Source organism: Streptomyces sp. NPDC005962, from assembly GCF_040629205.1.
In the GTDB taxonomy this organism is placed as follows: domain Bacteria; phylum Actinomycetota; class Actinomycetes; order Streptomycetales; family Streptomycetaceae; genus Streptomyces.
The window spans coordinates 113,956-169,172 of the sequence record NZ_JBEXVE010000018.1 but is presented as its reverse complement, the minus strand read 5'-3'; the positions used below and the strand labels follow the sequence as shown (position 1 = coordinate 169,172).

General features: G+C 71.9%; 56 protein-coding genes (2 of these 56 only partly in view). 31 read left to right on the top strand and 25 right to left on the bottom strand.

Features of this window, described 5'->3' with window-relative positions:
- Together ABZ370_RS27495 and ABZ370_RS27490 are read right to left on the bottom strand one after the other, a co-directional pair.
- Window positions 1-141, bottom strand: partial view of a cytochrome P450 gene (locus ABZ370_RS27495; protein WP_358625832.1) — the beginning only. The gene continues 1,068 nt to the left of window position 1, outside the view; the window shows 141 of its 1,209 coding nt (coding positions 1-141); its start codon is at window positions 139-141; its stop codon lies off the left edge, out of view.
- A 105-nt stretch (window positions 142-246) separates the two neighbouring features.
- Window positions 247-711 carry a hypothetical protein gene (locus ABZ370_RS27490; protein ID WP_358625830.1) on the bottom strand — a complete coding sequence of 155 codons (465 nt, stop codon included), beginning with the start codon at window positions 709-711 and terminating at the stop codon, window positions 247-249.
- A 120-nt stretch (window positions 712-831) separates the two neighbouring features.
- Between ABZ370_RS27490 and ABZ370_RS27485 the strand changes: the two genes are divergently transcribed.
- The 5 genes from ABZ370_RS27485 to ABZ370_RS27465 all read left to right on the top strand — a co-directional run bounded on the left by ABZ370_RS27485 (window position 832) and on the right by ABZ370_RS27465 (window position 4,348).
- Window positions 832-1,176 (top strand): PadR family transcriptional regulator, encoded by a 345-nt coding sequence (locus ABZ370_RS27485; protein WP_358625828.1) that lies wholly within the window; start codon window positions 832-834, stop codon window positions 1,174-1,176.
- Window positions 1,176-2,168 carry a hypothetical protein gene (locus ABZ370_RS27480; RefSeq protein ID WP_358625826.1) on the top strand — a complete coding sequence of 331 codons (993 nt, stop codon included), beginning with the start codon at window positions 1,176-1,178 and terminating at the stop codon, window positions 2,166-2,168. The genes ABZ370_RS27485 and ABZ370_RS27480 overlap by 1 nt, the downstream gene beginning before the upstream one ends.
- Before the next feature lie 120 nt (window positions 2,169-2,288).
- On the top strand, window positions 2,289-2,972 hold the full coding sequence (locus ABZ370_RS27475; RefSeq protein ID WP_358625825.1) for a cinnamyl alcohol dehydrogenase: 684 nt from the start codon (window positions 2,289-2,291) through the stop codon (window positions 2,970-2,972).
- Between the two features lie 12 nt (window positions 2,973-2,984).
- On the top strand, window positions 2,985-3,608 hold the full coding sequence (locus tag ABZ370_RS27470) for a hypothetical protein (RefSeq protein WP_358625823.1): 624 nt from the start codon (window positions 2,985-2,987) through the stop codon (window positions 3,606-3,608).
- An 11-nt stretch (window positions 3,609-3,619) separates the two neighbouring features.
- Window positions 3,620-4,348, top strand: coding sequence for a fibronectin type III domain-containing protein (locus ABZ370_RS27465; RefSeq protein WP_358625821.1), 729 nt, complete (start codon window positions 3,620-3,622; stop codon window positions 4,346-4,348).
- Between the two features lie 14 nt (window positions 4,349-4,362).
- Here ABZ370_RS27465 and ABZ370_RS27460 read toward each other — a convergent pair whose 3' ends face one another.
- From ABZ370_RS27460 to ABZ370_RS27450, 3 genes are all read right to left on the bottom strand, one after another.
- Entirely contained in the window at window positions 4,363-5,169 is an 807-nt protein-coding gene (locus ABZ370_RS27460) for a nucleotidyltransferase (RefSeq protein ID WP_358625819.1), read from the bottom strand.
- A 142-nt stretch (window positions 5,170-5,311) separates the two neighbouring features.
- Window positions 5,312-6,043: an NAD(P)H-binding protein gene (locus ABZ370_RS27455; protein WP_358625817.1), complete on the bottom strand. Its 732-nt coding sequence runs from the start codon at window positions 6,041-6,043 to the stop codon at window positions 5,312-5,314.
- A gap of 8 nt (window positions 6,044-6,051) precedes the next feature.
- Window positions 6,052-6,474, bottom strand: a complete 423-nt coding sequence (locus ABZ370_RS27450) for a cupin domain-containing protein (protein WP_358625815.1) — start codon at window positions 6,472-6,474, stop codon at window positions 6,052-6,054.
- A 77-nt stretch (window positions 6,475-6,551) separates the two neighbouring features.
- On the opposite strand from ABZ370_RS27450, the gene ABZ370_RS27445 reads away from it, so the two are divergent.
- The 3 genes from ABZ370_RS27445 (at window position 6,552) to ABZ370_RS27435 (ending at window position 8,488) form a co-directional block, all read left to right on the top strand.
- Window positions 6,552-7,031 (top strand): GNAT family N-acetyltransferase, encoded by a 480-nt coding sequence (locus ABZ370_RS27445; RefSeq protein WP_358625813.1) that lies wholly within the window; start codon window positions 6,552-6,554, stop codon window positions 7,029-7,031.
- A gap of 72 nt (window positions 7,032-7,103) precedes the next feature.
- Window positions 7,104-7,886: an MBL fold metallo-hydrolase gene (locus tag ABZ370_RS27440; RefSeq protein ID WP_358625811.1), complete on the top strand. Its 783-nt coding sequence runs from the start codon at window positions 7,104-7,106 to the stop codon at window positions 7,884-7,886.
- Complete coding sequence (locus tag ABZ370_RS27435; protein WP_358625809.1) at window positions 7,883-8,488, top strand: VTT domain-containing protein; 606 nt, start codon at window positions 7,883-7,885, stop codon at window positions 8,486-8,488. The genes ABZ370_RS27440 and ABZ370_RS27435 overlap by 4 nt, the downstream gene beginning before the upstream one ends.
- A gap of 128 nt (window positions 8,489-8,616) precedes the next feature.
- Here ABZ370_RS27435 and ABZ370_RS27430 read toward each other — a convergent pair whose 3' ends face one another.
- Entirely contained in the window at window positions 8,617-10,254 is a 1,638-nt protein-coding gene (locus ABZ370_RS27430; protein WP_358625808.1) for an FAD-dependent monooxygenase, read from the bottom strand.
- Between the two features lie 204 nt (window positions 10,255-10,458).
- On the opposite strand from ABZ370_RS27430, the gene ABZ370_RS27425 reads away from it, so the two are divergent.
- The 9 genes from ABZ370_RS27425 (at window position 10,459) to ABZ370_RS27385 (ending at window position 17,428) form a co-directional block, all read left to right on the top strand.
- A complete protein-coding gene (locus ABZ370_RS27425) occupies window positions 10,459-11,580 on the top strand; it encodes a SchA/CurD-like domain-containing protein (protein WP_358625885.1) in 1,122 nt (373 codons plus the stop codon).
- A 76-nt stretch (window positions 11,581-11,656) separates the two neighbouring features.
- Complete coding sequence (locus ABZ370_RS27420; protein WP_358625807.1) at window positions 11,657-12,064, top strand: cupin domain-containing protein; 408 nt, start codon at window positions 11,657-11,659, stop codon at window positions 12,062-12,064.
- The gene (locus tag ABZ370_RS27415) at window positions 12,061-13,323 is read left to right on the top strand and encodes a beta-ketoacyl-[acyl-carrier-protein] synthase family protein (RefSeq protein ID WP_358625806.1); all 1,263 of its coding nucleotides are present in this window, start codon (window positions 12,061-12,063) and stop codon (window positions 13,321-13,323) included. Before ABZ370_RS27420 ends, ABZ370_RS27415 begins: the two co-directional genes overlap by 4 nt.
- Window positions 13,320-14,594 (top strand): beta-ketoacyl synthase N-terminal-like domain-containing protein, encoded by a 1,275-nt coding sequence (locus ABZ370_RS27410; RefSeq protein ID WP_358625805.1) that lies wholly within the window; start codon window positions 13,320-13,322, stop codon window positions 14,592-14,594. Before ABZ370_RS27415 ends, ABZ370_RS27410 begins: the two co-directional genes overlap by 4 nt.
- Window positions 14,594-14,851 (top strand): acyl carrier protein, encoded by a 258-nt coding sequence (locus tag ABZ370_RS27405; protein ID WP_358625803.1) that lies wholly within the window; start codon window positions 14,594-14,596, stop codon window positions 14,849-14,851. The genes ABZ370_RS27410 and ABZ370_RS27405 overlap by 1 nt, the downstream gene beginning before the upstream one ends.
- A gap of 1 nt (window position 14,852) precedes the next feature.
- Window positions 14,853-15,317 carry an SRPBCC family protein gene (locus tag ABZ370_RS27400; RefSeq protein ID WP_358625801.1) on the top strand — a complete coding sequence of 155 codons (465 nt, stop codon included), beginning with the start codon at window positions 14,853-14,855 and terminating at the stop codon, window positions 15,315-15,317.
- Window positions 15,318-15,321: 4 nt separating this feature from the next.
- Entirely contained in the window at window positions 15,322-15,645 is a 324-nt protein-coding gene (locus ABZ370_RS27395) for a TcmI family type II polyketide cyclase (protein WP_358625799.1), read from the top strand.
- Between the two features lie 358 nt (window positions 15,646-16,003).
- Window positions 16,004-16,591, top strand: a complete 588-nt coding sequence (locus ABZ370_RS27390; protein ID WP_358625797.1) for a hypothetical protein — start codon at window positions 16,004-16,006, stop codon at window positions 16,589-16,591.
- Window positions 16,592-16,699: 108 nt separating this feature from the next.
- Window positions 16,700-17,428 (top strand): class F sortase, encoded by a 729-nt coding sequence (locus ABZ370_RS27385; protein WP_358625796.1) that lies wholly within the window; start codon window positions 16,700-16,702, stop codon window positions 17,426-17,428.
- Window positions 17,429-17,523: 95 nt separating this feature from the next.
- Here the strand turns inward: ABZ370_RS27385 and ABZ370_RS27380 are convergent, their stop codons facing one another.
- The 5 genes from ABZ370_RS27380 to ABZ370_RS27360 all read right to left on the bottom strand — a co-directional run bounded on the left by ABZ370_RS27380 (window position 17,524) and on the right by ABZ370_RS27360 (window position 22,971).
- Window positions 17,524-18,516 (bottom strand): methyltransferase, encoded by a 993-nt coding sequence (locus ABZ370_RS27380; RefSeq protein ID WP_358625883.1) that lies wholly within the window; start codon window positions 18,514-18,516, stop codon window positions 17,524-17,526.
- A gap of 101 nt (window positions 18,517-18,617) precedes the next feature.
- Window positions 18,618-19,682 (bottom strand): right-handed parallel beta-helix repeat-containing protein, encoded by a 1,065-nt coding sequence (locus tag ABZ370_RS27375; protein ID WP_358625794.1) that lies wholly within the window; start codon window positions 19,680-19,682, stop codon window positions 18,618-18,620.
- 84 nt (window positions 19,683-19,766) lie between these two features.
- A complete protein-coding gene (locus ABZ370_RS27370; RefSeq protein WP_358625792.1) occupies window positions 19,767-20,858 on the bottom strand; it encodes an MBL fold metallo-hydrolase in 1,092 nt (363 codons plus the stop codon).
- A gap of 27 nt (window positions 20,859-20,885) precedes the next feature.
- A complete protein-coding gene (locus ABZ370_RS27365; RefSeq protein WP_358625790.1) occupies window positions 20,886-22,106 on the bottom strand; it encodes an aminotransferase class I/II-fold pyridoxal phosphate-dependent enzyme in 1,221 nt (406 codons plus the stop codon).
- Window positions 22,107-22,227: 121 nt separating this feature from the next.
- Window positions 22,228-22,971 carry a GAF and ANTAR domain-containing protein gene (locus tag ABZ370_RS27360; protein WP_358625788.1) on the bottom strand — a complete coding sequence of 248 codons (744 nt, stop codon included), beginning with the start codon at window positions 22,969-22,971 and terminating at the stop codon, window positions 22,228-22,230.
- 259 nt (window positions 22,972-23,230) lie between these two features.
- On the opposite strand from ABZ370_RS27360, the gene ABZ370_RS27355 reads away from it, so the two are divergent.
- Window positions 23,231-24,322, top strand: a complete 1,092-nt coding sequence (locus tag ABZ370_RS27355; RefSeq protein ID WP_358625786.1) for a PAS domain-containing protein — start codon at window positions 23,231-23,233, stop codon at window positions 24,320-24,322.
- A 13-nt stretch (window positions 24,323-24,335) separates the two neighbouring features.
- On the opposite strand, the gene ABZ370_RS27350 is transcribed toward ABZ370_RS27355, so the two are convergent.
- Window positions 24,336-25,265, bottom strand: a complete 930-nt coding sequence (locus ABZ370_RS27350) for a SigB/SigF/SigG family RNA polymerase sigma factor (RefSeq protein WP_358625784.1) — start codon at window positions 25,263-25,265, stop codon at window positions 24,336-24,338.
- 244 nt (window positions 25,266-25,509) lie between these two features.
- On the opposite strand from ABZ370_RS27350, the gene ABZ370_RS27345 reads away from it, so the two are divergent.
- The 5 genes from ABZ370_RS27345 (at window position 25,510) to ABZ370_RS27325 (ending at window position 31,758) form a co-directional block, all read left to right on the top strand.
- Complete coding sequence (locus ABZ370_RS27345) at window positions 25,510-26,475, top strand: TIGR03557 family F420-dependent LLM class oxidoreductase (protein ID WP_358625782.1); 966 nt, start codon at window positions 25,510-25,512, stop codon at window positions 26,473-26,475.
- 85 nt (window positions 26,476-26,560) lie between these two features.
- Window positions 26,561-28,372, top strand: a complete 1,812-nt coding sequence (locus ABZ370_RS27340; protein ID WP_358625780.1) for a thiamine pyrophosphate-requiring protein — start codon at window positions 26,561-26,563, stop codon at window positions 28,370-28,372.
- A gap of 30 nt (window positions 28,373-28,402) precedes the next feature.
- Window positions 28,403-29,494, top strand: coding sequence for an enolase C-terminal domain-like protein (locus ABZ370_RS27335; RefSeq protein ID WP_358625778.1), 1,092 nt, complete (start codon window positions 28,403-28,405; stop codon window positions 29,492-29,494).
- A 9-nt stretch (window positions 29,495-29,503) separates the two neighbouring features.
- Window positions 29,504-29,653: a hypothetical protein gene (locus tag ABZ370_RS27330; RefSeq protein WP_358625776.1), complete on the top strand. Its 150-nt coding sequence runs from the start codon at window positions 29,504-29,506 to the stop codon at window positions 29,651-29,653.
- Window positions 29,653-31,758: a catalase gene (locus tag ABZ370_RS27325; protein ID WP_358625774.1), complete on the top strand. Its 2,106-nt coding sequence runs from the start codon at window positions 29,653-29,655 to the stop codon at window positions 31,756-31,758. Before ABZ370_RS27330 ends, ABZ370_RS27325 begins: the two co-directional genes overlap by 1 nt.
- A 96-nt stretch (window positions 31,759-31,854) precedes the next feature.
- Here ABZ370_RS27325 and ABZ370_RS27320 read toward each other — a convergent pair whose 3' ends face one another.
- The 3 genes from ABZ370_RS27320 to ABZ370_RS27310 are packed head-to-tail and all read right to left on the bottom strand — an operon-like array spanning window position 31,855 to window position 34,640.
- Window positions 31,855-32,712 carry an arylamine N-acetyltransferase gene (locus ABZ370_RS27320; RefSeq protein WP_358625772.1) on the bottom strand — a complete coding sequence of 286 codons (858 nt, stop codon included), beginning with the start codon at window positions 32,710-32,712 and terminating at the stop codon, window positions 31,855-31,857.
- 31 nt (window positions 32,713-32,743) lie between these two features.
- A complete protein-coding gene (locus ABZ370_RS27315) occupies window positions 32,744-34,006 on the bottom strand; it encodes an MFS transporter (protein WP_358625770.1) in 1,263 nt (420 codons plus the stop codon).
- Window positions 34,007-34,061: 55 nt separating this feature from the next.
- Window positions 34,062-34,640, bottom strand: coding sequence for an NAD(P)H-dependent oxidoreductase (locus ABZ370_RS27310; protein ID WP_358625768.1), 579 nt, complete (start codon window positions 34,638-34,640; stop codon window positions 34,062-34,064).
- Between the two features lie 408 nt (window positions 34,641-35,048).
- On the opposite strand from ABZ370_RS27310, the gene ABZ370_RS27305 reads away from it, so the two are divergent.
- The gene (locus ABZ370_RS27305; RefSeq protein ID WP_358625766.1) at window positions 35,049-35,699 is read left to right on the top strand and encodes a MarR family transcriptional regulator; all 651 of its coding nucleotides are present in this window, start codon (window positions 35,049-35,051) and stop codon (window positions 35,697-35,699) included.
- 49 nt (window positions 35,700-35,748) lie between these two features.
- Here the strand turns inward: ABZ370_RS27305 and ABZ370_RS27300 are convergent, their stop codons facing one another.
- Window positions 35,749-36,348, bottom strand: coding sequence for a TIGR03086 family metal-binding protein (locus ABZ370_RS27300; protein ID WP_358625764.1), 600 nt, complete (start codon window positions 36,346-36,348; stop codon window positions 35,749-35,751).
- A 252-nt stretch (window positions 36,349-36,600) separates the two neighbouring features.
- Here ABZ370_RS27300 and ABZ370_RS27295 point away from each other — a divergent pair, with 252 nt between their 5' ends.
- From ABZ370_RS27295 to ABZ370_RS27275, 5 genes are all read left to right on the top strand, one after another.
- Complete coding sequence (locus ABZ370_RS27295; RefSeq protein ID WP_358625762.1) at window positions 36,601-37,752, top strand: hypothetical protein; 1,152 nt, start codon at window positions 36,601-36,603, stop codon at window positions 37,750-37,752.
- A 58-nt stretch (window positions 37,753-37,810) separates the two neighbouring features.
- A complete protein-coding gene (locus ABZ370_RS27290; protein ID WP_358625760.1) occupies window positions 37,811-38,194 on the top strand; it encodes a DUF2795 domain-containing protein in 384 nt (127 codons plus the stop codon).
- 42 nt (window positions 38,195-38,236) lie between these two features.
- Entirely contained in the window at window positions 38,237-38,617 is a 381-nt protein-coding gene (locus tag ABZ370_RS27285; protein ID WP_358625758.1) for a CBS domain-containing protein, read from the top strand.
- Between the two features lie 134 nt (window positions 38,618-38,751).
- Entirely contained in the window at window positions 38,752-39,564 is an 813-nt protein-coding gene (locus ABZ370_RS27280) for a class I SAM-dependent methyltransferase (RefSeq protein ID WP_358625756.1), read from the top strand.
- A gap of 26 nt (window positions 39,565-39,590) precedes the next feature.
- Complete coding sequence (locus ABZ370_RS27275) at window positions 39,591-39,944, top strand: VOC family protein (RefSeq protein WP_358625754.1); 354 nt, start codon at window positions 39,591-39,593, stop codon at window positions 39,942-39,944.
- A gap of 80 nt (window positions 39,945-40,024) precedes the next feature.
- Here ABZ370_RS27275 and ABZ370_RS27270 read toward each other — a convergent pair whose 3' ends face one another.
- Entirely contained in the window at window positions 40,025-40,567 is a 543-nt protein-coding gene (locus ABZ370_RS27270; protein ID WP_358625752.1) for a GNAT family protein, read from the bottom strand.
- 252 nt (window positions 40,568-40,819) lie between these two features.
- On the opposite strand from ABZ370_RS27270, the gene ABZ370_RS27265 reads away from it, so the two are divergent.
- Window positions 40,820-42,184: an MFS transporter gene (locus ABZ370_RS27265; RefSeq protein ID WP_358625750.1), complete on the top strand. Its 1,365-nt coding sequence runs from the start codon at window positions 40,820-40,822 to the stop codon at window positions 42,182-42,184.
- Window positions 42,185-42,209: 25 nt separating this feature from the next.
- Here the strand turns inward: ABZ370_RS27265 and ABZ370_RS27260 are convergent, their stop codons facing one another.
- The 8 genes from ABZ370_RS27260 to ABZ370_RS27225 form a co-directional block, all read right to left on the bottom strand.
- On the bottom strand, window positions 42,210-42,935 hold the full coding sequence (locus ABZ370_RS27260) for a 4'-phosphopantetheinyl transferase superfamily protein (RefSeq protein WP_358625748.1): 726 nt from the start codon (window positions 42,933-42,935) through the stop codon (window positions 42,210-42,212).
- Window positions 42,936-43,052: 117 nt separating this feature from the next.
- Window positions 43,053-45,383: a prolyl oligopeptidase family serine peptidase gene (locus ABZ370_RS27255; protein ID WP_358625881.1), complete on the bottom strand. Its 2,331-nt coding sequence runs from the start codon at window positions 45,381-45,383 to the stop codon at window positions 43,053-43,055.
- Between the two features lie 7 nt (window positions 45,384-45,390).
- On the bottom strand, window positions 45,391-46,746 hold the full coding sequence (locus tag ABZ370_RS27250; RefSeq protein WP_358625746.1) for a M20/M25/M40 family metallo-hydrolase: 1,356 nt from the start codon (window positions 46,744-46,746) through the stop codon (window positions 45,391-45,393).
- Window positions 46,739-47,572: a M55 family metallopeptidase gene (locus tag ABZ370_RS27245; RefSeq protein WP_358625744.1), complete on the bottom strand. Its 834-nt coding sequence runs from the start codon at window positions 47,570-47,572 to the stop codon at window positions 46,739-46,741. Before ABZ370_RS27245 ends, ABZ370_RS27250 begins: the two co-directional genes overlap by 8 nt.
- Before the next feature lie 11 nt (window positions 47,573-47,583).
- A complete protein-coding gene (locus tag ABZ370_RS27240; RefSeq protein WP_358625742.1) occupies window positions 47,584-48,363 on the bottom strand; it encodes a class I SAM-dependent methyltransferase in 780 nt (259 codons plus the stop codon).
- On the bottom strand, window positions 48,360-50,921 hold the full coding sequence (locus tag ABZ370_RS27235; protein ID WP_358625740.1) for a SpoIIE family protein phosphatase: 2,562 nt from the start codon (window positions 50,919-50,921) through the stop codon (window positions 48,360-48,362). Before ABZ370_RS27235 ends, ABZ370_RS27240 begins: the two co-directional genes overlap by 4 nt.
- Window positions 50,922-51,116: 195 nt before the next feature.
- Window positions 51,117-53,675, bottom strand: coding sequence for an MFS transporter (locus tag ABZ370_RS27230; RefSeq protein WP_358625738.1), 2,559 nt, complete (start codon window positions 53,673-53,675; stop codon window positions 51,117-51,119).
- 193 nt (window positions 53,676-53,868) lie between these two features.
- Entirely contained in the window at window positions 53,869-54,324 is a 456-nt protein-coding gene (locus ABZ370_RS27225; protein ID WP_358625737.1) for an SRPBCC family protein, read from the bottom strand.
- Window positions 54,325-54,481: 157 nt separating this feature from the next.
- Here ABZ370_RS27225 and ABZ370_RS27220 point away from each other — a divergent pair, with 157 nt between their 5' ends.
- Window positions 54,482-55,217: the 5' portion of an Rv2578c family radical SAM protein gene (locus ABZ370_RS27220; protein WP_358625735.1), read on the top strand. The gene runs 305 nt beyond the window's last position; 736 of the gene's 1,041 nt are visible here — the first part of the coding sequence; it begins with the start codon at window positions 54,482-54,484; the stop codon falls past the right edge of the window.

Genomic DNA, 55,217 nt, shown 5'->3' with positions numbered 1-55,217 from the left:
CAGCCACCCGGGTTCGCCGTACGGGAGTTGGACGCGCGCGAGCGGCTCCTCGTGACGCAACTGGGCGTACATCGGGGCCAGGTTCAGCTTCTCGGCCGCGAACGGGTAGGTCAGGGGCTCGGCGGGCTGGGCGGACGTCATACATCCTCCTTGGCGGTCCGTGTGGGGGGGGTGAGTGGGGCCACCACGGACCGCATTGTCCACGCCGGACATCAAGGAGATCATTAGAGATTCCGCGGAGGGGTCTCACCGTCTGAGGCGGGCGCGGCCGCTCTCCAGCTCCTCGCGGGCCACCTCCATGAACACCTCGCGCCGTTCGCGCTTGACCGGCGACCGCCCCCGGTCGTCGGGGGTGCGCATCAACGTGTGCAGCAGCGTGGTGTAGTCGTGGGCGGCCTGGGAGACCTCGGTGGAACACACCAGCTCGACCGCCTTCTTCGCCAGCCACAGTTCATGCAGCTTCTCGTCCTCGGGGTCGTCGAGGGTCGGCATTCCGAGCTTTCGGCGGTCAAGGACCAACTCGACCCGCTGGACCGCCTTTAAGAACCCCGATATGGCCTCCTTGCGCTCCGCCCGCGCCACGTCCGCGCGGTGCCGATGGCCGCGCTGCACCTCGACGCGATTCGCCAGGTGCTGCCCGATGAGGGTCCCCGCCGTCCCGAGCAGAACGCCGATCAGGGCGAGAACCGTGCCGTCCGCAACTCCGTCCACGACACCTAGCTTTGATCATGACCCCGCCGGTCCGCCAGGGCATAGGGCAACTCCCTCTGCCGATAGGCTACTCTGAAACCGAACTAGTCGTGGATCGCGAGTAATTCGCCAGGAGGGTAGATGACACGGGCGGACGCCTCGGCCGGATGGCTGCGCGGAACCTTGCAGTTGAGCGTGGCCGCGGTGCTGGCCGAAGCCGACCGGCATGGGTACGCGCTGGTCCAGCGGCTCGCCGAGCACGGTCTCGGGACGGTGCGGGGCGGGGCGCTGTATCCCGTACTCGGCCGGATGGAAACCGACGGCCTGGTCGCATCGCGCTGGGAGCCGGGCGAGGGCGGACCGGGGCGCAAGGTCTACCGGCTCACCGACGCCGGACGCGCCCGGCTGCGCGAGGAGATCGCGCAGTGGCAGGACTTCTCCGCCGCGATGGACGGGCTGATGAAGCGAACCGAGCAGGAGTGGTGATGAGCGAATCCGCAGACATGTGGGAGTTCCGGGCCCGGTTCGCTCTCGCCGAGCGTTCCGTGGGAAATGACGTGTGCGACAGCGTGCTGGCGGAAGTGGCCGCACACTGCGCGGAGAGCGGGGAACGCCCGGAGGACGCCTTCGGGCTCCCGGACGACTTCGCCGAAACCGTGGCGGCCGAGCGGCTCCCCGCCGACGTACGGGCCGGAGCCGACCCCGACGCGTGGACGACCGCCGACTACGCCGTGGTCGTGACCGCGCAGTGGGGCTGGATGACCTTTCTGGTCGGGGCAGGCGAGTTCGTGATGAACGGCCTCATGACCGACCTCACCGCCGCCGCCCTCGTCGGGGGCGTCTTCATCGCCGCCGCCGTAGGCGCCCTGCACGGCGCGCAGTTCGCCCTGCACGCCGGGTCCCGCAACCGCGCGGCCGCTTACGGACTGGCCACCTTCGTCGCCATCGTCCTCACCGTGGTCGCGTTCGCGGAGACGCCCGACACCGTTCTCGCGCACGTGCCCACCCCCGCCATCTGCGTCGTGGGCATCCTGCTCCCCGCATGGGCGCTGTTCTACAACCCGCCGACCGCCCCCGCGCAGGAGCGGCTGCCGTCCGAGGCGTGGCTGCGCAAGCTGCCGCAACTCCTGGAAGGACGCCACGCCCTGCCCCGGGCACGCGCGGCCGAACTCACCCGGGAGGCGAGGCGCCACGCCGAGGAATCCGGGTGCGAGCCCGAGGAGGAGTTCGGGCCCGTGACGACCTACGCGCGACAGCTCGCCAAGACGGAAGCGCCCCGTCGGCACTGGTGGCAGCGGAACGACGTGCGCTCCGGGGCCGGGACCGTGTTCTTCGGCATCTACCTGGTGAACAACCTGCGCAGCCATGGCGCGGTATGGCTGTCAGCGGTGGCCGCCCTCGGCGCGTACGCCAGCGCGGCCCGGCTCATCGGCGACCTGCGCCAAAACGCCAAACCCGACCGACGAGCCGCCGCCTGAGCCAGTCACATCCCTGAACGGGGTCGGGGAAAGTAAAGAAACTTGTTCATTGATATGGACACGCCATCGCCCCTCCCTTACGTTGCGCTGGTCCGGACCATGACGACTGGAGGTGGGCAGATGCCCGCGTTACGCATGCGGGTCAGGGTGGGCGTCGCCGTCGGCGCGCTCATGGCCGCGCTGACGGGGACGGCGACGACCGCGCACGGGGCGGAGGCGGCGGCCGATCCGACGGACGGCTGGACGCAGAAGTCGTACACGTACAGCATGCAGAAGCCGTACAACCTGGATCTCAGCGAGCGCTACAGCTACAACTCCGGCACCAAGACCCACACCATGTGGGTGAACTCCACGGACGAGCCGTTCGAGGAGGGCAGTTCGACCAATCCGCGCACCGAGATGCGCTGGAAGAACGACTACACCTCGGGCAAGCAGATGTGGGACGCCGATGTGTACATCCCGTCCGGCACCAACGGCGCGGACATCATGCAGATCCTGCGCACCAAGCGCCCTTCCGGGACCCCCGCCACCGACATCATGTTCCGGGCGTCCAGCGCGAACGGCGGCACGCTCAAGCGCTACACGAACGAGACCATCAAGACCGGGATCTACAACACCTGGTGGAACTTGAAGGTCGCCCACGACGCGAGCGCCGGAACGATCCAGGTGTACGCCGACGACAAGCTGGTGCTCACCGCCGACGACCGTGGCCCGGCCACGCGCTACTTCAAGAACGGCGTCTACCACCACGGTTCGGGGCGCGCCGAGGCCCGCTTCCGCAACGTGCAGTACTGGGTCAAGTAGAGGGAGGACGACGTGCCGAAGAGGACGCGCCGCCGGACGTTCCGCCTCGTCGCCGGGGTCTCGGCGGCCTGCGGGCTGCTGCTGACCGCGCCGAACGCCGCGCACGCCGAGGTCGAACCGGGCGGCTGGACCGCCGAGTCCCCCGGGTTCAAGGTGCAGGAGCGCGGCTGCGGTGAGGTCGACGACCTCACGTTCAAGCTGACCTGTTCCACCGCGAGCGGCGACCAGCGGGCCGAGCGGCGGTACGACACGTACAAGGGCGGAACCCACCAGTTCGAGGGGTCCTTCCGCATCACCAGCATGAGCGGCACCCGCGTCAGCCTGAAGCAGACGTTCAACGACACGGACGGCAGCGCGGGGCCGTACTTCATGCTGGCCGTCGAGCGTGGCGGGCGGCTGTACGCGGTGCACGGCGGCGACACGATCTCGAACGCCGGGACGGTCGGCGCGACGGTCCGCGTCAACACCGTGCACCAGGTGGGCAAGGAGCACCGTACGTACATCAACGGTTCGCTGAAGCACACCGTGGACAGCCCCGGCGGGAGCTTCTACGACAAGTTCGGCGCCTACCGGACGGGCAGCGGCAACGGCCCGGCCACGGTGGTGTGGAGCAACGTCAAGTTCTGGCGCAAGTAGTGCGCGGATCGGTGCGGGCCCTGGCGGCGGCGGTCCTCGCCGCCGCCGGGCTGACCGGGTGCGCGTCGTCGCCGTCCAGCGGTCACGCCCCGCCCCCGGGGATCCGGCTCACCGCCACCCTGGACTCCCCCGTCGACATCACGCTGCGCTGGCACGGCAGGGCGCCGGGCGGTGCGGCGGGGCGGATCGTGGAGTACGCGACCGCGCCCGAGGGGCCCTGGACGATCCTCCAGTACGTACCGCTGGGCCAGACCTCGTACCGGCATCCGGACCTGATGCCGAAGACCCCATTCCACTACCGGGTACGGCCCTACTACGGCCCCGCGTCCCGGGCCGTCGACGTCCGGCTGCCGAAGGGGCGGTTCGGCGCGGCGGAGCAGAAGAAGGACCACCGCTGGGCGGCGCCCGTGGCCCGCCCGCAGCCGGGGGTGCGTACCCACCCCGTCACCGCGCCATCCGCCGCGCCGAGCGGGCTGCGCGCGACCGTCATGGAGGCCAACGGCATCCGCTTCACCTGGACCGATCACGCCTCCGACGAGCGGGGCCAGCTGCTGGAGGACCGCCCGCGCGGGAGCCGGTGGTTCCGGCCGGTCGCGGTGCTGGACCCGGGCATCACCTCGTTCGGCCTGGTCACCCTGGCGGACGAGAAGCACGCGTCGTACCGGGTGCGCGCCTTCCGCTACGGGTCCGCGTCCAATGTGGTGCGCCTGACGACGGGCCAGGCGCCCGACATGCGATAGCTGTTGACCGTCCATCAGGGACGTGGGGCTCGCTCGCCGTGTACGGCTGTGTATTCGGCCGCGAGCCAGGGGCCGAGGTCGTCGATGAGCATCCCGAGCACCGCCGGGTCGGCCGAGGGGGCGCGGCCGGTGGCCGCGGCGATCCGCATCTGCTCGACACGCTCGGGGTAGTAGCGGCCGAAGAGCTCGGCGGACCGGTCGAGGTCACTGGTCCAGCCACTCCACCGGGGCATGATCAACGTGAACCCCGTACGGACGGTACGACGGCCGACGCCACGGCTGAGGGCCCGTCGATCGGCGTCCGTCGCGGCTTCGGCCGCTCTGGCCCGCCAGCGCGGAAGCAGACGGGCGAGGTCACCGTTGGTCTCCCGCGCGAGGAGGGCCGTGGGGCGGTAACGGGGCAGTTGTTCTGCCAGGTCAGGGCCCAGCAACGGGGTGCAGAGGCAGGCGATGAAGAATCCGGCGTCGTGCCGTTCGATATCGCTGAGCAGAAACCGGGCGCTGCTCAGCAGGACCCCGACCCCATCGACCTGCGGCAACGCACGGTCGAGCACGGCCTCGATCGCCGTGGCGTCGGCGCGGTCGGCTTCGGTGGGCTCGTCGTGGAGGGCGAGCTGAAGGTCGAGGTCGGAGACTCCGGGGGTGGCGGTGCCACGGGGGATGCTGCCGTAGAGGTACGCGCTGTGCAGACGCGTGCCGCCGAACGTCCCGGTGAGCTGAGCGCGGGCGGCATCGACGACGGGGACGAACGCCGCAGGCACCCGGTCAAGCGCGCCTTCGCGTGCGATCGTTCCGTCGCGGTCGAGCCCTCGTTCATCCATGGGGCCACTGTGCCGGGTGCTGCCGTGTGCTGCCGTGTGCTGCCGTGTGATGCCGTGTGCTGCGCCGTGCTGCCGAACGTCTTTCGCTCGGCGGGGCTTCCCGGTTGGTCCGGGAGGCCCCGCCGGGCGGGGGCGGACCGGTTCAGGTCAGCCAGTCGGTGTAGTGGGTGGGGGCGAGGTGGGCGTTGCCCTTGGTGGTGAGGGCGTCGCCGCGGACGGCGCCGAACATGCCCGCGGTGTCGTCGAGGACGACGGTGCGGCTGTCGGAGCGCGCGTCCAGGGTGACCCGGCCGAGTTCGTCGAGGGTGAAGACATCGGGCCCGCCGATGTCGCGGGTGCCGTTCAGCGGGGTGCCGACGGCGGTTTCGGCGACGGCGTCGGCGACGTCCTGCGCGGCGATCGGCTGGATCGGGGTGGCGGGCAGCCGGACGGTGTCGCCGTCGGTGGTCCAGGACAGGACCGCGTCCATGAATTCCATGAACTGGGTGGCGCGGACGATCGAATACGGGACCGACCCGGCCTTGAGGATGTCTTCCTGGAGGACCTTGGCCTGGTAGTAATCCAGCTCGGGCACCAGTTCCGCGCCGACGATCGACAGAATGACGAGGTGCCGCACCCCGCCCTTCTGTGCGGCGGCCAGAAGGTTGTCCATCGAGGTCTGGAAGAACGCCGCCGAGGTGTCGTCGAAGGCCGGGGAATTCGTCAGGTTGATGACGACGTCGGCACCGGCCACCGCCTCTTCCAATCCCTTTCCGGTGATGATGTCGACCCCGGTGGAGGGCGAGCACGCCACCGCCTCGTGGCCTCCCGCCTTCAGATTCTTCACGACCTTCGATCCGATGAGGCCGGTACCGCCGATAACTGCGAGCTTCATGGTCACCTTCACTTCCGCGGAGCGCGTCGGTCCTTGCGCCTGGCCAGTTCCTCGTCGTCGACCAGGGTCAGCATGGGCTGCCCCGGCGCGCACATCATCGTCACGAGGAAACGGCTCCAGGAATCCGTTCGATTGTTCCCGTCCTGATAGTGAATGACGTCGCCACCGGGCTCCCAGAACGTCTCCCCCGCCCGGATCACACGCTCCGGCTCGCCTTCGAGTTCGAAAAGCATCTCCCCTTCGAGCATGTATCCGAACGCCGGACCGGAATGCCGGTGCGGAGGGGCGCCCGGGTCACCCGGGGGGTATTCGACGAGGACGGTCATCGCCTCGGCTCCGTCCGGGATGAACGGCGGATTCGCCGTCTGCAGCGTGGTCAGCGCCGTCTTCCACGTTTCGGACCGCGCATTGCTGGGCTCATTGCTCGGCATGAGTCATAAGTAAAGACCGCGGTGGCCTCCTGGTCGACACGACCCGCGCGAGCATTTTCCCGGTGCAGACTGAGGGCATGAGCGGAACCAGGGTGCGACTGCGTGCGGTGAACCGGGACGACCTCGCCGTCTTCTTCGACTACCACCGGGACACGGAGGCCAACCGGATGGCGGCCTTCACCGCCGAGAACCCGGACGACCGGGGAGCCTTCGACGACCGCTGGGACCGGATTCTCGGCGATGACACCGTGGTCAAGCGGACGGTGCTGTACGACGGGCGGGTCGCCGGGAACGTGCTGGGGTTCGAGCAGTACGGCGACCCGTCCGTCGGCTACTGGATCGGACGCGAGCACTGGGGCAGGGGAATCGCCACCCGCGCCCTGGCCGCCTTCCTGGAAGAGGTGTCGCTGCGCCCGCTGTACGCCCGGGTCGCCGCGGACAACGCCGGTTCGCTGCGGGTGCTGGAGAAGTGCGGGTTCCGGGTGACCCGGGAGGAGCGGGCGTTCGCGGCGGCACGGGGACAGGAGATCGGCGAGCTGGTGCTGGTCCTGAGCTGACTGCCGTCGGGGGCCATCGGAGTGAGAGGATCGGACCCGACGGGGTGGTACGTGCACGACGGGAGGCACCGCGTGTCGGTGGAGATCACCTGGTGGGGGCATGCCACCGCGACCGTGCGCGACTCCGGCGTACGAGTGCTGACCGACCCCCTCTTCGTACGGCGGCTCGCCCATCTGCGCCGCCGCCGCGGACCCGTGCCGCCGCCGGACGCGGCGGTGGCGGACGTCGCGCTCGTCTCGCATCTGCACGCCGACCATCTGCACCTCGGCTCGCTGGCCCGGCTGTGGCCCGGCACCCGGCTGATCGTGCCGTACGGCGCCGGGCGGGCCGTGCCGGGGCTGCGGCGGGTCGCCGCGGCGGGCGATCTGCAGGTCACGGAGGTCCGGCCGGGCGACGAGGTGACGGTCGGCGAGGTACGCGTCCGGGCCGTGCCCGCCGCCCACGACGGCCGCCGTCTGCCGTTCGGGCCGCACCGGGCGCCCGCGCTCGGGTACGTGCTGCGCGGCGAGGCCACCACGTACTTCGCGGGCGACACCGGGCTGTTCGACGCGATGGCCGACGCGGTCGGCCCGTGCGACGTGGCGCTGCTGCCGGTCGGCGGCTGGGGCCCATACCTGGGCCACGGCCACCTCGACGCGGGCCGCGCGGCCGAGGCGCTGGCCCGGCTGGGCGCGCGCAGCGCGGTGCCGGTGCACTACGGGACGTACTGGCCGATCGGCCTGGACGCCGTGCGGCCGCACGAATTCCACGCGCCGGGGGACGACTTCGTCCGCCACGCGGGGCGGCTGGCCCCCGACGCCTCGGTGCACCGGCTGCGGCACGGGGAGTGCGTGCGGCTGGAGCCCGCCAGGTGATAGGCGAACTGGCGCGACTGCCCGCCGAGTCCACGCAGCAGGCCGTGGGCTACCCGTCGCTGTTCCTGCTGGTGGTGCTGGGTTCGCTGGTGCCGGTGGTGCCGACCGGGGCGGTGGTCAGCTCGGCGGCCGTGGTCTCGGTGCACCAGTCCTCGCCGTTCTCGCTGCTGTTCGTCTTCTGTGTCGGCGCGCTGGCCGCGTTCCTCGGGGACCTCGCGCTGTACTGGCTGGGGCGGCGCGGTGTGCGGTCCAAGAACGGTTCACGGTGGCTGGAGCGCATCCACGACCACGCGGCGCCGGAGCGGCTGGACCAGGCGCGGACGAAGCTCACCGAGCACGGGGTGGCGGTGCTGGTCCTGTCCCGGCTGATCCCGGCGGGCCGTATCCCGGTGATGCTGGCCTGCCTGCTGGCCAGCTGGCCGCTACGGAGGTTCGCGCGCGGCGCGGCCCCGGCGGCGCTGGCCTGGGCCGGGACGTACGAGCTGATCGGCCTGCTCGGCGGCTCGCTCTTCCGCGAACCGTGGCAGGGGGTGGCGGCGGCCGTGCTCCTGACGGTGGCGGTCAGCGTGACCCCTGGGGTGTGGCGCCGGGTGCGGCGCTAGTTTGCGGGGGCTCCGCCCCCGCGCCCCCGGTCTTCAAGCGCCGGACGGGCTGGTTTGGGTGCAGATCCGCCCTCGGCCTCCGGTTCCGGGGGCTCATCACCGAGCCCCCGGAACCAGCCGGGGCGCCGTCAGCTGCCGAGACTCAACACCTCCCGCAGGACCTCCGTCAGCAGGGCGTGGGGGTCGGACGCGGCGCGTTCCGCGCGCCAGGCTACGAAGCCGTCGGGGCGGACCAGGACGGCGCCGTCGGGGGCGGTGCCGTGGAGTTCGGCCCAGTCGGTGCCCTGCTCGGGGGCCAGTTCGTGGTCCGGTTCGGTGCCGACGCGGTAGCAGTCGAGGGGGACGCCGAGGGCGTCGGCGGCGCGGCGGCCCGCCTCGTGCCAGGCGGCGCCGCCCGGGCCGGTGAGCAGCACGCAGGTGCGCTCGTACAGGTCGAGGGTGGAGAGCCGGACGCCGCAGCGGTGGACCCACATGTGGGGGGCGCGGCCGCCGGGTTCGGCGGAGATCTCGAAGCGGTCGGGTACGGCGGGGGCGGCGGGGTCGGCGCCGAGGACCGCGCCGTTCGCGTAGCGGTAGCCCATGGCGACGGCCATGACGTTGCTCTGCGGGCCCGCGGTGGGCGGGGCGGAGTAGCCGGGGTGGCTGTGCTCGGCGGAGCGGGAGGCGGCGCGGGCGCTGGTGGCCCGGGCGACGGGCTGCCGCTCGGCGCCGTACGTCTCCAGCAGGCCGGGGCCCGCCCAGCCGCCGAGGACGGCGGCGAGCTTCCAGGCGAGGTTGTGGGCGTCCTGGATGCCGGTGTTGGAGCCGAAGGCGCCGGTGGGGGACATCTCGTGGGCGGAGTCCCCGGCGAGGAAGACGCGGCCGGAGCCGTACACGTCGGCCACCCGCTCGGCCGCGTGCCAGGGCGCCTTTCCGGTGATCTCGACCTCCAGGTCGGGCATGCCGACGGCGGTGCGGATGTGCTGGGCGCAGCGTTCGTCGGTGAACGCCTCCAGCGGCTCGCCGCGCTCGGGGTGCCAGGGGGCGTGGAAGACCCACTGCTCCTGGTTGTCGACGGGCAGCAGCGCCCCGTCGGCCTCGGGGTTGGTGAGGTAGCAGGCGATGAAGCGGCGGTCGCCGACCGCGTCGGCGAGCCGCTTGGCGCGGAAGGTGATGGACACGTTGTGGAACAGCTCGCCGTGTCCGCTCTGGCCGATGCCGAGCGCCTCGCGGACCGGGCTGCGGGGTCCGTCGGCGGCGATGAGGTAGTCGGCCCGGATGGTGGAGCGGACCTCGGTGCGGCGGTCGAGGAGGACGGCGGTGACCCCGTCGGCGTCCTGCTCGAAGGAGAGCAGTTCGGTGCCGAAGCGGAGGTCGCCGCCGAGGTCCTGGGCGGCCTTGAGGAGGACGGGTTCAAGGTCGTTCTGGCTGCACAGGCACCAGGCGGAGGGGCTGATCCGGGCGGCCTTGCCGCCGGGGTCGATGTCCCGGAAGAGCCAGTTGTGCTCGGTTCCGGCGAGCGACGGGGTCTGCATGATGCCGTGGTTGTCGGCCAGGACGGCCGCCGCCTCGCGGATCGCGGACTCCACTCCGGCGGTGCGGTACAGCTCCATCGTGCGGATGTTGTTGCCCCGCCCGCGCGGGTGGTGGGAGGTCCGCGGGTGTTTCTCGACGAGCAGGTGGCCGATCTCCAGACGGCCCAGGAACAGTGAGGCGGACAGGCCCACCAGGGAGCCTCCCGCGATGAGGACGGGCACGCGTGTCGCAGTGTCGGCAAGACGGTTCATCTTGCTGCTATGCCCGGTGTTTCCAGGCCCGTTCGGGGCTCTGACCAGGCGTTCCCTCAGATGGCTCACAAATCTCGCGCCATACGTGGGAGCGCCCCACGATCGGTCTGACGGGCGGCGCATCCAAGGAAGGACGCATCCCCCTAGGAGGAGTGGAATATGAGCACCCTGCCCCAGACTCCACAGCCCACCACGACACCATCCATGACCACGCGGTCCTCGCAGTCCTCATTGGCCGATTCGCGGCTGCGCGTGGTGCTGCTGCTGGATGTGCGCAGCGGTGCCGAGGAGCGTTTTCTGCGTGCGTATGACGAGCTGTGCCAGCAGGTGGCCTCGGTTCCGGGGCATCTCAGCGACCAGTTGTGCCAGTCGATCGAGGACCCCTCCAAGTGGCTGATCACCAGCGAGTGGGAGAGCGCCCCGCCCTTCCTGGCCTGGGTGGACAGCGAGGCGCACCGGGAGATGGTCAAGCCGATGCACGGCTGTGTGGAGGACACCCGGTCGCTGCGGTTCGGCATCCTGCGGGAGACCGAGAACCGGGGCCGGGCGACGGTGACCACCCGTGGGCGGCTGCAGGCGGCGCCGCGGATCGGCGACGGGCTGGTCCGGCACGGTATTACGTTCACCGTCAAGCCCGGTTCGGAGAAGGACGTGGCGGCGATCCTGGCCGACTACGCCTCGCCGGAGACGCGGGTGGACGACACCACCCAGCTGTGCCGGACGTCGCTGTTCATGACCGGCAATCGGGTGGTCCGGACCGTCGAGGTCAAGGGCGACCTGGTGGCGGCGCTGCGCCATGTGTCCCGGCAGCCCGAGGTGCGTGCGGTGGAGGCGGCCGTCAACCCGCATCTGGAGGAGCCGCGCGACCTGGACGACCCGGACGCGACGCGGGAGTTCTTCTTCCGGGCCGCGCTTCCGGTGGTGCACCACCTGACGGCGGTCAACGGGCCGGGCGGCGGCGCGCCCGCGGGCCCGGTGCGGCGGCACGCCCTGAGCTATCCGGTCCGGGCGGGTTCCGGCACGGCCGTGGCCCGGCTGCTGGCCCGCCAGGACGAACTGGCGATGAACTCCGGCACGACGCCCCTGGTGAGCAGCACGATCTTCCAGCAAGAGGACATCGTCGTCCGGATGGTGGACATGAGGGCGCCACTGGACCAGAACCCCGCCCTGGCGGTGGGTGTCGGCGGCAAGCGTGCCGCGGCCGTGCTGAGCCGTCTCATCGATGGCGGCCAGGACCGGGATCTGTCCCACGAGGAAGGGCTGCGGCGCTTCCTCGCGGACTGCGACATGGAGCCGGTCACCGACCGCCGGGCGGCGGACTACTGACCTTCCCCTCCCTTTCCTTACGGCCTTCACGCCCTTTAAGACCCCCTGTCACGTCCCATGTCCGGAGGCACCGATCATGACCACGCAGTCCCCCCACATCGTCGACCTCGCCGATGTCGCTCACAACACGCGGCGCGGCGGCGATCTGCGCGCCATGCTCACCCCGAGCACGGTGGGCGCCACCAGCGGCTTCATGGGCCTGGCCCTGATGCGGCCGGGCGAGCGCATCGGTGAGCACTACCACCCGTACTCCGAGGAGTTCGTGTTCGTCGTCTGCGGCGAGCTGGAGGTGGACCTGGACGGGACCGCGCACCAGCTGCGCCCCGACCAGGGCCTGCTGATCCCCCGCGACATGCGGCACCGCTTCCGCAACGTCGGCGACACCGAGGCCCGGATGGTCTTCCATCTGGGCCCGCTGGCTCCCCGTCCCGAGCTGGGACACGTGGACACGGAGGCCACCGAACCTGCCGAGGCGTCATCGTGACGCGACGGGTGGCGATCACCGGGCTCGGCGTGGTCGCACCGGGGGGCGTGGGGGTTCCGGCCTTCTGGGACATGCTCACCGCCGGGCGTACGGCGACGCGCGCTATCACGCTCTTCGACCCCGCGGGCTTCCGCTCGCGGATCGCCGCCGAATGCGACTTCGACCCGGTGGCCGCCGGGCTGTCCGCGGAGCAGATCGAACGCTCCGACCGGTATGTGCAGTTCGCGCTGGCGGCCTCCAAGGAGGCCGTGCGGGACGCGGGTCTGGAGACCGGCGGCGAGGACCGGTGGCGGATGGGGGTGTCGCTGGGCACCGCGGTGGGCGGCACCACCCGGCTGGAGCACGACTACGTCAAGGTCAGCAACAAGGGCGAGTCGTGGAACGTGGACCACCGGCGGGCCGGGCCGCATCTGCACCGGGCGTTCTCGCCCAGCGCGCTGGCCTCCGGGGTGGCGGAGCTGATCGGGGCGCAGGGACCGGTGCAGACCGTCTCGACGGGCTGCACCTCCGGTCTCGACGCGATCGGGTACGGCTTCCAGGCCATCGAGGAGAACCGGGCCGACGTGTGCGTCGCGGGCGCGGCGGACTCGCCGATCTCCCCCATCACGGTGGCCTGTTTCGACGCGATCAAGGCGACCTCGGCCAACAACGACGACCCCGAGCACGCGTCTCGGCCGTTCGACGCGCGCCGGGACGGCTTCGTGCTGGGCGAGGGCGCGGCGGTGCTGATCCTGGAGGAGCTGGAGCACGCCCGCGCCCGCGGCGCCCGGATCTACTGCGAGATCAGAGGGTTCGCCACCTACGGCAACGCGTACCACATGACCGGGCTGACCCGGGAGGGCCTGGAGATGTCCGAGGCCATCGACCACGCCCTCGGCCACGCCCGGATCGACAGCTCCGACATCGACTACGTCAACGCGCACGGCTCCGGCACCCAGCAGAACGACCGCCACGAGACGGCGGCCGTCAAGCGCTCGCTGGGCGATCACGCGTACCGGACGCCGATGAGTTCGATCAAATCCATGGTGGGGCATTCGCTGGGCGCCATCGGGGCCATCGAGATCGTGGCCTGCACCCTGGCCCTGGCGCACGGCGTGGTGCCGCCCACGGCCAATTACGAGAATCCCGACCCGGAGTGCGATCTGGACTACGTACCGCGCACCGCCCGCTCCCTGCCGCTGCGCCATGTGCTCTCGGTGGGCAGCGGGTTCGGCGGCTTCCAGTCCGCGGTCGTGCTCAGTCATGGGGGTACGTCATGAACGCGACCGCACAGACGACCAGGAATACGGCGGCACACAAGCACGTCCGGGGCGCGGCGATCACCGGAATGGGGATCGTGGCGCCCAACGGCGTGGGCACGGACGCCTTCTGGAAGGGCGTACGGGAGGGGATCGCCTTCCTCGACCAGCTCACCCGCGAGGGCTGCGAGGACTCCCCGCTGCGGATCGCGGGCCAGGTCCGCGGCTTCGATCCGGGCTCGGTGATCGAGGAGCGGTATCTCGTCCAGACCGACCGCTTCACCCACTTCGCGATGGCCGCGGCCGAGCTGGCGCTGGACGACGCGAGGCTGCCGCGCCGCGACATGTCGCCGTACGCGGTGGGCGTGGTGACCGCGTCCGGCTCCGGTGGCGGCGAGTTCGGCCAGCGCGAGCTGCAGCAGCTGTGGGGCAAGGGGCCGCGCTATGTGGGCCCGTACCAGTCCATCGCCTGGTTCTACGCGGCGAGCACCGGCCAGATCTCCATCCGCGGCGGATTCAAGGGCCCGTGCGGGGTGGTGGCCAACGACGAGGCGGGCGGCCTGGACGCGCTCGCGCACGCCTGCCGGTCGATCCGGCACGGGGCGGACGCGATCGTGGTGGGCGCCGCCGAGGCGCCGCTCGCCCCCTACTCGGTGGTCTGCCAGCAGGGGTACGAGGAGATGAGCCTGGCCCGGGACGCGGGCCGGGCCTATCTGCCGTTCACCGCCGACGCCTGCGGCTTCGCGCCGGGCGAGGGCGGGGCGATGCTCGTCGTCGAGGAGGAGGGCGCGGCGCTGCGCCGCGGGGCCCGGGTCCGGGGCCGCATCCTCGGCCACGGCGCGACGTTCACCGGCCCGTCGAACTGGGAGCGGTCCCGGGAGGGGCTCGCGCAGGCCATCCGCGTCGCGCTGGCCGAGGCCGGGTGCGCCCCGGAGGAGGTCGACGTGGTGTTCGCGGACGCCGTCGGCACACCGGAGGCGGACCGCGCCGAGGCGCTGGCGATCACCGACGCGCTCGGCGCGCACGGTCGCCGGGTGCCGGTGACCGCCCCCAAGACCGGCTTCGGCCGGGCGTACTGCGCGGCGCCGGTGCTGGACGTGGCGGCCGCGGTGCTCGCCATGGAACACCGCGTCGTGCCGCCCACCCCGTACGTCACCGACGTCTGCCACGACCTCGACCTCGTCACCGGCAGTTCCCGGCCCGGGCGGCCGCGGACCGCGCTGGTGCTCAGCCGGGGGCTCATGGGTTGCAACGCGGCGCTCGTGCTCCGCGGCCCGGAAGGAGATATCTGATGCCCAGTCAACTGTCCTACGAAGATCTGGCCTCGCTCATGAAGGGCTGCGCCGGACTGACCGTCGACCCGGAGCGGATGCGCACCCGGCCGGACTCCACGTTCGACGAGTACGGACTCGACTCGCTCGGCCTGCTCGCGATCGTCGGTGAGCTGGAGAACCGGTACGGCACCCCGATCGAGCCCGGTGCCGAGAGCGCCAAGACACCCGGCGACTTCCTCGACGCCATCAACACCTCACTCACCACGGGAGCATGAGATGACCGGCCACACCGACAACGAGATCCTGATCAAGGCCCCTCTGGACCTCGTCTGGGACATGACGAACGACCTGGAGAACTGGCCGGACCTGTTCAGCGAGTACGCGTCGCTGGAGGTGCTCCAGCGGAACGGCGACACCACCACCTTCCGGCTGACCATGCACCCCGACGAGAACGGCAAGGTCTGGAGCTGGGTCTCCGAGCGCGAGACGGCCCGCGACGTGCGCACGGTCTGGGCGCGCCGGGTGGAGACCGGGCCGTTCGCCTTCATGAACATCCGCTGGGAGTACGAGGAGGAGTCGGATGGCACCCGGATGCGCTGGACCCAGGACTTCGAGATGAAGCCGGACGCACCGGTCGACGACGCCGGAATGACCGAGCACATCAACCGAAACTCCAAAATCCAGATGGAGTTGATCCGGGACAAGATCGAGCAGCGCGCACGCGCGCGGGTGGGGGCGTGAGGAAATGCACCGTGAACTGATCGTGGCCCGGATGAAGGAGAACGCGGCGCAGGACATAGCCGCCGTCTTCGACGCGTCCGACCGCCATGGGGAACTGCCGCATCTGATAGGTGTGCGCGGCCGGAGTCTGTTCCAGTTCGGCGATGTGTATCTGCATCTGATCGAGGCCGACAATCCGCCGGGGCCCGAGGTCGCGCGGGTGGTCGGCCATCCGGAGTTCCGCACCATCAGCGAGCGGCTGTCGGCGTACGTGGAGGCCTACGACCCGGCGACCTGGCGTGAGCCGAAGGACGCCATGGCGAACGAGTTCTACCGCTGGGAGCGCTAGGAACCGGGCCGGGCAAGGGCCCGGCCCGCTTATCGACAGGCTGATTTCGAACCGGCTGCCGCACATCGCGGAAGCCGGTTCCGGCGTTTCGGGAGAGGCCCCCGAAGGTTTTGGGAAAAGGTCCCCGAAGGCGTCAAAATGCCTGTCGGCCAATCAGATGAATGACCATCAGCCCATTCGCGCGGCAACGGAGTGATCCAGAGGCCGAACTCCACTCGGAAAGCTTACATCCGTCAGATTTGCTGGCCGCGTCAGGTGGCAGCGGGGCTCCTCTTCGCTGACGGTGGTTAAGACGCCGACGCGATCCCTTTGTCTGGCAAATGGTCAGTAATCGCGCCGGTGCCGGAAGGAATGACTCATGCGATCTACTCGCGCACTCTTCGCCGGGGCGGCGATTGCCGCCACCCTGACCCTGGGCGCCCCCGCCGCCGCCGCTTTCGCTGCCGACGTCTCGGACCCGGGTGGTCACGGCGGGTACTCGAGCAGCCAGGAGTCCTCCGAGGACGGCTACGGTCAGAGCGGAAGCTCCTGGAAGGACAAGGACAAGGAGCAGAAGGAAGACCACGGCAAGGAAGAGCAGGGCAAGGAAGAGCACGGCAAGGAAGAGATGAAGGGCAAGGACGAGGGCCCCCGCGAGCACGACTGGTCCAGCGACCCCAGCAAGGGCAAGGACGAGGAGCCCCGCGAGCACGACTGGTCCAGCGACCCCAGCAAGGGCAAGGACGAGGAGCCCCGCGAGCACGACTGGTCGGGCAAGAAGGGCGGCGACTGGGACGGCGGGTCCTGGAAGAGCCACGAGAAGCCCAAGGGCGGCGTCCACACCGGTGGCGGCGGCATGGCCTCCACGGGCAGCGGCATGGCCGCCGGTTCGGTTCTGCTCCTCGGTGGTCTCGGCGCCGGCGCCTACGCCCTGCGTCGCCGCAAGCCGTCCGGCACCGCTATCTGAGCCTGACGCTTCTGAAAGAACCCGTGCTGCCGTGGCACCACCGCTCGCTTCGGCGGAGGTGCCACGGCAGCGCCACGGACGGGCGCTGTGAGAAAGGCGAACACCCGCATGGGCAAAAAGGACAAGCAGGGCGGTAATGACGGCAACACCCGCACGCTCCGATGGGCCGCGGCGTCGGCTCTCATCGGTGTCTTCCTGATCTACAACTCGGTCGACGCGTCCTCCCAGTCCTCCCCGGTGGCACCGGCCACGCCCTCGGTCACCGCCTCCGACGCGGATACGCAGCCGGAGACGGCGGAGGTGCCCCCGGAGGAGCGGCCCGACGCGCAGGCACCGGCGGCCAAGCCCGCCTCCCGGCCCGGGCCCGCGCTGCCGCCGTCGACCCCGAACCAGCTGGATATCCCCTCCATCGGCGTGAGCGCCCCGTTCACCGCGCTGGCGCTCAACCCGCAGGGAACGCTGATCCCGCCGCCCGACACCGACAACAACCTCGTCGGCTGGTACAAGGCCGGCCCCTCCCCCGGTGAGCGCGGCAACGCCATCGTGGCCGGGCACGTGGACACCAAGACCGGCCCCGCGGTGTTCTCGATGCTCAGCTCCCTGAAGGCGGGCGGCAAGGTGACCATCACCCGCGACGACGGCATCCTCGCCACGTTCGTCGTCGACAAGGTGCGGACCTACAAGAAGAAGGACTTCCCGGACCGGCAGGTGTACGGGGACACCAACGACGCCCAGCTGCGCGTGATCACCTGCGGCGGCGCCTACGACCACACCGCTAAGGACTACACGGCGAACGTGGTGGCGTTCGCCCACCTCAGCTCGTTCCGCTGGGCCTGAGCCGCCCACGGACGCGGCGACCTCACGAAGCGCCGAAACCACGAAGGTGCCCGCGGGTGCGGGCACCTTCGTCGCGTTGCGTCGCGCACCGGCGGCTAGCCGGGCACCGTGCTGTCGATGGCGTGCAGATACGAGTTGACGGGACGGCTCTCGGTGACGTTCAGCCCGGCCTCGGTCATCCGCGCCACCAGGCTGTCCGTGGTGTGCTTGCGGCCGCCCACGTTGAGCAGCAGGAACAGGTCCATGGCCGTGGTGAACGAGGAGCGGCTGTTGTCGATGAGGTTCTCGATGACGAGGACCCGGGCGCCCGGCCGCGCGGCCGCGACCACGTTGGCCAGGGTGCGGCGGGTGTTCTCGTCGTTCCACTCCAGGATGTTCTTGATGATGTAGAGGTCGGCCCGCACCGGGATCTCCCGGCGGCAGTCGCCCGGCACCAGTGTGGCCCGGTCCGCGAGCGCGCCGCCGTCCCGCAGCCGGGGGTCGGCGCCCGCCACCACCTGCGGCAGGTCCAGCAGGGTGCCGCGCAGATCGGGGTGCCGTTCCAGGAGGCTGGCCAGCACATGGCCCTGGCCGCCGCCGATGTCGGCGACCTCCTTGATCCCGTCGAGGTCGGCGAAGGCCGCGACATCGGCCGCGGACTGCCGGCTGGAGGTGGTCATGGCCCGGTCGAAGACCACGGCCGACTCGGGCGCGTCCTCGTGCAGATAGGTGAAGAAGTCCTTGCCGTAGAGGTCGTTGAAGATGATGCCGCCGGAGCGCACCGCCCGGTCGAGCCGCGGCCAGGCCTCCCAGGTCCACGGCTCGGTGCACCACAGGGAGATGTACCGCAGGCTGTGCGGGGCGTCCTCGCGCAGCAGCCGTGACATCTCGGTGTGGACGAAGCGGCCGTCGTCGGTCTCGGCGAAGATCCCGCAGCAGGCCAGGGCGCGCAGCAGGCGGCACAGCGGGTCGGGTTCGGCGTCCACCGCGGCGGCGAGTTCACCGACGGAGGTGGGCTGCTCCCCCAGCGCGTCGGCGACGCGCAGCCGGGCGGCGGCGCGTACGGCGGCGGCCCGGGCGGCGCCGAAGGCGATCTCCCGCAGCTGCATGGCCGCCGCCTGGGGCGCGGCCGCCGGGGTGTCGGGGGCCCCGCCCTCGGGCGCCGGGGCGCCGGGGGCCGGAGTGGCAGTGGTGGTCATGACGCCGCCTCTCAGCAACGGCCGGTGGGCACGGACAGGGTGCAGACGTTGCCGGTGAAGACGTTGCCGGGGCCCTTGTCCCGGTCGGCCATGTCGGCGGGCTTGTTGCCGGTGAGCACGTTGCGGCTGATGGCGTTCTTGCTGTTGGCGATGCCGACGACGCTCTTGAACAGCACGATCCCGCCGGACATGGGCGAGGTGCCGACGTTGTCGTGCACCTGGTTGCCGGTCACCCGGGTGGTCTCGGCGCCGGTGAGCACGATGCCCGCGCCCTGGATGAACGGCAGCCGGGCGTTGGGCGCGCAGTAGGAGTTGTTCGCCTGGACGGCGTTGTGGGCGATCGTCAGGTCCCCGGCGCGCGGCTTGGACTCGTCGCCCACGACGAACACCCCGCCGCAGTTGCCGGCCGCGGTGTTCTGCTCGACGGTCAGGTTCCGCAGCCGGCGCACCACGACGCCGATCCGGTTGCCGGTGAGCCGGTTCTCGGCGACCCGGGTGCCCTTGGCGTCGGTGGCGCCGCCCTCGGCGTCGACGGTGTTCGCCAGGAAGATGCCCGACTCCTTGTTGTTGCGGGAGACGTTGCGGACGAAGACGCCGCGGGTGGACAGCTGCTGGCCGATGCCCTGCTGCCCGTTCTTCTCGGCGAGGGTGTCGCGTACGTCCATCCGGACGGTGCGGGAGCCCCAGATGCCGTTCTTGGGGAAGCCGCTGACGGTCAGCGAGCGGATGCGGACATTCCTGACGGGGTGTTGGGCCGTACCGGTGACGCAGACGCCGTGTCCGGCCTTGCCGCAGGCGTTGGCCGACGCCGTGTCGGGGGCGGTGAGGACGGTCGTCCGGCCCGCGCCGCGCAGGGTCAGGGTCTTGGTGATCTGGACGTTCTCCCGGTAGACCCCGGCCCGCAGCCGGATGGTGTCCCCGGGCAAGGCCGCCTTCACCGCGGCCTGGATCGACTGGCCCGGCTTGACGGTGTGCACGGTGGGGGCCGGGGCGGCGTGGGCGCCCGGCAGCTGGGTGAGTTCGATGGCGAGCGCGGCCGTGAGGCCCGCGACGTAGCGAAGCTTTCGTGTGCGCATGAACAGGAAGTTATGGGTGGTATGCACTACTCGCCACTTATCGCACCTCTTGCCCTGCACGCCCTTTGGGGCCCGGTGTGCCCGCTATTCGAGCACCCGGGAGCCGCCGACCGGCAGGTCCCACAGCTCCTCGCGGGGACGGCCCGTCGCCTCGAAGGCGGCGCGGACCCGGTGCAGGGGCTCCAGCGGCGGTTCGGCGGAGAGCAGGAACGTCGACCAGTGCATGGGGACGAGCGTGCGCGCCCCGAGGTCCTGATACGCCCGTACGGCCTCGTCGGGATCGGTGTGCACCGGGCGGAGCATCCAGCGCGGTTCGTACGCGCCGATCGGCAGCAGCGCCAGGTCGATGCCCGGGTAGCGGCGGCCGATCTCCCGGAACCAGTGGCCGTAGCCGGTGTCGCCCGCGAAGTACACCCGCTGCCCGCCGGGCGCGGTGACGACCCATCCGCCCCACAGCGAGCGGCAGGTGTCGGTCAGGGTGCGCTTGCTCCAGTGGTGCGCGGGGACGAAGTCGAAGCGGACCGGGCCGCCCTCGCCCGGCAGTTCGGCCGCCTCCCACCAGTCCAGCTCGGTCACCCGGGTGAACCGGCGCGCCCGGAACCACCCGCCCAGCCCGGCCGGGACGAACAGCGGCGTGGCCCGGGGCAGCCGCTTGAGGGTGGGGGCGTCGAGGTGGTCGTAGTGGTTGTGGCTGATGACCACCGCGTCGACCGGCGGCAGATCCTCCCAGCGCACCCCCGGCGGGGTGACCCGGGCCGGGGTGCCGAGGATTCGGCGGGCCCAGACCGGGTCGGTGAGCACGGTCAGTCCGCCGGTCCGCAGTACCCAACTCGCATGCCCCGCCCAGGTCAGCGCCGTCTGTGCCGGGCCGATCGGCGGCAGCGGCTCGGGGGCGAAGGGGAGGTCCGGGATCTGGCGCAGCGACTCCACCGGCGGCCGCAGCCGCCCCTCGCGGGCCAGCCGGGCGAGGGCGCGCACCCCGGGCAGCGGGGAGGTGAGCCGGTGGAGATACGACCGCGGCCAGGTGCGGACCTCGCCGAGCGGCCGCGGGGCGGGCAGCGGCGGGGTCGGGGGCAGGGGCGCGACGGGAGTCAGCGGGCCCGCGCGGGGCGGCCGGGGCGGGAGGGGCGCGCCCCGGCCCTCGTCCGCTTCGGTGGGTTCGGCCTGGTCGGTCATGGAGGCGCTCCCTTCACGGTCGGCCGGTCACGGCGCCCCGGCCCGGACGAGGTCCCGGAACGCCGCCTCGAAGGCGGCCAACTCCTCCGCCACCGAGGGGAGTTCGAGCGGGTCCGGGGCGGCCAGCGCGGCGAGCCGCAGCTCGTCCGACGCCCCGAGCAGCGGCAGCGTCGCCAGCCGGACCCGCAGGGTGTGCGGCGGGTCGCCGAACCGGTGGCCACCGGCCACCGCCGGGCCCAGCCGCCGGGCCAGTTCGCGTTCCAACTCCACCGAATCGGTGAGGGAGCGGGCGGCCAGCACCCCGCGCAGCTCGTCGAGGTCCGCGTACAGCTGACGGCCTGCCCGCGGCGGGCGGCAGAGCGCGCCGACGGCGGTCAGCGCCCGGTACGCCGCGGCCGCCACCGCCCCGTGCGCGCGGGCGGCGGCGGCCATCCGGCCGCGGACCGGCTCGGGCTCGGTGAGCGCGTACGCGGCGGCCACCGAGACGGGCGCGGGCAGCCCGCCCCGTACGGCGGTGAGCGTGGACAGCACCCGGGCGCGCAGCTCGTCCCCGCGCTCGGTGGCCGGGAAGCGGGCCACCGCGGCGGGCCAGCCGACCGGGGTGAAGGCGCCTGCGAGGTCGGTGAGCACGACCACGTCCTCAGGTGCCATCTCGGCCGGGCTCAGCAGCACCGTGCCGTGCCGATGGTGCACGGTGTCCCGCCACGTCTCGTCGCTCACGATCAGCAGCCCCTCGGCCACCGCCGCCTCGCACACCTCGTGCAGCAGCTCGGGCGGGGCCACGGTGCCGGTCGGGTCGTCGGCGACGGACAGCAGCAGGATGCGCGGCACCCCGCCCTCGGCCCGGACCCGGCGGACGGTCTCCAGCAGCGCGAACGGATCGGGCAGCCCGCCGCACTCGGCCGGTACCGGGGCGTGGTGGCCGCGCCGGTCCACCAGCCGCACCAGCGGCTCGTACCAGGCGGCGCAGGGGCGGGGCAGCAGGACATCGCCGCCGGGGGCCGAGGCGAGCAGCGCGAGCAGCAGCGGTTCGGCGCCGGGGGCGGCCACGACATGCGCCGGGTCGGTCCACAGCCCGCGCCGCGCCCAGTAGCCGCAGGCGGCCGTGCGCAGGTCGGCGGAGCCGCCGACCGGCTCCGGCGCGACCCGGTCCGCGGCCGCCGCGAAGCAGGCGGCCAGCTCCGGGAGGACCGGCAGCCCGCCGTCGTCCCGGTCGGCCGGGGCCGGTGCGGTCCACTGCCGTTGCATGCGTCCACACCTTTCGTCATGTGTGCACGTGTGTGCCGACCTGTCCACCTTCGCAGATCCGCGGTGGCGGCGGCGGGGGACGACACTCAGCCGTCGGGACGATCACGAACGGAGGGGCCGGCTAGGAGGCGCCGTCCTGGTCCAGGGCGATCAGCTGGCGCTCCAGGCCGCGGCCGCGGGTCCGTACGACCGTCTCGGCCAGCTCCACCAGCTTGCGGTTCGTCCGCTGCGAGGTCCGGCGCAGCAGGTCGAAGGCGCGGTCGGCGTCGCACCCCAGCACGTACATCACGATCCCGGACGCCTGGTCGACGACCGGGCGTGACCGCAGCGCGGCGTCCAGCTGATCCACCTGGACGAGGGCGGCCTGGTACAGGCGGTCCCGGGCCAGGCTCTCGGTGGTGAGGTCGCCGAGCAGCTCGGTGGCGCCCTGGGCCGCCTTCTCCAGGGAGCCGGGCCGCAGACCGTAGAGGGAGATCGTCACCGACAGCCCGTCGCATTCGAACGGCAGCGTCGCGCTGGACCGCACCCCCGCGTCCAGCGCCCGGGCCCGGAAGCGCGGCCAGCGCACATCGTGCAGCAGATCGTCGGCGCCCGCCGGGCGGCCGGTGTCCAGGGCGGCCAGGATCGGGCCCTCGCCCGACATCATCTGCACCGACACCAGCGCCGACAGGTCGGGGTGGGTGGCGGCGGTCGTGCGGTCGTCCTCCACGCCGAGGGACGCGTCCTGGGGAAGGAGCGCCGTGGCGGTGGCCCCGCAGCTGGCCGGAGTGCACGAGGCGGCCTGTTCCGCGAGCTCCGCGAGGCCCCGGCCGAGCGACGGGGCGTCGGTCTGGCACTGCGGACGGCTGTACGAGCGTTCCGGCATCGCCGATTCCGGTCCTTTCCCTCGGTAGGGCAGCAGGGGTCCTGTTTCGTTCGGCTTCCCGCTGCCTTGCGCGGAAAACAACACCCGGCCGGTGCCCCATAGCCGGTCCCGCTACGGTGTGCGCATGTCCCGGGCGCAGGATTTTGGTGCGGATCTCACGGATTTCCGCAGACGTGTCGATGAACTGAGAACGGCGAGGGCACTTCCCTCGCAAGAGCGGCTGTCCGTACTGGACGCCGCTCTTTTCGAGCTTCAGCACGTGGTGGACGTGCTGTGGCCACGCTACGAGGAGCTGGCCGCGGCCAGCCGCGTCCCCCCTGGAGGCCGGGCCGACCCGCATGAACAGCAGCTGCTGCGCGCTCTGTTCCAGCGCCTGCCGATCCCCGTCGTCTTACTCGACCGGGAGTCCGTCGTACGGCGTATGAACTTCGCCGCGACCCAGCTGTTCAACACCCGCGCCGGGTACGCCACCGGCCGCCCGCTGACGTCGTCGCTGCGCCGGGACGGGCAGGCGGCGCTGCGTTCGCAGGTCGCGGCGGTGGCGCGTGGGGAGGGCGGGCGCAGTCTGACGGTGCGTCTGTCGCAGCCGGGGTGGGACGGTTCGCTGCGGGTGACACTGGCGGCCCTGCGGCCGCCGGGCGAGCCGCAGCCCGCGGTGCTGGCCGCCTTCCAGCCCGACCGCGGCGCCCCGGTGGCCGCCTCCTCGGCCACGCTCCCGGTGCCGAGGACCGCGGAACAGGACAGCAGGGACGGCAGGGACCCCCTGGACGGGGCGTTCGCGCAACCGGATCTGGCCGAGGTGACGCGCCACGCCGAACTGCTGGACCTGGTCGACGACATGGCGACCGCCCTGCTGCGGGTCACCCTCGCGGGCAGCGGCCCGGAGGAGGTGCTCGGGCGGGCGGCGGAGCTGCTGCACGCCCGGTTCGCGGACTGGGTGATCGCCGACCTGGCCACGGACGCCACCGGAGCGCCGCACCGGATGGTGGTGCTCGGCCCGGCCGAGGCGGCCGGGGAGCGTACGGCGTCGCTGGCCGGCCAGGACCCGGCCGACTGCCCGCTGGTGGCCGACGCGCTGGACGACGGGGTCTCGGCCCTGCGGGTGAGCCCGCCCGACGCGAACGCCTTCGGCCGGGACTCCACGGGCGCGCCCGTGCTCGTCCGGGAGGAGGTCACCTCGCTGCTCTGCATCCCGCTGCGGGTCTCGCCCACGTCCCCGGTGGTCGGCGCGCTCACGCTGTTCCGTACGGGCGGGCGGAGCGCCTTCGAGATGGCGGAGGCGGGGGCGGCGGACCGCCTCTCCCGCCACATCGCGCTCGCCCTCACCCGCCCCCGGGTCCGGGACGCCTGAGCGGCGGACGGCGTCAGGCGGCTTCCGCGTCGGCCTGTGCGGCCTGTGCGGCCTGGTCGACTTCGTCGGCCTGTGCGGCCTGGTCATCATCGTCAACCTGGTCGACATCGTCGACCTCGTCGCACAGGCGCTCGCAGGTGCGGCTGATCAGCCGGGAGACATGCATCTGGGAGATGCCCATCCGGTCGGCGATGCGGCCCTGCGTCTCGTCGCAGAAGAACCGCAGGTAGAGGATGCGCCGTTCGCGTTCGGGCAGGGCCGCCAGGCACGGCTTGAGCGCCTCGCGCTGGACGACGCGGTCGTAGGAGGGCTCGGCCGAGCCGAGGGTGTCGACGAGCGCGTATCCGTCGTCGGCGCCGCGCAGTTCGGCGTCCAGGGACAGCGTGCTGTAGCTCTCCAGCGCCTCCATCCCGGCCCGGACGTCGTCCTCGCTCATCCCGGTGTGCGCGGCGACCTCCGCGACGCCCGGCGTGCGGCCGTCCGGGGTGCGGGTCAGCTCCTGGACTGCCGTACGGACCCGGTTGCGCAGTTCCTGGACCCGGCGCGGGACGTGCAGGCCCCACAGGTGGTCGCGGAAGTGGCGCTTGACCTCGCCGACCACCGTCGGCACGGCGTAGCTCTCGAAGGCCGTGCCGCGGTCCGGGTCGTACCCCTTGACTGCCTTGACCAGGCCGAGCATGGCGACCTGGCGCAGATCCTCGGCGGCCTCGCCGCGGTTGCGGAACTGCCCGGCCAGCCGTTCGGCCATCGGCATCCACGCGCGGACGACGTCCTGGCGCAGGGCTTCCTTCGACGGGCCGTCCGGCAGGGCGGCGATGCGGCGGAACCGGTCGGTGGTGTCGGGGGCGTCGCCGTGCGCGTGCCTGGGCTTGCGGGAATGTGCCTGGCGGGGGTGTACCTGCCGCGGGTGTGTCTGCCGCGGGTGCGTTCGTACGGCTGTCATGCGCCCGTGCCTCCCTTGGGCTAAGGTGTGTCACCGTGGGAGCAAAACGGGCAAATGGGGCGACACTGAGGACACGCCCCGCGCAGCCGTGCTGCTCCCGTGGCGTGCCTCCGGTCCGAAGCACTGATTGATCGCGTGCCCGTCCGAGACCCTGCCAAACAAGGCCGACCAAGCCTTCCCGCTGTGTTTTCTTCCCTGCGCGCCGGTTACCCGTGGCTTCGCATCCGCGCTCAAGGAGGGTCCGATGACCGAGTACGGCTATTTCCTGGCCGCCGAGGAACACGGTCCCGCCGAGCTGATCGAGCAGGCGCGGATGGCGGAACAGGCGGGGTTCACCTCGCTGTGGATCTCCGACCACTACCACCCCTGGAACGAGGCGCAGGGGCAGTGTTCGTTCGTCTGGTCGGTGATCGGCGCGCTGGCCCAGGCCACCTCGCTGCCCGTGCAGACGGCCGTCACCTGCCCGACGTTCCGCATCCACCCCGCCATCGTCGCCCAGGCGGCGGCCACCAGCGCGGTCCTGCTGGAGGGCCGGTTCCGGCTGGGCGTGGGCAGCGGTGAGGCCCTCAACGAGCATGTGCTCGGCGACCGCTGGCCCCCGGCCCCGATCCGGCTGGAGATGCTGGAAGAGGCCGTGATGGTGATGCGTCAGCTGTTCGAGGGGCGCCGGGTCGACCACCACGGCAAGCACTACACGGTGGAGAACGCCCGGCTGTTCACCGTTCCCGACGAGCCGGTGCCCATCGACATCGCCGCGTCCGGGGAGGCCGCCGGCGCGCTGGCCGGGCGGGTCGGCGACGGCTTCATCACCATGTCCCCCGACGCGGAGCTGGTGGAGCGGTTCCGGCGCGGCAGCGGTGCGAGCGGCAACCACAAACCCGTACGCGGCGGTCTGAAGGTGTGCTGGGGCCCGGACGCCGGCGAGGCGCTGCGCACCGCACACCGGCTGTGGGCGGTCGAGTCGCTGCCCGGCCGGCTGCTGACGACGCTGCCCACCCCGGCCCACTTCGAGCAGGCCGCCGAACTCGTCACGCCCGAGCGGACGGCGTCCAAGGTGACCTGCGGCGACGACGTGGACGCCCATATCGGCGCGCTGTCCGCGTTCGCCGAGGCCGGATTCGACACCGTCTACGTCAACCAGATCGGCCCCGACCAGCGCGGCTTCTTCGACTTCTACCGCACCAAGGTGCTGCCGCAGCTGGCCGGTTGACCCCCTGAGCCATCCCCCGGGGGGCGTCCCGCGCCCCCCGGGCACGCCACATCCCCGAGCCACCCCACAGGAGTGAGTGACCGACATGACCACCACAGTCGCCGACTACGTCCTCGCCCGGCTGCGCGAGTGGGGCGTCGAGCATGTCTACGGGTACCCCGGCGACGGCATCAACGGACTGCTCGCCGCCTGGGGGCGGGCGGAGAACGAACCCCGCTTCATCCAGGCCCGGCACGAGGAGATGGCCGCGTTCCAGGCGGTCGGCTACGCCAAGTTCAGCGGCCGCCTCGGCGTCTGCGCGGCGACCTCGGGACCGGGCGCCATCCACCTGCTGAACGGGCTCTACGACGCCAAGCTGGACCACGTCCCCGTGGTGGCGCTGGTCGGCCAGACCCACCGCAGCGCGATGGGCGGTTCGTACCAGCAGGAAGTCGACCTGCACAGCCTGTACAAGGACGTCGCCTCCGACTTCCTGGAGACCGTCACCGTCCCCGAGCAGCTGCCGAACGTCCTGGACCGGGCCATCCGCACCGCCTACGCCCGGCGCGCCCCCACCGCCGTGATCATCCCGGCGGATGTCCAGGAGCTGGAGTACACCCCGCCCACCCACGAGTTCAAGATGGTGCCCTCCAGCCTGGACCGCAGCGGCTGGTCCGCGGTGCCCTCCAGCAGCGCGCTGGAGCGCGCCGCCGAGGTGCTGAACGCGGGCGAGCGGGTCGCCATCCTGGTCGGCCAGGGCGCCGCCGGGGCGCGCGCCGAGGTACGGCAGGTGGCCGACACGCTCGGCGCGGGCATCGCCAAGGCGCTCCTCGGGCTGGATGTGCTCAGCGACGACCTGCCGTATGTCACCGGGCCCATCGGGCTGCTGGGCACCCGCCCCTCGTACGAGCTGATGCGCGACTGCGACACCCTGCTGACGATCGGCTCCAGCTTCCCCTACGCCCAGTTCCTGCCGGAGTTCGGCAAGGTCCGCGGGGTGCAGGTCGACCTCGACCCGCACATGATCGGGATGCGCTACCCGTACGAGGTCAACCTGGTCGGCGACGCGCGCGAGACGCTGCTGCGGCTGCTGCCCATGCTGCGCCGCAAGGAGTCCCGCGACTGGCAGGACAAGATCACGGCGGGTGTACGGCGCTGGGACGAGGTGATGGAGCGGCGCGCCGAAGTGTCCGCCGAGCCCATCAACCCCGAGTACGTGGCCCACTGCCTGAGCCCGCTGCTGCCCGACGACGCGATCCTCACCTGCGACTCCGGCTCCGTCGCCAACTGGTACGCCCGCCATGTGCGGATGCGCGGCCGGATGCGCGGCTCCCTGTCCGGGACGCTGGCCACCATGGGCAGCGGGGTGCCGTACGCGATCGGCGCCAAGTTCGCGCAGCCGGACCGGCCCGTGGTGGCGCTCGTCGGGGACGGCGCGATGCAGATGAACGGCATGGCGGAGCTGATCACCGCGGCCAAGTACCGCCACGCGTGGGACGATCCGCGGCTGATAGTCGCCGTCTGGAACAACCAGGACCTCAACCAGGTGACCTGGGAGATGCGGGCGATGGGCGGCGCACCCCAGTTCCTGCCCTCGCAGGAGATCCCCGACGTGTCCTCGGCGCGGTTCGCCGAATCGCTCGGCCTGCGGGGCATCCGGGTGGAGAAGCCCGAACAGGTCGAGCCGGCGTGGCGCGAGGCGCTGGCCGCGGACGGCCCGGTGTGTATCGAGTTCCTGACCGACCCGGCCGTGCCGCCGATCCCGCCGCACGCGACCTGGGAGCAGATGGAGGCCACGCTCGAATCGATGGTCAAGGGCGACCCGGACCGCGCCGGCATGGTGCGCCAGGGGCTGAAGGCGAAGGTGCAGGAGTACCTGCCGCACCGGGGCAAGAAGACCGGCGGCGACCACACATGAGTGCGGGCACACCGTGAAGGCGGACACAGGGTGAAAGTCGACCGGCTGGACGTCACGGCCTACACGGTGCCGACCGACGCCCCCGAGGCGGACGGCACGTACGCCTGGGACGAGACCACCGTCGTGGTGGTCGAGGCGCGCAGCGGGACGACCACCGGCCTCGGCTGGACGTACGCCCCGGCCGGCGCCGGGTCGGTGGTCCGGGACCTGCTGCGCGACCATGTCCTGGGCCGCTCCCCCATGGATATCGCGGGAACGAACGAGACCATGGGCCGCGCCGTGCGCAACGCGGGGCGGCCGGGGCTGGTGTCCTGCGCGATCTCCGCGGTGGACATCGCGCTGTGGGACCTCAAGGCGCGGCTGCTGGAGCTGCCGCTGACGCGGCTGATCGGCGCGGTGCACGAGACCGTACCGGTCTACGGCTCCGGCGGCTTCACCACGTACCACGACACCCATCTGGCCACCCAGCTGACCGGCTGGGTGCACGGCCAGGGCATCGAACGCGTCAAGATCAAGATCGGCGAGGCCTGGGGCCGGGCCTTCGAACGCGACCTCGCCCGGGTGCGCCACGCACGCGACGCGATCGGCCCGCACGCCGAGCTGTACGTGGACGCGAACGGCGCCTACAACCGCAAGCAGGCGGTGCGGATGGGCCACGCGCTCGCCGAGAGTGGCGTGGGCTGGTTCGAGGAGCCGGTCTCCTCCGACGACCCGGACGGCCTGCGGATCGTCCGTGACCTGGTGGTCTGCGATGTCACGGCGGGCGAGTACGGCTACCTGCTGCCGTACTTCGCGCGGCTGGCACCGGTCGTGGACTGCCTCCAGGCCGACGCCACCCGCTGCGGCGGGCTCACCGTCTGGCTACGCGCCGCCGCCCTCGCCGAGGCCATGGGGCTGGAGATCTCCGCGCACGGCGCGCCGCACGCCCACGCACACGCGGGCGCGTGCGTACCGAACCTGCGCCACCTCGAATGGTTCCACGACCACGCGCGCATCGAGTCCACCCTCTTCACCGGCGCCCTCGACCCCACCGGCGGCGCGGTGCGGCCCGGGGTGAGCGGCGCCCCGGGACACGGCATGTCGTTCCGCCATGAGACGGCGACGCCGTACCGGGTGCTGTGAGCGGTTTCGGTGCCGTCCTGCTGGCTACCCGCCGGGCGGACCGCGGCGTCCGGCCGCATCCAGGCCAGCCGTGAACCGGACGACCTCAAGGCGTTCGACGAGGCCTTTGTGGAGGAGTTCGCGAAGGCCGCGGGCTCGGCGCGGAAGGGAGCGGCGTGATGACGGAACAGCCGGACCGCAAGGAGCGGCAGCGCGAGGCGCACCTGGCCCCCGACCCCGCCGAAGGGCCGCTGACCACCGACCAGGGGGTAGCGGTCGACCACACCGACGACTCCCTCACGGCGGGCGAGCGCGGGCCCACGCTGATGGAGGACTTCCACTTCCGCGAGAAGCTCACGCACTTCGACCATGAGCGCATCCCGGAGCGGGTGGTGCACGCTCGCGGCGCGGGGGCGTACGGGTACTTCGAGCCGTACGAGTCCTGCGCGGAGTTCACCAAGGCCGCCTTCCTCCAGGACCCCTCCGTGCGCACCCCTGTCTTCGTACGGTTCTCCACCGTGCAGGGGCCGCGCGGCTCGGCCGACACCGTGCGCGACGTACGCGGCTTCGCCACGAAGTTCTACACCTCGGAGGGGAACTACGACCTGGTCGGCAACAACATGCCGGTGTTCTTCATCCAGGACGGCGTCAAGTTCCCCGACTTCGTGCACGCGGTCAAGCCCGAGCCGCAGAACGACATCCCCACCGGCGCCTCCGCGCACGACACCCTGTGGGACTTCGTCTCGCTCCAGCCCGAGACCATGCACATGATGATGTGGCTGATGTCGGACCGGGCGATCCCGCGCAGCTACCGGATGATGCAGGGCTTCGGCGTGCACACCTTCCGCTTCGTGGACGCGCGCGGCAAGGGCACCTTCGTGAAGTTCCACTGGAAGCCCAAGCTCGGCGTCCACTCCCTGGTGTGGGACGAGGCCCAGGAGTGCCAGGGCCGGGACCCCGACTTCAACCGGCGCGACCTGTGGGACGCGATCGAGGCAGGCGAGTACCCCGAGTGGGAGCTCGGCGTCCAACTGGTACCGGAGGAAGATGAGTTCAACTTCGACTTCGACCTGCTCGACGCCACGAAGCTCATCCCGGAGGAGCAGGTGCCCGTCCGGCCCATCGGCCGCATGGTCCTGGACCGCAACCCGCACAACTACTTCGCCGAGACCGAGCAGGTCGCCTTCCACACCGCCAACGTCGTCCCCGGCATCGACTTCACCAACGACCCGCTGCTCCAGGCCCGTAACTTCTCCTACCTGGACACCCAGCTGATCCGGCTCGGCGGCCCCAACTTCGCCCACATCCCGGTCAACCGGCCCGTCGCCCCCGTCCGCACCAACCACCGCGACGGCTACCACCAGAGCGAGATCCACACCGGCACCAACTACTCCCCCAACTCGCTCGGCGGCGGCTGCCCCGCCATCGCCGGAGCGGACGGCTACGCCTACTCGCACTACGCGGAACGCGTCGACGGCGACAAGATCCGCAAGCGCAGCCCCAGCTTCAAGGACTTCTACACCCAGGCCGCCATGTTCTGGAACAGCATGAGCGAGTGGGAGCGGGGGCACATCGTCGACGCCTTCCGCTTCGAGCTGGGCAAGGTCGGCGCGGTGCGGGTGCGGGAGCGTACGGTCGGCGAGCTGGCCCACATCGACTACGAACTGGCCACCGCGGTCGCCCAGGGCATAGGCGTCGCCAACCCGGCGCCGCCCGGCGGCAACCACAAACCCGTCGCCTCCCCCGCCCTCAGCCTGGACAACCTGGGCGGCGACCACTCCATCCGCACCCGCACCGTCGCGGTGCTCGTCACGGACGGCGTGGACGTCGAACAGCTCACCCAGGCCCAGGAGGCGCTGACCGCCGAGGGCGCCGTCGTCGAGGCGCTCGCGGGCCACGACGGCAAGGTGCGCGGCAGCGACGGCAACGGCTACCCGGTCACCCGCGCCCTGCCGACCGTCGCGTCCGTCCTGTACGACGCCGTCCTGCTGCCCGGCGGGCCCCCCGGCACCCCCGACCTGGCCTCCAGCGAGGCCGCCATGCGCTTCGTCCGCGACGCCTACCGCCACGGCAAGCCCATCGGCGCCCTCGGCTCCGGCGTCGGCCTCCTCACCGCCCTCGCCCCCGACGGCCTGCACCTGTCCGCCGGGCACGGGCACGTGTGCGCGGACCGGGGCGTCGTCACGGATACGACGACGGGCGCGGCGAGCGAGGAGTTCACCCGGGCGTTCACCGAAGCGATAGCCGCCCACCGCCACCAAGCCCGCCCTCCGGCCCGCCCCTGACCAGGGGTTGTCCCTACCGATGCCGATCCCGGGAGAGACGGACCGTCTCTCCCGGGATCGGTAAGGCCGCTCAGGCGCCGCAGGCCATTCGGGAGCTCACCCGAGGAAGGCCCGTACGGCGGCGGCTTCCTCGTCGGAGAGGGTGATGCGGAAGCCGTCGCGCAGCTCCTCCACCGCCTGGTCCGCGGTGAGATCGTATGCGTCGGTGGAGCCGTCCGGATGCTGTATGCGCAGCGTGCGGTCACGGAGGACGTGGCGGGACTTGTCGTCGCCACGCTGGGCCACGATGTGGCCGGTGAAGACGGACTTGGGGTGGGTGGCCGTGTAGTGGAAGGACGCCACGAAGTCGCTCGGGGCCTGGGTTTCCAGTCCGAAGGCGTAGACGTCGAACCAGCTCTCCACCTGGAGCGAGCGGAGCACCCAGGTCTCCTCGCACTCGCTGACCAGCTGCCACGTCCAGTCGCCGACGGTGGTCCGGCCCCCGTGCGCGAAGGGGACGGGGTGGAGCGGCCCCGCGTCCCCGAAGCCGACGTCCACGAGGTAGGTGCGCCCCTCGGCCTCCGCGGTCAGCATGGTGTGGGAGCGGAAGCGGACGTCCGTGGTGTTGCCGCGGCGGACGCGGCCCAGGTGCCGGTGAACGGTGAAGCCCAGGGTCTCCAGGACGGCCGCGAACAGCAGATTGTGTTCCAGGCACATGCCTCCTCGGCCACGGTGGACGAGCTTGTCCTGGATGCCCGCGACGCTGGTCGGTATGGGTATGTCGAGCCCCACGTCGATCGACTCGAAGCAGATGGTGCCGACATGGCGCCGGTGCAGTTCGGTGAGTGTCGCCAGGGTCGCCTCGCGCGGGCCGGAGTAGCCGATCCGGGCGAAGTAGGCGTCCAGGTCCGGGGTTTCGTCCTCCCACAGCGATCGCGGAGCGGTGCTGCCGGAGGTGGGGAGAGAGACGGTCATCGCAGATCTCCTCGACGTTCGGTGACGTGACTCAGCTGTGCTGGGTGACAGGTTCGGCCTTTTCGCTGGGCACCCCGCGTGCCGCGACCTTGTCCTTGTGCGGCCGGGCGCCGGTCGGTCCGAGCAGGGTGACGACGAGGGCCGCGACCAGGTACGCCGCGGCGAGGCACAGGGCTGTGGGGACGAATTCCCCGAAGAGCGCCGGTACTTGCGCGCCCAGCCCGGCGCACAGGTTCAGCACGAAGCTGAAGACGGCGAGCCCGGTACCGGCGGCAGCCCCTGCCGCCGCACCGGTCGACTGCACCAGGGCCGGAGTGGCGCTGGACGAGGCGAGCATGGTGACGAACATGGCGGCGCCCATGCCGACCACGCTGTCGTTCAGGAGCGCGGCGGTGCCCAGACCGATACCGCAGATCGTGAGGGCCCCGGCGGCACGCCACTTGGGGACGATGCGGGCGAGCACGGGCGACAGCACCACCGAGAGGACCAGGGCGGGCAGGGCGCTGGCGCGCAGTCCCAGCATGGCGTCGTGATCACCGGCCAGGCCGGAGGGTCCGTACAGCTGGATCGCGGTGTAGGCGGAGGTGATACCGCCGAGCGAGATCACGCCGCCCACCAGGAAGGGGACGATGCGCAGCAGACCGGAGCGAGGCGCGGGGGCCGACTGTTCGGCCTTCTGGGGCGAGCCCTTGGCGGTGGTGGGGCTGGGGAGGTCGGGCAGCATCACCTTGTGCACCGCGACGGCCGACAGGGCCAGCAGCGGGCCGGAGATCCAGAAGAGCGACCGCCAGCCGAAGGTCGGCTCCAGCAGCTGGGCGGCGACCTGTCCGACGACCAGGCAACCGCCCAGGGAACAGGAGATGATGGTGATCGCCGTGGCGAGCCGGGAGGCGGGCAGCCGCTGGCCGAAGTAGGCGTAGACCACAGGTGAGAAGACGCCTGCCGCGACGCCCTGCACCGCTCGGACCAGCGATCCGGACAGCAGCGATTCCGTGAACGGAACCAGCATCGTGATCACGGCCATCGCGGAGATCGACCACACCAGGGCGCCCCTCCGGCCGAGCCGGTGACTGAGCGGCGCGGCAAGCAGCGAGCCGAAGGCGAAGGCAATGGCGAAGGACGTGGTGGCCCAGGCGGCTCCCTCGTCGCTGGTATGCCAGGCCGAGGCGAAGTTGGGGATGAGCGAGATCGTGGCGTACGCCTGGCTGGCCAGGATGATCGCGATCGGGGCCAGCGTCCCCACGGTACGGGCGAACGGCGCTTCGAGCGCTTTCGTCCCGGTGTCGGTTGTCATGATGGTCGGGCCTCTCCGGGGGCAGTGGTGGTGATTTTCACGAGGGGCAGTGCGATCAGGCCTCCTGCAGTCGGTCCCCCCGCAGTCGGCCGACGGGCGGGACGGCGCTGATGACCGCCCGGCGCAGCTGCACCGCGATCTCGGGGTCGTCGGCGGGGTGGGTGTCGGCGAAGCGCTGCTGAGTTCCGCCCACGGCGACTCCCTCGCCAGGGATCACCTGGGCCCCGGCGACACCGAGCGCCTTGCTGACCTCTTCCTGGGCCCATACGCCGCCGAACTGGCCGTACGTCGCGCTCAGTACGACCGTCGGCTTGCCGGACAGGGCGCTCGCCCCGTACGGGCGGGAGAGCCAGTCGACGGCGTTCTTCAAAACGGCCGAGGTCGTGCCGTTGTACTCCGGTGTGAAGAGCATGAGGGCGTCCGCCTCGCCGACGGTCCGGCGCACGGCGACGGCCTGGCGCGGGGCGACGCCGTCGAGGTCGATGTCCTCGTCGTAGTAGGGAAGTTCGGTCAGCCCTTCGACGATCTCGATGGTCACGCCGTCAGGGCTCACCCTGGCCGCGGCTTCGGCGAGTTGTCGGTTGAACGAACCGGTTCTGAGGCTGCCGACGAGAGCGAGTATGCGCACAGGCATGACGAAGTGACTCCAAAACTGGGGTGAAAGAGTGTTCGTGAAATTGATGTGGACATGACATCTCGATTTCGGTCAGGTGCACGTCAAGCCGACGGGGGGCGGGGGTGGGCGGGACTTCACCGGCGTTGACGCCACACGCCTGGATGGCGCAAAACCACGTAAGCAGATTCAAGCCATCGACGTCAAACAATTCATCGTCGAAGTGTCGGTCGCCACGGCGGGCCCTCGAAGCCGTTAACCCGCTTCTCACCTGCGCGGCGCGCGTGCGCCGCCGCACTTTGTGCGACTTTCGGACGGTCGTCCACGTTGCGTTTGAACGGGCTGTAAAGTTTTCTGAATATTTGGCGTCGAACGATTCGACCTCGAAGCCGAGGCCCGGTCGATCAAGGAGCGGAGGGCAGCCGACGCGTGACGGACGAACGACAGGCAGCCGACGGCAAGTTGGCCACCATGATCCTGGCCACCATGAACAAGGAGGCCACGGCAGGCGAGCCCTCCGAACCGCCAGGCGTGACCGATACCGTCGACGTGATCCTTCAGCAGTGGGAGCGTGTCCGGCCGGACCTCGACGCCTCCCCGATGGGTGTGATCGGGCGCCTGTCCCGTGCCGCCCGGCTGACCGGTCAGCGTGTCGACGATTACCTGCGCTCCGAGGGGCTGGAGAGCTGGGAATTCGACGTCCTGGCAACACTGCGACGAGCCGGTGCGCCGTACACCCTCAGCTCCAAGGAACTGGCCTCTGCCAGCATGATCGGAGCCGCGGCGATGACCAATCGCGTCGCCCGGCTCCTGGACCGGGGCCTGCTCACTCGCGAGACGGACGCCCAGAACCGGCGCAAGGTGAAAATCGCCCTGACGGCCGAGGGCATGGACCTGGTCGACCGGGTCGTCGAAGGACACATCGCCAACGAACGCACACTCATGGAAGGCATGACTCCGGAACAGCGGGACCACCTTGCCCACCTGCTACGCCTTCTCCTCGTCTCCCTCGGGGACGAGAAGAAGGCCGACACCGGTGAGCGATGTCCGGCCCACTGTCCGGTGCCTGCCGGTAGTTGACGCCGAGGGGCGCCTCGCCCGGTTGCCCCCTCGCCGCTACGCCTCGCCGCTACGCCTCGCGGCCCAGGAGGGCCAGGAGCTTCGTCTGGGCGTCGGCGTCGGGCGGAGGGTCTACCGGGGCCGCGAAGAGGCCGCTCTTTTCGAGGTCCGCCGCGTACGGGGCCACCTCCCGCACGGAGAAGTCGACCAGCGGCTTCGGGAGCCGCTCGTCGGCGCCGATGGCGCGGGAGAGATCCCACGCGTGGACCGTCGCGTCGGCGGTCATCTGGGCGCAGTATTCGGTGGCGGGACTCGCGCCGTAGGAGAGGGCGACGGTGCGTTCCAGGGCGCCCGGCTCCTGAAAGGCGGTGCGGGCGACGGCCGCGGCCGCGTCCCAGGTGGCGATGGGGTCGTCGCCGAGCTGATCGCCGGAGAGGACGGCGCCCGGACCACCCGCGCTCGCGCCCTCCCGGAGCAGCGCCGGTACCCACATCTGCTCGACCGCCAAGTGGTTCACCAGGGCCCGCACGCTCCACTCGGTGCAGGGCGTGGGGGCGTCCCACTGGTCGGGCCGTACGGCGTGCACCCGCTCGGTGAACAGGTCCAGCGCCTCACCGTGTCTGGCCAGCAGCGGATTGTCCGCCGTCGAGTTCGCGGAGGTGTCAGTCATGCGCGCCGGGTACCCGCGCCACGAGGCGTTAACAACACACGCGGAGGCGCCGGGCACGGGCCCCTGATCTCCCGTGCCCGGCGCCGCCCTCACACTCCCTGCGGGCCGCTCGGCCACGCGACGGGTCCCCGGGCCGGGACGCCTCAAACCTGGCCCCGAAATCTTCCGGACGCCAGCCGTCCGGTCCGTGTCGATGGCGTGGTGACGGGTACGCGGGAGGGACGAAACACCCGGACCGCCGGGAGGGAGTACATGCGACTCGGATTTCTGAATCCGCTGTTCGAACGCCCAGGCCCCTGGGCAACCGTCTACGTCGACACCTCGCACCCCCACCAGTCCTCGGCCGAGGACCACGAGCGTTCCGCCCGTGAGGCATGCCGCAGGCTGGAGCAGCAGGGCGCCGACGCGCGCACCTGCCGTGCGGTGTACGACGAGCTGGCCACGGTGACACCGGCGACCGAGCCGGTGGGCCGGGCCGTCTTCGCCTCGCGCGGCGAGGTGGTGCTCGACCCGTCGCTGACGGCGCCGCCACAGAGCGCGCCCAAGGCCTGCTGGTCGGCGCTGCCGCATGTGGGGCCGCTGGTGGAGCTGACGGGCGATGACCCGTCGTGCCTGGTGGCGTACATCAGCCGCACCGGCGCGGACTTCGAGCTGCGCGGCGCGCACGGCGACCGGGCCGTGGGGCAGGCGCACCGCACCGCGACGGCCGACTGGCCGGAGCGCCGTTTCCAGCTGCGGACGGAGAACACCTGGGAGCACAACGCCGGGCTGATCGCGGACGAGCTGCGGACCCGCCAGGAACAGACACAGGCCGATCTGGTGCTGCTGGTGGGGGACGCGCGCGAGCGGCACGCCGTTCACGAACGGCTGCCGGAGCAGCTGCGCGGCCGGGCCGCGGAGACCGCGCACGGCGGCCGGGCCGCCGGTTCGGCCTCGCCCGGCACCCACGCCGCCCGGCTGCTGGACCACGACGTCGACGAGGTGCGGGCCCGGCACGTCCACGGCCACACCGAGGAGGCGATGGAACGGTTCCGGGCCGGGCGCGTGCCCATGGAGGGCCGGGTGACGGCGGCGGAAGGCGTTCCGGGGCTGGTCGACGCGGCGCGCGAGCACCGCATCGGCACGCTGCTGATCCGGCCGGACGGCACCGACCTGTACCGCGACGTATGGGCGGGCGCCGAGCCGGACCAGGTGGCGATGCGCCGTAGCGACCTCCAGTATCTGGGCGACGCCCGGCCCGTCGCGGTGCGCGCCGACGACGCGCTGATCCGCTCGGCGGCGGCCACCGGCGCCGAGGTGCTGACGGTGCCGCCCGGCGGCGGGGCGGACGACACGAACGGAGCCCCGGTCGGAGGACTGGGCGCCCTGCTGCGCTGGCCGTACGAGGGCGGCGCGGCGCAGTGAATCTCGGGGACACGACCATCCCACGAGCCAACCGGACCCATGAGGGAAGGGGACCGACATGCAGCGAGGCAGCAGCCGGCTGAGCGCCCACCGGGACGAGGAGATGAAGCAGGAGCTTCAGGGCCTGATCCGTTCCGGCCATCCGACCCGGGTCGAGGAGTGGCACGACCCGGAGCCCGCCGCCGACGACGACCCGGAGGTGACGACCGGTCCGGTCCCCTCCCCGGGGGCGACCGGCCGGGCGGAGGCGCTCCGCTTCGAGTTCGCCCGCCATCTGGGCCGTACGACGTTCCCGGCGGGGCGGAGCGCCGTGCTGCGCGTACTGCACGAGCGGCACGCGCCGGACCGGCTGATCGCGCTGGCCCAGGAGCTGCCCGACGACGAGACGTTCCGCACCGTGCAGGAGGTGGTCTCCGCGCTCGGACTGCGCCCCGAGGCGTAGCGGCTCCCCGCACTCCGAATCCTTTCGAAGAAGGCGAGTGACATGCCGCAGTACGTGAAAGACGTCATGACGCCGACGGTCACGTCGGTGCGTCCCGATGCCTCGCTGGTGGAAGCGGCGCAGCTGATGCGCGCGCAGAACATCGGCGGCGTGCTGGTGGCGCTCGACGGTGAGCTGCTGGGCGTCCTCACCGACCGCGACATCACGCTGCGCGCGGTCGCGGACGGCGTCGATCCGCTGACGGTCAGCTGCCATCTGGTGTGCACCCCGGACCCGGTGACCATCGGCCCCGACGAGGAGATCGCCGAGGCGGCCGCGCTGATGCGAGCGCATGAGGTGCGGCGGCTGCCGGTGGTCCGGGCGGGGCGGCCGGTGGGTGTGGTGAGCACGGGGGATCTGGAGCGGTGGCGGGAGCCCGCCTGAGGGGTTCCGGAGACGCCAACCGGGCGGCGGGGAACGGGAGATGCCGGTTCCCGCCGCCCTTTCCGCACCCACCAGCTGCCCACATAGCGAGACAACTCTTCTCGTGATGCGAGACAGCGGCGTAGGGTTCCGTCATGTCGAACGACGCCGTTTACACCCACGGGCACCACGAGTCGGTGCTGCGCTCCCACACCTGGCGCACGGCCGCCAACTCGGCGGCCTATCTGACCGGGCACCTCGAACCCCCCATGCGCATCCTGGACATCGGCTGCGGCCCCGGCACCATCACCGCCGACCTGGCCGAACTCGTACCCCAAGGCGAGGTCGTCGGCGTCGACACGGAGCCCGCCATCCTGGAGCGGGCGCGGTCTACCGCCGATGAGCGCGGGCTGGCCAACACCCGCTTCGCGGTCGCCGACGTCCACGACTTGGACTTCCCCGACGACTCCTTCTGCGTCGTCCACGCCCACCAAGTGCTCCAGCACGTCGGCGACCCGGTGCGGGCGCTGCGCGAGATGCGGCGGGTGTGCAAGCCGGGCGGCATCGTCGCGGCCCGCGACAGCGACTACGCCGCCATGACCTGGCATCCGCACATTCCCGGGCTGGACGCCTGGCTGGACCTCTACCGCCGGGTCGCCCGCGCCAACGGCGGCGAGCCGGACGCGGGGCGCAGGCTGCGGTCCTGGGCCCTGGAGGCGGGCCTCCCCGCCTCCGCCATCACCTCGACTGCCAGTGCCTGGTGCTACGCCACCCCCGAGGAGCGGGCGTGGTGGAGCGGGCTGTGGGCGGACCGCACGGTGGCCTCGTCGTACGCCCGGCGCGCGATGGAGGGCGGCCACGCCACGGAGGCCGAGCTGCGGGACGTAGCGAGCGCCTGGCGGGAGTGGGGCAGCCGGGACGACGGCTGGTTCGCCGTCCTCCACGGAGAGGTCCTGTGCCGCGTCTGACATGCGGTTCAACTAGGCTCGCCCGCATGGACATCATGGGGACTTCACTGCGGGTCTGCGTCGAGGATCTGGACTCCGCGATCAGCGTCTACGAACGACTCACCGGCGCCGAGGCGTCCCGCTCCCAGCGCGGCGGCGTCTCGGTCGCGGCGGTCGGCTGCTTCTTCCTGATGAGCGGTCCGGAGTCGGAGATGGAGATCCTCCGCAAGATCGCGGCGACGATCGCGGTGAAGGACGTGGACGAGGCGATCGCCGATCTGACGGCGGTCGGCGCGCAGATCGTCGCGGGCCCGATCCCCGCCCCCACCGGCCGCATGCTGGTGGCCCGCCACCCGGACGGGTCGATCTTCGAGTACGTGGACCGCAACCCGGGCGCGTGAGCTCCCCTTGCGGCACTCCCTTGTGAGGCGCCCCCGGTCGGGTCAGGCCGGGGGCGCCTTGTGCTCGGTGGCCGCGGACGTCACTCGGGGGCCAGCATGTCGCAGGTGATGGCCCAGCGGTCGTGGTCGCGCCACGCACCCTCGATATGGAGGAAGTCGGGCGAGAAGCCCTCCAGCCGGAAGCCGTGCCGCTTCACGAGCGCGGTCGACGCCTCGTTGCCGGGCTGGATGTTGACCTCGATCCGGTGCAGCCCGAGCGGCCCGAAGGCCTGCCGAAGCACCAGCCCGAGCCCCTCGGACATATAGCCGCGCCCGGCGGCGGGCGGGAAGGCGCCGTAGCCGATCGCGCCGCACTGGAACGCGCCGCGCACGATGTTGTTGACGTTGACGAATCCGGCGAGCGCACCGGTCTCCCGTACGCAGACCAGGTAACCGCTCCGGTCCTCCCGCTCCAGCTGACCGATGAAGCCCTCGTAGGCCTCTTCGGTGGTGGGCAGCGTCAGCCAGGGGCTGTGGAAGGAGGCACTCTGCCGGGCGAGCCGGACGAATTCGGCGCCGTCCGTACGCCGATGGAGCCGGATGGCCGCGCGGGCCCCCTCGGCGAGATACGCATGATCAGGCATGGGTCGATGATGGTACGGAGGCCGCGCCTCCGCCACCGCTTTCGATGGCACCGGACCGATCTGGTCATATCCATGAACGTCATTCATGAAGCACCCTCTTGACTTTTCGGGTCCGACGAAGACCTGAAGGCCAGGTCAGCGCTGCGGAATAAGTGCTTCACAAGCCATTGACCGAGTGCATACAGGACCGTATGGTCCTGCGCACCACTCAATGACTGTTCACAGGGATGAACATATCGCCAGGAGAGCACCATGGCACAGCAGGGACCCCCCGGCCAGGACGCGGCGCCCGCCCCGGAACTGGTCGACCGGGCGGTGAGCAAGTTCTTGCGGCGCGTCATGCCGATGCTGGTGTTGATGCTGATCGTCAATCAGATGGACCGCACCAACGTCGGTTTCGTCCAGGACGACCTCAGTGCCGACATCGGAGTCGGCGCCGCCGCCTATGGACTGGGCGCCGGGCTGTTCTTCATCAGCTACGCCATCTTCGAAGTGCCGAGCAACATGCTCATGGAGCGCTTCGGCGCCCGCGTCTGGCTGACCCGCATCATGATCAGCTGGGGTGCGGTGACGGTCGCCATGTGCTTCATGCACGGCGCCACCTCGTTCTACGCGCTGCGATTCCTGCTCGGCATCGCGGAGGCGGGGTTCTTCCCGGGCGTCATGTACTACTTCACCACCTGGCTGCCCGACTCCTACCGGGGCAGGGCCAGCGCCATCTTCCTCGGCGGCTCCGCGACCGCCTACATCGTCACCGGCCCGATCAGCGGCGCGCTCCTCGAAATGCACGGCCTCGGCGGCTTCGCCGGGTGGCGCTGGATGTTCGCGATGGAAGGCGCCATCTCGATCGTGGTGGGCCTCGTCGCCGCGTTCTTCCTGGTCTCCCGGATCACCGACGCCCGCTGGCTCACCGCCGAGGAGCGGACGGCCCTGAGCACGGCGGTCGCCCGCGACCGGGACAGCCGCAGCCGCGAGCCCAAGGTGTCCCGGCTGCGCCTGGTACTCCAACCGCAGGTCGCGCTGCTCACCCTCGTCTTCTTCGCCATGGCGCTGACCGGCTACGCCATCACCTTCTGGCTGCCGAGCCTGGTCGACGACATCGGCGGGCTGTCGCCCTTCCAGGTCGGGCTGCTCTCGGCGGTCCCGTGGATCTGCGCCGTGATCACCATGTACACCATGAGCCGCTACACCGACCGCATGCCCGACCGGCGCCCGTACCTGGCCATCGTGCTGGTGCTGTCGGCCGTCGGCACCTTCCTCGCCACGCTCGGCTCCCCGTGGTTCGGCCTCGCGGCCATCACCCTGGCCGCCGTCGGCAGCAAGTGCGGCGCCAACCTCTTCTGGCCGCTGGCCCAGTCCAGCCTCGACGTCAAGGTCACGGCCTCCGGGCTCGCCGTGATCAACTCCCTCGGCAACCTGGGCGGCTTCGTCGCCCCGACGCTCTTCGGCTACCTGGAGGAGACCACGGGCGGCACCAACGGCGGGCTCTACGCGCTCTCCGCCGCCTCCCTGGTCGCCGTCATCGGCGTCTACCTGCTGCGCCGCCCGGCGGCCGGGACCGGCACCAGTGCCGACACCGAGGCGCCCGCCCCGGTGCCCGCACCCTCCGCCCCCTGATCTCCTGGCGTGACCCCCGGCCGGGCTACCCGTTCCGGCCGGGGTCGCGCAGGGCCATGGCGGCCGCGTAACCGGACTCCACCGGTACGTCGATCAGCGCCCACGGACCCACCGGCACCGGCTCCCGGCCGGTGCCGACGTAGTCCTTCGCCGGGTCCTGGGACAGCCCGGTGCCGATGCCCTTGAGATACGCCTCCTTGCGCGTCCAGCAGCGGCCGAAGGCGGCGGGCCGCTCCGGCTCGGGCAGCGCGTCCAGCTCGGCGCGCTCCCTGGGGTGCAGGCTCTGGGCCACCTGCGCCACCACGGAGGCGGGCTGGAGCTTCTCCACATCGGCCCCGACCGGAGTCCCGGCGAAGGCGAACAGCACCAGGTCACCGGCGTGCGACATGTTGAAGTGGAGCGGGGTGCCGACCACCGCCGGGCGGCCGTGCGGACCGCCGCAGCCGGGGCAGTCCTCCCGGGTGAACGGCACGGCGGCCGGGTCGACGCCCAGATAGCCGCCGAGCAGCTGCCGCAGCCCCATATGGGCCGCCGTGTACCGCTCCCGGTCCTCGGCGCGCAGGAACCTCCCGGCCCGCTCCCGCTCCTCGGCGTCGAGGATCTTGCCGGGGGCGGCGGTGTCCAGAGTGGCGGTGAATCCCGAGACGCTGAGCAGCCAGGTCTCGGGCTCGCCGCCCTGCGGCCACCCACCGGTCAGGGCGGTGGGCTGCGGCTCACGGCCGACGAGGCGCGGGGCCCGTGCGGGTGTCAACTGGCTCCTCCAGTAGGCATGATGGCGAAACAGTTCGCATATCGGGTTAACGTGCCGCTCACGCTACCGCTGCCCTCCGACAACCGGCAGCGCGCCCCGGCCCGGACAACTCAGCGCTCATGTGCGCAGCTCCAGGGCGGGCAGCCCGGCCACCGGCAGGCCGAAGGCCCGTGCGTACAGGGCGAGCTCGGCCTCCAGGGCGCGGACCATGGTGCCGGCGCGGCGGAAGCCGTGCCCCTCGCCCTCGAAGGCGAGATACGCGTGCGGCACCCCGCGCCCCGCCATCGCCGCGAGGAACCGCTCGCACTGCGCGGGCGGGCAGATCGTGTCGTCCAGCCCCTGGAGCAGCAGGAACGGCGCGGTGATCCGGTCGGCCCGGTGCAGCGGCGACCGCTCCCGGTAGCGGTCCGGGACCTCGGTGACCGGGCCGATCAGCGACTCGGTGTACCGCGATTCGAAGTCGTGGGTCTCGCCGGTGGCCCAGGCGGCGGGGTCGAGGATCGGGTAGATGACCGTGCCGCACGCGTACAGCCGGGTGGCGGTGAGCGACACGGCCGCCGTCCAGCCGCCCGCGCTGCCCCCGCGGATCGCCAGCCGGGCCCGGTCGGCGACGCCCTCGTCGGCGAGCGCCCCGGCGACTTCGGCGCAGTCCTCTACGTCGGCCACGCCCCACCGCTCGCGCAGCCGGTCGCGGTAGGCGCGGCCGTAGCCGGTGGACCCGCCGTAGTTGACCTCGGCGACGCCGATGCCGCGCGAGGTGAAGTAGGCGATCTCCAGATCGAGGACGAGCGGCGCCCGGCCGGTGGGCCCGCCGTGCGCCCACACCACATAGGGCGGCAGCTCGCCGGGCGGGCCTGTGTGGCCGGGGTTGTGGGGCGGGTAGAGCTGGGCGTGGATCTCGCGGCCGTCCGCCCCGGTGAAGGTGCGGACCTGGGGCTCCGGGTAGTACGCGGGGTCGACGGGGTCGGTGTGGGCGTTGCCGATGACGCGGGCGTGGCCGGTACGGGTGTCCAGCTCCACGACCTCATGCCCGCCGCACGGGCTCGCGGCGACGCCGACGACCCGCTCGCCGTCCACCGCGAGTGTCGGCTCCCACTCGGTCCACGGCCCGGCGACATCGGCCAGCTCCCCGGTCGCGGGGTCCAGAATCCCGAGCCGCTGCGCCCCCCGCCCGTGCAAGACGGCGATCAGCCCACCGTCCAACGCCGCGAACCACCGGTGCCCCAGCTTCCACAAGGGCCCCCCGAACTCCTCCTCCCGGGGACACAGTTCCCGAAGCCCGGCGTCCGCCCCGGGCGCGGTATCTGCCCCGGAACCGGCGTCTGCCCCGATCCGGACATCTGCCCCCGGTTCGGCGGCCGACCCGGGCACGGCACCTCCCCTGCCCCCGGCGGCTGGCCCAGCCCCAGCGGCAGCTCCGGGTCCGGCGGCGGCCACGGACCCAGCGGCCCGCCCGAGAGGGACACTTGTCCCAAGCCCGGCGTCCGCCCCAGGCGCGGCGGCCTCGTCCGTGGCCGGGGGCCGACCCGGTCCCGCGAGTGGGCCGGAACCGGCAGCTGGACCGGCGGCGGCCGGGCCCGGCCCGGTGGGCGGGGCGAATCTCGCCGCCGCGGGGACTCGCGGCGGCAGACGGTGGAGGTTCCACCAGCCGGTGCGGTCGGTGGTGGCGAGGAGCGCGCCGTCGGGGGCCCAGTCGATCTGGGCGATGGACTCCTCCGGTCCGCCCAGCACCGTGCGGGCGTCCCGGAAGGGGCCGTGGGGCAGCGCCTCGGCGACCATCACCACCGTGCCGTCCCAGGGCATCCGCGGGTGGTCCCAGGCGAGCCACGCGACCCGGCGGCCGTCGGGCGAGAGCCGGGGCGCGGTGACGAAGTCGTGGCGGGCGTCGGTCAGTTCGCGCACCACCGCGCGGTCCTCGGCGGCCGAGCCGTCCAGCGGTACGGCGGCGATCACCCGCCGTACGTCGGTCGGCCGCTCGCCCGTGAACTCCTCCAGGACGCACCACACTTCGCCGCGGTCCACCTGAAGCCGCAGGTCCGCCCAGCGCAGCCCCTCGCCCACCGGGGACAGGGGGGTCAGGGGGCGCGGCGGGGCGCTCGCGGGGGCGTCCGGCTCGTAGGCGTACAGCCGCTGGTCGGCGAAGTGAACGAACACCACCAGCGGGCCGCCGGTCGGGCGCGGGGCGGCGGCCCAGGGGGTGCCGCCGTAGCCCATGACCGTGCTGCGCACGTTCCACGGCGGAGGCAGCACCGGCTCCTCGGCGGCGCCCGCGACCCGCTGCCGGATCAGCGCGCGGCGGCCGCCCTCGGCGGGCCGGGGCGCGGTCCACCACACCTCGGACCCGACCGTGCCCACGTACTCGGGGTGGCCGTCGCGGGAGGCCGCGAGGGCGGCGTCGACCGGGGAGGGCCAGGTCCCGTACGGGGCCGTGACCGTGACCTGCTGCACCACGCGCTCACGCCCTCTGCAGGAAGTCGTCGAGCACCCGGACACCGAAGTGGAGGGCGTCGACCGGCACCCGCTCGTCCACGCCGTGGTAGAGCGCCTGGTAGTCGAAGCCCTCGGGCAGCCGCAGCGGCGAGAAGCCGTAGCCGCGGATGCCGAGCCGGGAGAACTGCTTGGCGTCGGTGCCGCCCGACATGCAGTACGGCACGGCGTGGCCGCCCGGGTCGAAGCGCTGGACGGCGGCGCGCATCGCCTCGTACGTGGGCGCCTCGGGCCCGACCGGGGCCTGGAGCGGGACCTCGCGGTGGTGGAACTCCCAGTCGACGTGCGGGCCGGTGAGCCGGTCGAGGGTCTCCTGGAACTCCACCTCGCCGCCGGGCAGCATCCGCCCGTCGACATAGGCGGTGGCGCTGCCGGGGATCACGTTGATCTTGTAACCGGCCTCCAGGACCGTCGGGTTGGCGCTGTTGCGCACGGTCGGCTCGATGAGGGCGGCGGCCGGGCCGAGCTTGGCGAGCAGTTCGTCGACGTCGAAGCCCGGCGCGTCGACGTCGGCCGGGATGTCCTGGAGCGCGGCGATCTCGGTGAGCGCCGCCTTGACGGTGGGCGTCAGCCGGACCGGCCAGCGGTGGTCGCCGATGCGGGCGATGGCGGCGGCCAGACGGCTGACCGCGTTGGCCCGGTTGACCTTCGAGCCGTGACCGGCCCGGCCACGCGCGGTGAGCTTGAGCCAGGCCGTGCCGCGCTCCCCCGCCGCGATGGGGTAGAGCCGCAGCCCGAGCCCGGCGTGGAAGGTGAAGGCGCCGGACTCGCTGATGCCCTCGGTGCAGCCCTCGAACAGCTCCGGGTGCCGGTCGGCGAGATAGCCGGAGCCCCAGGCGGCGCTGTCCTCCTCGTCGGCGGTGAAGGCCAGCACGATGTCCCGCCGGGGCCGCACCCCGGCCCGCGCCCAGGCCCGGACGACCGCGAGAACCATCGCGTTCATGTTCTTCATGTCGATGGCGCCCCGGCCCCACACCACCCCGTCGCGCACCTCCCCGGAGAAGGGGTGCACGGTCCAGTCGGCGGGCTCGGCGGGCACCACGTCCAGATGGCCATGGACGAGCAGCGCGGGCGCGGCGGGTTCGGTGCCCTCGATCCGGGCGACCACATTGGTACGCCCCGGGGACCGCTCCAGCAGCGTGGGGTCGATGTCCACGTCGCTGAGCATCTCCGCCACGTACTCGGCGGCGGGGCGCTCCGAACACTCCCCTCCGCCACGGTTGGTGGTGTCGATCGCGATCAGCTCGGAGGTGAACCGCACCACCTCCTCCAGCGCCTGGGCGTCGATCGCCTCGGGACGGATCGGGTGGGACGTGTCAGCCATATTGCTCCTCCACCGCGGCCGATACGACGGTCGTGACCGCCTTGAAGCAGCGAATCCCCTCGTACATGGTCGGTGAGGTGTAGGCGACGCGCCGCTCTCCGCTGCGCTCCACGCCCGGTACGACGCTCGCCGCCCCCACCAGATGCGCGGCGTCGAACTCCAGCTCGATCGTGAACGGCCCGCGGTGCGGGGGGTCGTGGCGCACCGCCAGCACGGCGGCCTCCCGCGCCGCCTCCCGGATGTCGGCGGCGGTACGGGCGGGGGCGCGGCACACCGCCGCGTACCGCGAGACATAGTCCTTGACGGCTACGCACCGGGCATCCGGCGCATAGCCCTTGGCGTCCACGCAGGTCTTGTCGTCCCCGGTGACGAGCACCACCGGTACGCCGTACTCGGCGACCACGAGGGCGTTGAGCAGGCCCTCGCTCGCCCGGGCGCCGTTCGCCCAGACGCCGGTCACGGAGTTGGGGAGATAGGTGTGCGCGAGGACGCCCTCGGTGCCCGCGCCGGTGTGGTAGCCGATGAACGCCACCCCGTCCACATCGCCGTGCTGCACCCCCTCGACCATGCTCAGCGTCTTGTGCCGCCCGGTGATCAGCTGCGCCCGCTGGTCCAGCTCCTCCAGCAGCAGATTGCGCATGGACCAGTGGGCCTCGTTGATGAGCACCTCGTCCGCACCGCCGTCGAAGAATCCCAGCACCGCCGCGTTCACATCCGAGGTGAACGGGTGCCGGAAGCGCTCCCACTGCGGGGTGCCGGGCAGGACGTCGCCCGGCCAAGTCACCCCGGTAGCGCCCTCCATGTCGGCGCTGATCAGGATCTTCATGGTTCGTTACGTTACGCGCTGTGCGGGGGCCGAACCACCCCTGTGGATAACCGTCCCCCGCCCTCCGGAGCCCGTCCGACCACGAACCACCGGGCCGGGAGCTCCACCCGCGAACCGTCGGCCCATTGCTCCGTCTGGGCCAGTGCCGTGGGGCCCTCGGCCAGAATCCGCAGTCCCGCCGCCGCCAGCAGCTCCCGGACCTCGATGTCCCCCGCGTCGGCGGGCCTGAGGTCGTGGTCGAAGACGCGGCGGAGCTTGAGGGGCGGGCCGCCGGGGCTCTCGGCCAGGCGGGCCAGGGTCGTCTTGGACTCCTCGGTCAGCTCCGCGACGAAGCCCCGGCCACGGCGGCCGACCAGGGTGGCCACCGCCTCGGCGACCGGCCGGCGGTCGGGGGCATCGCTCTGGTGGATGACGGCGCGCATGTAGACATTGACGTCGCCCAGGCGCTCGTGCAGCTCCTGTACGGCCGCCGGGTCGGTGAGGCTCAGCTGCCGGAACTCGGCGACGGCCCCGGCCGTATCGGCGCGGCGCGCGTGCTCGACCGCCGCGTGGGACAGGTCGACGCCCAGGGCGCGGCCGAAGCGGGTGGCCAGATAGCGGGTCTGGGTGCCGTTTCCGCAGCCCAGGTCGACGATGGGTAGGGAGGCGTCGGTGTGCGGGGCCAGGCGGTCGGCGTCCCGGGCGGCGCTCAGCGACGGGTCGGCGTCCCAGATGGCCTCCCCCGGCGCGTCCGAGGTGGCCCGCCAGTAGCTCTCCCATGCTTCCCGGTAACGCTCCGACACACCGCTCATCGCCGCTCCCCGTGTCCGTTCCCCGGTCCGTTCCCGCGTCCGTTCCTGTGTCCGTTCCTCCGTCCGTTCTCAGGTCCGTCGCCGTGTCCGTTCCCAGGTCCGTCTGCCCGGGGCAGGGCCTGCTCGAACCAGACGGTCTTGCCCCGCCGCGTCCGGCTCGTTCCCCACTCCCTGGCCAGCTCGCTGATGACCCGCAACCCGCGCCCGTACTCGTCCTCGGGACCGGCGCTCAGCAGGGCGGGCAGTTCGTGGTCGTCGTCCGAGACCTCGCACAGCAGCGCCTCGGCGCGGACCAGACGCAGCACCACATGGTGGGTGTGGGCATGCCGCACCGCATTGGTCACGGCCTCGCTGACCAGCAGCTCCGCGGTGTCCACGGCGTGCGGCAGGCCCCAGCGCAGCAGCCGCTCCCGGACCAGGCGGCGGGCCCGGCCGACCTCGCCCGGGTCGAGGGCCAGCCGCCACCGGGCGACGTCGTCGGAGGGGATGCCGTTCAGCCGGGCCATCAGCAGCGCCACGTCGTCCTTGCGGCCGCCACGTTGGTTGAGCGCGCGGATGACGGTGTCGCACGCGTCGTCCATCGACGCCGCCGGATGGGCGGCGGACTCGCACAGCGCCGCGAGACCGGCGCCGATGTCCTGGCCGCGCACCTCGACCAGACCGTCCGTGCACAGGATGAGGCGGTCGCCGGGCGCGACCCGCACCGTGGCCGTCTCGAAGGGCACCCCGCCCACGCCGATCGGCGCCCCGGTCGGCAGGTCCAGCAGCGTGCTACGGCCGTCCTGGGCGCGGACCAGCACGGGCGGGATGTGGCCCGCGTTGGCGATCAGCAGCTCGGAGCGGATCGGGTCGTAGACCGCGTACAGACAGGTGGCGAGATAGTGCTCGCCGAGCCGCTGCGCCAAGTCGTCGAGGTTGCGCAGCAGCTGCGCGGGCGGCAGGTCGAGGGCGGCCATGGTCTGGACGGCGGTGCGCAGCTGGCCCATCATCGCGGCCGAGTTCAGCCCGTGCCCCATGACGTCGCCGACGACGAGCGCGGTACGCGAACCGGACAGCTTGATGGCGTCGAACCAGTCGCCGCCGACCCGGCCGAGCCGGGTGCCGGGCAGATAGCGGGTGGCGGTGTCACAGCCCGCCATGCGCGGCGCCACCTGGGGCAGCATGCTGTCCTGGAGGGTCTCGGCCACGTTCTCCTGGTACGTGTACATCCGGGCGTTGTCGAGCACGAGCCCGGCGCGGGCGGCGAGTTCGGCCCCGGTCGTCCGGTCCATGTCGTCGAACACCTCGCGGCCCTCGCGGCGCAGCAGCACCATGAAGCCGAGCACCACGTTGCGCGCCTTGAGCGGCACGATGAGGATCGACCGGCCGTTGATCAGCGGGCGCAGGTCGCGCTTCTCGAACTGTCCGGCGATCCGGTCGCCCAACTCGTCGCCGATGTACGGGATGAGGACGGGCTCGCCGGTGACCATGCACTGGAAGAACGGGGTGTGCTCGGGGAACGCGATGCTCTCCCCGACCGGCACCGTGTCGTCCCAGCGCCCCGGTTCGTCGTTGTGCTCGACCCAGACCCGGTGCCAGACGGTGGTGACGTCGGGCGGGCCGTCAGGGAAGCCCTCGCCCGCGAGGACCTGGGCGCGCAGATGCGTCCCCGCGAAGTCCGCGAAGCGGGGGACGGCGGCGCTGGTCACCTCACGGATGGTGCGGGCCAGGTCGAGGGAGCTGCCGATGCGGCCGCTGACCTCGTTCAGGAACTCCAGGCGCTCGCGGACGGCGGCGTATTCGAGGTCTTCGGGGTCTTGGAGGTCTTGGAGGTCTTCACGCGCTTCGAGGGCATCGGGGGCGGGCGGCGGACCGGCCGGGGCGGCGGGACCGGCCGCGCGGCGCAGGGCCGCCCGCCGCGCCTGGCGCTCGCGGTAGCGGGGCATGCCCCAGTCCGGGGTGACCGGGACCCGCTGGTGGTGGCTGATCTCCAGGACGGGGTAGCCGAGTTCGAGGACCTGGGCGACGATCCGGCCGCCGGTGGCCGGGCCCATGTTCGGCAGGATGTCCGGCAGCCGGATGGCCAGCAGCTCGGCGCCGGGGAACTCGGTGTGCAGCGCGAACCCCGGCGCGAAGCGCTCGTCCGGGGCGCCCCCGGTGAGCCCTGTGGCGTCCGCCGCCAGTACGAGCAGCCGCTCGGGGCCCGGTCCGACGAGGGGATACGCCCACCACAGGACGTCGACCTGGGCGGTGTCCTGGACGCCGGCCTGGGCGGCGTTACGGGCGGTGTCGGCCGGGACGCTCATCCGGGCGCGGCCCGCGGTGGGGTAGTGGCGCGGGCCGCCGAGGGCGTCGTCCGGCGCCCAGGTCCGTATCCGGTCGGCCGCGTCCGGCAGGTCCGCGCCGCGCAGGGCGCCCGAGACCGGCATCAGATCGACGGCGGGTGCGCCGATGGCCTGCTCGCGGGTGCGTCCGAAGAGCTTGCGGGCGCCGGAACTCCAGTGCGTGACCAGCCCCTGGGCATCGACGACGACCACCGCGAGGGGAATCCGGCCGGACACCTCCGTGCCTTGCTCCATGGGCGGAAGACTCCTTCGCACGCAAGATCTGCGACACCGCCTTCAACGGTACGGCGGGGGCGGCTCACGGCGTGGGCCAATACCCGAATAGGTGTCATCTTGTGCGAGGTCGCGGGCACGCGTGCGACCTTCGACCGGTATGTCTCCGCCCCGGACCCCGGCGGAAGGCGGGGTCCGGGGCGGGGCGTCCGGTGGTCAGTCCTCGTGGCCCAGGTGCAGATCGCGTTCCGTGCGGCCGCCGCCCGCCACCTGGAGCACCGTCGCCACCGGGGGGTAGCCCGCGGCGATCACTGTGTACTCCCCCGCCGACAGGTCGATGAAGCGGAAGGCCCCGTCCGCGCCGGTCGTCGCGGTGTCGACGACGTTTCCGGCCGCGTCCAGCAGCGTGACCCGGGCGTCCTCGACGATACGGCCGCCACTGGCCCGGACGACACCGCGCAGCACGGCGCCCCCGGCCAGTTCGATGTCCTGGTGGGTCTCGCGGGCGGCCTGCACGGTGACGGGGAGCGCGGCGGGGCGGAAGGCGGGCGCGCTGGCGGCCAGGGTGTACTCCCCGGCGACCAACTCGTTCATCACATAGCCCCCTTCGCGTCCGCTGCGCGTGGAGGCGACCACCTCGCCGCGTACGTCGGTGAGGGTGACCGTCGCGTCCCGTACAGGCGTGCCGTCCGCCGTGAGCACCGACCCGGCGAGGCGGCCCGCGCCGCCCAGCACGACGTCCAGCTCGACCGGGCGGTCGCCGACGGTGACGCTGACCGCCCGCGGCTGGTGGCCGCTCGCCGCCGCGATGAGGACGTACGCCCCGGTGCCGGGCGTGCTGAGCGCGTACCGGCCGTCCTCGCCGGTGGCGCCGCGCCCGATCTGGCGGCCGCTGACGTCGATGAGGGTGAGCGCGGCCCGCGGGACCGAGGTCCCGTCGTGGTGCTGGACGGTGCCGCAGACCGGGATGCCCGCGACGGGCGGCGGCGGAGGGGGCGAGGCGGCGTGCCGGGGCACCGAACGCGCCGCCGGTACGACGGGGTCCGGCTGGGCGCCGGAGTCTGGCTGGACGCCGGGGTCCGGCTGGACGGCGTAGTCGGTGTGGGACACCAGAGGTTTCTCCTTCAGCAGGAAGGCGAGCAGGAAGCCCAGGACGAGCACCGGCACGAGGTAGAGGAAGATCCGCGGTATGGCGTCGGCGTACGCCGTGATGTAGCCGTCGCGCAGGGCGCGCGGCATCGCGTGCACGATCTGCGGGGTGACGGAGTCGGGGTCGGGCAGCTGCGGTCCACCGGCGGCCCGGACGCCCGCCGCCCTGGTCCCCTCGGCCCCCCGGGGGAACTCCTCGGCGAGGCGGTCGGCGAGCCGATGGGCGAAGAGGGTGCCGAAGATGGCCGCCCCGACGCTGCCGCCGATCTGCCGGAAGTAGTTGTTGGCGCTGGTGGCCGAGCCGAGGTCGTCGGGAGAGACGGAGTTCTGCACGGAGAGGATCAGCACCGGCAGGACGAGCCCGATGCCGAACCCGAGGACGCCCATCCAGAGGCTGTAGTCCTGGCGGGAGGTGTCCTCCTCCAGCCGGGAGAGCAGCCACATGCCGCCGGCCGAGATGAGGCCGCCGACGACGGGGAAGACCTTGTAGCGGCCGGTGGCGCTGATGAGCTGGCCGGAGATGATCGAGGACAGCACCATGCCGCCCATCATCGGCACCATCAGCAGCCCCGACTCGGTGGCGGAGACGCCGTCGACCATCTGCAGGAAAGTGGGCAGATAGCTGGCGGCGCCGAACAGCGCGACGCCGATCACCGCGCCGATGAGCCCGGAGACGCAGAAGACCGGATCGCGGAACATCCGCATCGGCATGAGCGGTTCGGACACGACGCACTCGACGACGACGAAGAGGATCGCGGAGCCCGCCGCGCCCAGGGCGAGCCCGAGGATGACGCGCGAGTGCCAGCTGTACTCCGTACCGCCCCAACTCGTCAGCAGCACCGTGCAGGTGGAGAACATGGTGAGGAACAGGGCGCCCAGGAAGTCGAAGCGCGGCCGCCGGAGCGGTTCGGGCACCTTGAGGACGGCGGCCACGACGGCGAGCGTGACCAGGCCGAAGGGGACGTTGGCGTAGAAGCACCAGCGCCAGGAGACATGGTCGGTGAAGAAGCCCCCGATCAGCGGCCCGGCCACCGACGCGAGGCCGAACGCGGCCCCGATGAGCCCCATGTAGCGGCCGCGCTCCCGCGGCGGCACGATGTCGGCGATGATCGCCTGGACGCCGATCATCAGCCCTCCGGCGCCCACGCCCTGCACCGCCCGGAAGACGATCAGCTCGTCCATCGTGCGCGACCACCCGGCGAGCGCGGAGCCCACGACGAAGACGACGATCGCGAAGACGAAGACGCTCTTACGGCCGATGAGATCGCCGAGCTTGCCGTAGACCGGCAGCACGATGGTGACGGCGAGGAGGTAGGAGGTGACGGTCCAGGACATCTTGTCCAGGCCGTGCAGTTCGCCGACGACCTCGGGGAGGGCGGTGGCGACGATCGTCTGGTCGAGGGCGGCCAGCAGCAGGGCGAGCATCAGCCCGAGGAAGACCGTCCGCACCCGGGCCGGGCTGAGCCCGGCCCCGCCGGGGCCGTCGGACGCGGGGCCGCCCGAGGGCGGGCCGTCGTCGGCCCCGCTTTCGTTCCTGTACCCGGTCCCGGTTCCGTCGGAGGCGCGGGCGGGTGCGCCTGCCGGCCGATGGCCCTTCGCGAAGGTGGTCTCGGTGATCCCGCCCACGTCATGTCTCCCCTCGTCACGCCTGCACCGCCGCCCTGTTCTCGCATTACGCGACAACTAGGGGCAAGCGCGACGAATCGACAAAGAGACGTGTCCGGGTGGCTTTACCGCAAGTGGGAGCAGGTGCGCCTATGGTGCGCACCGCGCAGAAAACCACCCGAACCGGTGACGGTGACGCCGGGGCGGACGGAGGCTACCGCGCGCCCTCGGCCGCGAGGTGCGCCGCCAGCTTCTCCAGCACGCCGTCGTAGATGCGGGCGAGGCCCTTGGGCGCGAAGGTGCGCTCGAAGAAGCCGCCGATGCCGGTCGCGCCGTTCCACACCGAGGTCACGACGACCCGCGCCTTGCCCTCCCCGGCCGGGGTGACGGTCCAGGTGGTCTCCATGGAGGAGTTGCGGTCCTTCTCCAGGAGCTGCCCGTCGCTCGGCTCGGAGACCTCCAGCAGGCAGTCGCGCACCCGCTTGCTGGTCGCCTGGAGCCGCCAGTGCACGACGGTGCCCTCGCCGTCGCCGCCCTCACGGATCTCGTACTCGCTGAACTGCTCGGTGAGCAGCCGGGGGCGGACCTCGCGGTAGTCGGCGAGCGCGTCGAACACGTCCTCGGGCTTGCCCGTCACGATGCGCTCCGTGGTGGCCTCGACCTGGCCCATTGCTGTTTCCTCCGATGCCCTGCGTCTTGTCTTGCCTCGTGCCCTGCGCTGGCAAGCCAACCACCTGCGCGTCACCCGCCCAAATTCGGGGTTGACGAAAATGAAGGGAACATGTGTTCTATTGTGGTAGTGAGCGAGACCCCCGGAGGTGGGTGCCATGCGCTGGGACAACCTGACAGGCGACGGCGAGGCGGCCGCCCCGGCCCTCTTCGCCGCCGACGCGGTGACGACTCGTACCTTCGACAGCCCTGAATTCCGCGGCATCACCTTCCACGAGATCCGCGCCCGTTCGATCGTCAACCGGGTGCCAGGCGCATCCCGGATGCCGTTCGAATGGACCGTGAACCCGTACCGCGGCTGCACCCACGCCTGCGTCTACTGCTTCGCGCGCAAGACGCACAGCTATCTCGACCTCGACACCGGCCACGACTTCGACTCCCAGGTCGTCGTCAAGGTCAACGCCCCCGAGCTGCTGCGGCGCGAGCTGGCCGCCCCGCGCTGGCGCGGCGAGCACATCGCCATGGGCACCAACGTGGACTGCTACCAGCGCGCGGAGGGCCGCTATCGGCTCATGCCCGGCATCCTCGGCGCGCTCATCGAGCGCGCCAACTCCTTCTCCATCCTCACCAAGGGCACCCTGATCCTGCGCGACCTGGAGCTGCTGCGCCGCGCCGCGCACGTCACCGACGTCGGCGTCTCGGTCTCCGTCGGCTTCACCGACCGCACCCTGTGGCGCACCGTCGAACCCGGCACCCCCTCCCCCGAGCGGCGCCTCGACGCGGTGCGGACCCTGTCCGAACACGGCGTCCCCTGCGGGGTGCTGATGGCCCCGGTGATCCCCTTCCTCGGCGACTCCCCCGAGCAGCTGCGCGCGACCGTCCGCGCCATCGCCG

Excerpts from the sequence above, each read along its gene's own strand:
- ABZ370_RS27485 (WP_358625828.1), top strand. The coding sequence starts at position 832 with ATGACACGGGCGGACGCCTCGGCCGGATGGCTGCGCGGAACCTTGCAG.
- ABZ370_RS27480 (WP_358625826.1), top strand. The coding sequence starts at position 1,176 with ATGAGCGAATCCGCAGACATGTGGGAGTTCCGGGCCCGGTTCGCTCTC.
- ABZ370_RS27475 (WP_358625825.1), top strand. The coding sequence starts at position 2,289 with ATGCCCGCGTTACGCATGCGGGTCAGGGTGGGCGTCGCCGTCGGCGCG.
- ABZ370_RS27460 (WP_358625819.1), bottom strand. The coding sequence starts at position 5,169 with ATGGATGAACGAGGGCTCGACCGCGACGGAACGATCGCACGCGAAGGC.
- ABZ370_RS27455 (WP_358625817.1), bottom strand. The coding sequence starts at position 6,043 with ATGAAGCTCGCAGTTATCGGCGGTACCGGCCTCATCGGATCGAAGGTC.
- ABZ370_RS27450 (WP_358625815.1), bottom strand. The coding sequence starts at position 6,474 with ATGCCGAGCAATGAGCCCAGCAATGCGCGGTCCGAAACGTGGAAGACG.
- ABZ370_RS27445 (WP_358625813.1), top strand. The coding sequence starts at position 6,552 with ATGAGCGGAACCAGGGTGCGACTGCGTGCGGTGAACCGGGACGACCTC.
- ABZ370_RS27430 (WP_358625808.1), bottom strand. The coding sequence starts at position 10,254 with ATGAACCGTCTTGCCGACACTGCGACACGCGTGCCCGTCCTCATCGCG.
- ABZ370_RS27425 (WP_358625885.1), top strand. The coding sequence starts at position 10,459 with ATGACCACGCGGTCCTCGCAGTCCTCATTGGCCGATTCGCGGCTGCGC.
- ABZ370_RS27420 (WP_358625807.1), top strand. The coding sequence starts at position 11,657 with ATGACCACGCAGTCCCCCCACATCGTCGACCTCGCCGATGTCGCTCAC.
- ABZ370_RS27410 (WP_358625805.1), top strand. The coding sequence starts at position 13,320 with ATGAACGCGACCGCACAGACGACCAGGAATACGGCGGCACACAAGCAC.
- ABZ370_RS27405 (WP_358625803.1), top strand. The coding sequence starts at position 14,594 with ATGCCCAGTCAACTGTCCTACGAAGATCTGGCCTCGCTCATGAAGGGC.
- ABZ370_RS27400 (WP_358625801.1), top strand. The coding sequence starts at position 14,853 with ATGACCGGCCACACCGACAACGAGATCCTGATCAAGGCCCCTCTGGAC.
- ABZ370_RS27395 (WP_358625799.1), top strand. The coding sequence starts at position 15,322 with ATGCACCGTGAACTGATCGTGGCCCGGATGAAGGAGAACGCGGCGCAG.
- ABZ370_RS27390 (WP_358625797.1), top strand. The coding sequence starts at position 16,004 with ATGCGATCTACTCGCGCACTCTTCGCCGGGGCGGCGATTGCCGCCACC.
- ABZ370_RS27385 (WP_358625796.1), top strand. The coding sequence starts at position 16,700 with ATGGGCAAAAAGGACAAGCAGGGCGGTAATGACGGCAACACCCGCACG.
- ABZ370_RS27380 (WP_358625883.1), bottom strand. The coding sequence starts at position 18,516 with ATGCAGCTGCGGGAGATCGCCTTCGGCGCCGCCCGGGCCGCCGCCGTA.
- ABZ370_RS27375 (WP_358625794.1), bottom strand. The coding sequence starts at position 19,682 with ATGCGCACACGAAAGCTTCGCTACGTCGCGGGCCTCACGGCCGCGCTC.
- ABZ370_RS27370 (WP_358625792.1), bottom strand. The coding sequence starts at position 20,858 with ATGACCGACCAGGCCGAACCCACCGAAGCGGACGAGGGCCGGGGCGCG.
- ABZ370_RS27365 (WP_358625790.1), bottom strand. The coding sequence starts at position 22,106 with ATGCAACGGCAGTGGACCGCACCGGCCCCGGCCGACCGGGACGACGGC.
- ABZ370_RS27360 (WP_358625788.1), bottom strand. The coding sequence starts at position 22,971 with ATGCCGGAACGCTCGTACAGCCGTCCGCAGTGCCAGACCGACGCCCCG.
- ABZ370_RS27350 (WP_358625784.1), bottom strand. The coding sequence starts at position 25,265 with ATGACAGCCGTACGAACGCACCCGCGGCAGACACACCCGCGGCAGGTA.
- ABZ370_RS27345 (WP_358625782.1), top strand. The coding sequence starts at position 25,510 with ATGACCGAGTACGGCTATTTCCTGGCCGCCGAGGAACACGGTCCCGCC.
- ABZ370_RS27340 (WP_358625780.1), top strand. The coding sequence starts at position 26,561 with ATGACCACCACAGTCGCCGACTACGTCCTCGCCCGGCTGCGCGAGTGG.
- ABZ370_RS27325 (WP_358625774.1), top strand. The coding sequence starts at position 29,653 with ATGACGGAACAGCCGGACCGCAAGGAGCGGCAGCGCGAGGCGCACCTG.
- ABZ370_RS27320 (WP_358625772.1), bottom strand. The coding sequence starts at position 32,712 with ATGACCGTCTCTCTCCCCACCTCCGGCAGCACCGCTCCGCGATCGCTG.
- ABZ370_RS27315 (WP_358625770.1), bottom strand. The coding sequence starts at position 34,006 with ATGACAACCGACACCGGGACGAAAGCGCTCGAAGCGCCGTTCGCCCGT.
- ABZ370_RS27310 (WP_358625768.1), bottom strand. The coding sequence starts at position 34,640 with ATGCCTGTGCGCATACTCGCTCTCGTCGGCAGCCTCAGAACCGGTTCG.
- ABZ370_RS27300 (WP_358625764.1), bottom strand. The coding sequence starts at position 36,348 with ATGACTGACACCTCCGCGAACTCGACGGCGGACAATCCGCTGCTGGCC.
- ABZ370_RS27295 (WP_358625762.1), top strand. The coding sequence starts at position 36,601 with ATGCGACTCGGATTTCTGAATCCGCTGTTCGAACGCCCAGGCCCCTGG.
- ABZ370_RS27290 (WP_358625760.1), top strand. The coding sequence starts at position 37,811 with ATGCAGCGAGGCAGCAGCCGGCTGAGCGCCCACCGGGACGAGGAGATG.
- ABZ370_RS27285 (WP_358625758.1), top strand. The coding sequence starts at position 38,237 with ATGCCGCAGTACGTGAAAGACGTCATGACGCCGACGGTCACGTCGGTG.
- ABZ370_RS27280 (WP_358625756.1), top strand. The coding sequence starts at position 38,752 with ATGTCGAACGACGCCGTTTACACCCACGGGCACCACGAGTCGGTGCTG.
- ABZ370_RS27275 (WP_358625754.1), top strand. The coding sequence starts at position 39,591 with ATGGACATCATGGGGACTTCACTGCGGGTCTGCGTCGAGGATCTGGAC.
- ABZ370_RS27270 (WP_358625752.1), bottom strand. The coding sequence starts at position 40,567 with ATGCCTGATCATGCGTATCTCGCCGAGGGGGCCCGCGCGGCCATCCGG.
- ABZ370_RS27265 (WP_358625750.1), top strand. The coding sequence starts at position 40,820 with ATGGCACAGCAGGGACCCCCCGGCCAGGACGCGGCGCCCGCCCCGGAA.
- ABZ370_RS27250 (WP_358625746.1), bottom strand. The coding sequence starts at position 46,746 with ATGGCTGACACGTCCCACCCGATCCGTCCCGAGGCGATCGACGCCCAG.
- ABZ370_RS27245 (WP_358625744.1), bottom strand. The coding sequence starts at position 47,572 with ATGAAGATCCTGATCAGCGCCGACATGGAGGGCGCTACCGGGGTGACT.
- ABZ370_RS27240 (WP_358625742.1), bottom strand. The coding sequence starts at position 48,363 with ATGAGCGGTGTGTCGGAGCGTTACCGGGAAGCATGGGAGAGCTACTGG.
- ABZ370_RS27235 (WP_358625740.1), bottom strand. The coding sequence starts at position 50,921 with ATGGAGCAAGGCACGGAGGTGTCCGGCCGGATTCCCCTCGCGGTGGTC.
- ABZ370_RS27225 (WP_358625737.1), bottom strand. The coding sequence starts at position 54,324 with ATGGGCCAGGTCGAGGCCACCACGGAGCGCATCGTGACGGGCAAGCCC.